55 protein-coding genes (2 of these 55 only partly in view) are annotated in these 57,671 nt (G+C 62.7%); 28 read left to right on the forward strand and 27 right to left on the reverse strand.

The window, feature by feature from the left end:
• Together PCS43_RS03070 and PCS43_RS03075 are read right to left on the reverse strand one after the other, a co-directional pair.
• On the reverse strand, positions 1 to 633 hold the 5' portion of the coding sequence (locus PCS43_RS03070) for an O-methyltransferase (RefSeq protein ID WP_020969392.1). It extends 39 nt beyond the left edge of the window; 633 of the gene's 672 nt are visible here — the first part of the coding sequence; the start codon lies at positions 631 to 633; its stop codon lies off the left edge, out of view.
• Between the two features lie 79 nt (positions 634 to 712).
• A complete protein-coding gene (locus tag PCS43_RS03075) occupies positions 713 to 2,458 on the reverse strand; it encodes a proline--tRNA ligase (RefSeq protein WP_054188575.1) in 1,746 nt (581 codons plus the stop codon).
• A gap of 55 nt (positions 2,459 to 2,513) precedes the next feature.
• On the opposite strand from PCS43_RS03075, the gene yaaA reads away from it, so the two are divergent.
• Entirely contained in the window at positions 2,514 to 3,257 is a 744-nt protein-coding gene (yaaA, locus tag PCS43_RS03080) for a peroxide stress protein YaaA (RefSeq protein ID WP_007735009.1), read from the forward strand.
• 12 nt (positions 3,258 to 3,269) lie between these two features.
• Here the strand turns inward: yaaA and PCS43_RS03085 are convergent, their stop codons facing one another.
• The 10 genes from PCS43_RS03085 to mqo all read right to left on the reverse strand — a co-directional run bounded on the left by PCS43_RS03085 (position 3,270) and on the right by mqo (position 14,657).
• The gene (locus PCS43_RS03085) at positions 3,270 to 4,778 is read right to left on the reverse strand and encodes a protein adenylyltransferase SelO (protein ID WP_165638318.1); all 1,509 of its coding nucleotides are present in this window, start codon (positions 4,776 to 4,778) and stop codon (positions 3,270 to 3,272) included.
• Positions 4,779 to 4,813: 35 nt separating this feature from the next.
• On the reverse strand, positions 4,814 to 5,242 hold the full coding sequence (locus PCS43_RS03090) for a CBS domain-containing protein (protein ID WP_007735005.1): 429 nt from the start codon (positions 5,240 to 5,242) through the stop codon (positions 4,814 to 4,816).
• 80 nt (positions 5,243 to 5,322) lie between these two features.
• Positions 5,323 to 6,819: an MFS transporter gene (locus tag PCS43_RS03095; protein WP_003942680.1), complete on the reverse strand. Its 1,497-nt coding sequence runs from the start codon at positions 6,817 to 6,819 to the stop codon at positions 5,323 to 5,325.
• 11 nt (positions 6,820 to 6,830) lie between these two features.
• Entirely contained in the window at positions 6,831 to 8,057 is a 1,227-nt protein-coding gene (cobA, locus tag PCS43_RS03100) for a uroporphyrinogen-III C-methyltransferase (RefSeq protein ID WP_209908356.1), read from the reverse strand.
• Positions 8,054 to 8,467 carry a cobalamin biosynthesis protein gene (locus tag PCS43_RS03105; protein WP_030535625.1) on the reverse strand — a complete coding sequence of 138 codons (414 nt, stop codon included), beginning with the start codon at positions 8,465 to 8,467 and terminating at the stop codon, positions 8,054 to 8,056. The genes cobA and PCS43_RS03105 overlap by 4 nt, the downstream gene beginning before the upstream one ends.
• A complete protein-coding gene (locus tag PCS43_RS03110) occupies positions 8,451 to 9,827 on the reverse strand; it encodes a cobyrinate a,c-diamide synthase (protein WP_209908354.1) in 1,377 nt (458 codons plus the stop codon). Before PCS43_RS03110 ends, PCS43_RS03105 begins: the two co-directional genes overlap by 17 nt.
• Positions 9,821 to 10,435, reverse strand: a complete 615-nt coding sequence (gene cobO / locus PCS43_RS03115) for a cob(I)yrinic acid a,c-diamide adenosyltransferase (protein WP_003942784.1) — start codon at positions 10,433 to 10,435, stop codon at positions 9,821 to 9,823. The genes PCS43_RS03110 and cobO overlap by 7 nt, the downstream gene beginning before the upstream one ends.
• A 21-nt stretch (positions 10,436 to 10,456) precedes the next feature.
• The gene (locus PCS43_RS03120; RefSeq protein ID WP_241199154.1) at positions 10,457 to 12,406 is read right to left on the reverse strand and encodes a magnesium chelatase subunit D family protein; all 1,950 of its coding nucleotides are present in this window, start codon (positions 12,404 to 12,406) and stop codon (positions 10,457 to 10,459) included.
• Positions 12,407 to 12,630: 224 nt separating this feature from the next.
• Positions 12,631 to 13,107 carry a GNAT family N-acetyltransferase gene (locus tag PCS43_RS03125; protein WP_003942808.1) on the reverse strand — a complete coding sequence of 159 codons (477 nt, stop codon included), beginning with the start codon at positions 13,105 to 13,107 and terminating at the stop codon, positions 12,631 to 12,633.
• Positions 13,108 to 13,118: 11 nt separating this feature from the next.
• A complete protein-coding gene (gene mqo / locus PCS43_RS03130; RefSeq protein ID WP_003942820.1) occupies positions 13,119 to 14,657 on the reverse strand; it encodes a malate dehydrogenase (quinone) in 1,539 nt (512 codons plus the stop codon).
• 146 nt (positions 14,658 to 14,803) lie between these two features.
• Between mqo and PCS43_RS03135 the strand changes: the two genes are divergently transcribed.
• Both PCS43_RS03135 and mtr read left to right on the forward strand, forming a co-directional pair.
• Positions 14,804 to 15,853 (forward strand): alpha/beta hydrolase, encoded by a 1,050-nt coding sequence (locus tag PCS43_RS03135; protein WP_209908353.1) that lies wholly within the window; start codon positions 14,804 to 14,806, stop codon positions 15,851 to 15,853.
• A complete protein-coding gene (gene mtr, locus PCS43_RS03140; RefSeq protein WP_209908351.1) occupies positions 15,850 to 17,226 on the forward strand; it encodes a mycothione reductase in 1,377 nt (458 codons plus the stop codon). Before PCS43_RS03135 ends, mtr begins: the two co-directional genes overlap by 4 nt.
• 77 nt (positions 17,227 to 17,303) lie before the next feature.
• Here the strand turns inward: mtr and PCS43_RS03145 are convergent, their stop codons facing one another.
• A complete protein-coding gene (locus PCS43_RS03145) occupies positions 17,304 to 17,849 on the reverse strand; it encodes an alpha/beta fold hydrolase (RefSeq protein WP_065352922.1) in 546 nt (181 codons plus the stop codon).
• Positions 17,850 to 18,105: 256 nt separating this feature from the next.
• Positions 18,106 to 19,104: a poly(ethylene terephthalate) hydrolase family protein gene (locus PCS43_RS03150; protein WP_143173043.1), complete on the reverse strand. Its 999-nt coding sequence runs from the start codon at positions 19,102 to 19,104 to the stop codon at positions 18,106 to 18,108.
• Between the two features lie 224 nt (positions 19,105 to 19,328).
• Between PCS43_RS03150 and PCS43_RS03155 the strand changes: the two genes are divergently transcribed.
• Genes PCS43_RS03155 through PCS43_RS03170 form a run of 4 tightly spaced genes read left to right on the forward strand, consistent with a single transcriptional unit; the run spans position 19,329 to position 24,607 of the window.
• A complete protein-coding gene (locus tag PCS43_RS03155) occupies positions 19,329 to 21,770 on the forward strand; it encodes a beta-glucosidase family protein (RefSeq protein WP_270922994.1) in 2,442 nt (813 codons plus the stop codon).
• Positions 21,767 to 23,326, forward strand: a complete 1,560-nt coding sequence (locus tag PCS43_RS03160; RefSeq protein ID WP_209908349.1) for an LVIVD repeat-containing protein — start codon at positions 21,767 to 21,769, stop codon at positions 23,324 to 23,326. The genes PCS43_RS03155 and PCS43_RS03160 overlap by 4 nt, the downstream gene beginning before the upstream one ends.
• Positions 23,323 to 23,967: a DUF305 domain-containing protein gene (locus PCS43_RS03165; protein WP_042450766.1), complete on the forward strand. Its 645-nt coding sequence runs from the start codon at positions 23,323 to 23,325 to the stop codon at positions 23,965 to 23,967. Before PCS43_RS03160 ends, PCS43_RS03165 begins: the two co-directional genes overlap by 4 nt.
• Before the next feature lie 28 nt (positions 23,968 to 23,995).
• Positions 23,996 to 24,607, forward strand: a complete 612-nt coding sequence (locus tag PCS43_RS03170; protein WP_042450768.1) for a TetR/AcrR family transcriptional regulator — start codon at positions 23,996 to 23,998, stop codon at positions 24,605 to 24,607.
• Between the two features lie 26 nt (positions 24,608 to 24,633).
• On the opposite strand, the gene PCS43_RS03175 is transcribed toward PCS43_RS03170, so the two are convergent.
• Positions 24,634 to 25,338: a TetR/AcrR family transcriptional regulator gene (locus PCS43_RS03175; RefSeq protein WP_223257887.1), complete on the reverse strand. Its 705-nt coding sequence runs from the start codon at positions 25,336 to 25,338 to the stop codon at positions 24,634 to 24,636.
• A 27-nt stretch (positions 25,339 to 25,365) separates the two neighbouring features.
• Here PCS43_RS03175 and PCS43_RS03180 point away from each other — a divergent pair, with 27 nt between their 5' ends.
• On the forward strand, positions 25,366 to 26,511 hold the full coding sequence (locus PCS43_RS03180; protein WP_073512276.1) for a hypothetical protein: 1,146 nt from the start codon (positions 25,366 to 25,368) through the stop codon (positions 26,509 to 26,511).
• The gene (locus PCS43_RS03185; protein WP_042450770.1) at positions 26,504 to 27,535 is read left to right on the forward strand and encodes a phosphotransferase family protein; all 1,032 of its coding nucleotides are present in this window, start codon (positions 26,504 to 26,506) and stop codon (positions 27,533 to 27,535) included. The genes PCS43_RS03180 and PCS43_RS03185 overlap by 8 nt, the downstream gene beginning before the upstream one ends.
• Before the next feature lie 34 nt (positions 27,536 to 27,569).
• On the opposite strand, the gene PCS43_RS03190 is transcribed toward PCS43_RS03185, so the two are convergent.
• The 3 genes from PCS43_RS03190 to PCS43_RS03200 are packed head-to-tail and all read right to left on the reverse strand — an operon-like array spanning position 27,570 to position 29,501.
• Positions 27,570 to 28,376: an enoyl-CoA hydratase/isomerase family protein gene (locus PCS43_RS03190; RefSeq protein WP_073512278.1), complete on the reverse strand. Its 807-nt coding sequence runs from the start codon at positions 28,374 to 28,376 to the stop codon at positions 27,570 to 27,572.
• Positions 28,373 to 28,990: a TetR/AcrR family transcriptional regulator gene (locus PCS43_RS03195; RefSeq protein ID WP_231783306.1), complete on the reverse strand. Its 618-nt coding sequence runs from the start codon at positions 28,988 to 28,990 to the stop codon at positions 28,373 to 28,375. Before PCS43_RS03195 ends, PCS43_RS03190 begins: the two co-directional genes overlap by 4 nt.
• A 49-nt stretch (positions 28,991 to 29,039) precedes the next feature.
• On the reverse strand, positions 29,040 to 29,501 hold the full coding sequence (locus PCS43_RS03200; RefSeq protein ID WP_030535630.1) for a PPOX class F420-dependent oxidoreductase: 462 nt from the start codon (positions 29,499 to 29,501) through the stop codon (positions 29,040 to 29,042).
• Positions 29,502 to 29,622: 121 nt separating this feature from the next.
• On the opposite strand from PCS43_RS03200, the gene PCS43_RS03205 reads away from it, so the two are divergent.
• Complete coding sequence (locus PCS43_RS03205) at positions 29,623 to 30,492, forward strand: PhzF family phenazine biosynthesis protein (protein ID WP_245361432.1); 870 nt, start codon at positions 29,623 to 29,625, stop codon at positions 30,490 to 30,492.
• Between the two features lie 88 nt (positions 30,493 to 30,580).
• Positions 30,581 to 31,006 carry a DUF6069 family protein gene (locus PCS43_RS03210; RefSeq protein ID WP_054188580.1) on the forward strand — a complete coding sequence of 142 codons (426 nt, stop codon included), beginning with the start codon at positions 30,581 to 30,583 and terminating at the stop codon, positions 31,004 to 31,006.
• On the opposite strand, the gene PCS43_RS03215 is transcribed toward PCS43_RS03210, so the two are convergent.
• The 5 genes from PCS43_RS03215 to PCS43_RS03235 all read right to left on the reverse strand — a co-directional run bounded on the left by PCS43_RS03215 (position 31,003) and on the right by PCS43_RS03235 (position 35,693).
• A complete protein-coding gene (locus PCS43_RS03215; RefSeq protein ID WP_003942693.1) occupies positions 31,003 to 31,836 on the reverse strand; it encodes a GAF and ANTAR domain-containing protein in 834 nt (277 codons plus the stop codon). The genes PCS43_RS03210 and PCS43_RS03215 overlap by 4 nt on opposite strands.
• 76 nt (positions 31,837 to 31,912) lie before the next feature.
• Positions 31,913 to 32,482, reverse strand: a complete 570-nt coding sequence (locus PCS43_RS03220; protein ID WP_064688758.1) for an RNA polymerase sigma factor — start codon at positions 32,480 to 32,482, stop codon at positions 31,913 to 31,915.
• Between the two features lie 84 nt (positions 32,483 to 32,566).
• Positions 32,567 to 34,078 (reverse strand): cobyric acid synthase, encoded by a 1,512-nt coding sequence (locus PCS43_RS03225; protein WP_209911580.1) that lies wholly within the window; start codon positions 34,076 to 34,078, stop codon positions 32,567 to 32,569.
• A gap of 8 nt (positions 34,079 to 34,086) precedes the next feature.
• The gene (gene map / locus PCS43_RS03230; protein ID WP_007734970.1) at positions 34,087 to 34,944 is read right to left on the reverse strand and encodes a type I methionyl aminopeptidase; all 858 of its coding nucleotides are present in this window, start codon (positions 34,942 to 34,944) and stop codon (positions 34,087 to 34,089) included.
• Positions 34,945 to 34,973: 29 nt separating this feature from the next.
• Positions 34,974 to 35,693: a transglutaminase domain-containing protein gene (locus tag PCS43_RS03235; protein ID WP_065455632.1), complete on the reverse strand. Its 720-nt coding sequence runs from the start codon at positions 35,691 to 35,693 to the stop codon at positions 34,974 to 34,976.
• Positions 35,694 to 35,746: 53 nt separating this feature from the next.
• Between PCS43_RS03235 and PCS43_RS03240 the strand changes: the two genes are divergently transcribed.
• The 4 genes from PCS43_RS03240 to PCS43_RS03255 all read left to right on the forward strand — a co-directional run bounded on the left by PCS43_RS03240 (position 35,747) and on the right by PCS43_RS03255 (position 38,531).
• Complete coding sequence (locus PCS43_RS03240; RefSeq protein ID WP_003942817.1) at positions 35,747 to 36,097, forward strand: DMT family transporter; 351 nt, start codon at positions 35,747 to 35,749, stop codon at positions 36,095 to 36,097.
• Positions 36,094 to 36,420 carry a DMT family transporter gene (locus tag PCS43_RS03245; protein WP_003942819.1) on the forward strand — a complete coding sequence of 109 codons (327 nt, stop codon included), beginning with the start codon at positions 36,094 to 36,096 and terminating at the stop codon, positions 36,418 to 36,420. Before PCS43_RS03240 ends, PCS43_RS03245 begins: the two co-directional genes overlap by 4 nt.
• A 55-nt stretch (positions 36,421 to 36,475) precedes the next feature.
• A complete protein-coding gene (locus tag PCS43_RS03250) occupies positions 36,476 to 37,312 on the forward strand; it encodes a helix-turn-helix transcriptional regulator (protein WP_030535637.1) in 837 nt (278 codons plus the stop codon).
• 142 nt (positions 37,313 to 37,454) lie between these two features.
• On the forward strand, positions 37,455 to 38,531 hold the full coding sequence (locus PCS43_RS03255; RefSeq protein ID WP_223304443.1) for an iron-siderophore ABC transporter substrate-binding protein: 1,077 nt from the start codon (positions 37,455 to 37,457) through the stop codon (positions 38,529 to 38,531).
• 17 nt (positions 38,532 to 38,548) lie between these two features.
• On the opposite strand, the gene PCS43_RS03260 is transcribed toward PCS43_RS03255, so the two are convergent.
• A complete protein-coding gene (locus PCS43_RS03260; RefSeq protein WP_050656477.1) occupies positions 38,549 to 39,142 on the reverse strand; it encodes a GNAT family N-acetyltransferase in 594 nt (197 codons plus the stop codon).
• A 162-nt stretch (positions 39,143 to 39,304) separates the two neighbouring features.
• Between PCS43_RS03260 and PCS43_RS03265 the strand changes: the two genes are divergently transcribed.
• Complete coding sequence (locus PCS43_RS03265) at positions 39,305 to 39,703, forward strand: DUF7144 family membrane protein (RefSeq protein ID WP_007734954.1); 399 nt, start codon at positions 39,305 to 39,307, stop codon at positions 39,701 to 39,703.
• A 75-nt stretch (positions 39,704 to 39,778) separates the two neighbouring features.
• Entirely contained in the window at positions 39,779 to 41,224 is a 1,446-nt protein-coding gene (locus PCS43_RS03270) for a hypothetical protein (protein WP_081557740.1), read from the forward strand.
• On the opposite strand, the gene PCS43_RS03275 is transcribed toward PCS43_RS03270, so the two are convergent.
• Positions 41,202 to 41,579, reverse strand: coding sequence for an SHOCT domain-containing protein (locus PCS43_RS03275; RefSeq protein WP_003942794.1), 378 nt, complete (start codon positions 41,577 to 41,579; stop codon positions 41,202 to 41,204). The genes PCS43_RS03270 and PCS43_RS03275 overlap by 23 nt on opposite strands.
• A gap of 133 nt (positions 41,580 to 41,712) precedes the next feature.
• Positions 41,713 to 41,964, reverse strand: a complete 252-nt coding sequence (locus PCS43_RS03280) for a three-helix bundle dimerization domain-containing protein (RefSeq protein WP_007734945.1) — start codon at positions 41,962 to 41,964, stop codon at positions 41,713 to 41,715.
• 191 nt (positions 41,965 to 42,155) lie between these two features.
• Between PCS43_RS03280 and ppk2 the strand changes: the two genes are divergently transcribed.
• Genes ppk2 through PCS43_RS03300 form a run of 4 tightly spaced genes read left to right on the forward strand, consistent with a single transcriptional unit; the run spans position 42,156 to position 48,481 of the window.
• Positions 42,156 to 42,986 (forward strand): polyphosphate kinase 2, encoded by an 831-nt coding sequence (gene ppk2, locus PCS43_RS03285; protein ID WP_228402274.1) that lies wholly within the window; start codon positions 42,156 to 42,158, stop codon positions 42,984 to 42,986.
• Between the two features lie 27 nt (positions 42,987 to 43,013).
• Complete coding sequence (locus PCS43_RS03290) at positions 43,014 to 45,755, forward strand: cation-translocating P-type ATPase (protein WP_209908345.1); 2,742 nt, start codon at positions 43,014 to 43,016, stop codon at positions 45,753 to 45,755.
• Positions 45,756 to 45,772: 17 nt separating this feature from the next.
• Positions 45,773 to 47,467: a SulP family inorganic anion transporter gene (locus PCS43_RS03295; protein ID WP_162113629.1), complete on the forward strand. Its 1,695-nt coding sequence runs from the start codon at positions 45,773 to 45,775 to the stop codon at positions 47,465 to 47,467.
• Positions 47,468 to 47,515: 48 nt separating this feature from the next.
• Positions 47,516 to 48,481, forward strand: coding sequence for an endonuclease/exonuclease/phosphatase family protein (locus PCS43_RS03300; protein WP_047271332.1), 966 nt, complete (start codon positions 47,516 to 47,518; stop codon positions 48,479 to 48,481).
• Between the two features lie 36 nt (positions 48,482 to 48,517).
• Here PCS43_RS03300 and PCS43_RS03305 read toward each other — a convergent pair whose 3' ends face one another.
• Complete coding sequence (locus tag PCS43_RS03305; RefSeq protein WP_270922995.1) at positions 48,518 to 49,516, reverse strand: Lrp/AsnC family transcriptional regulator; 999 nt, start codon at positions 49,514 to 49,516, stop codon at positions 48,518 to 48,520.
• A gap of 136 nt (positions 49,517 to 49,652) precedes the next feature.
• On the opposite strand from PCS43_RS03305, the gene PCS43_RS03310 reads away from it, so the two are divergent.
• The 7 genes from PCS43_RS03310 to PCS43_RS03340 form a co-directional block, all read left to right on the forward strand.
• Entirely contained in the window at positions 49,653 to 50,996 is a 1,344-nt protein-coding gene (locus PCS43_RS03310; protein ID WP_047271328.1) for a DUF3100 domain-containing protein, read from the forward strand.
• A gap of 84 nt (positions 50,997 to 51,080) precedes the next feature.
• Positions 51,081 to 52,295 (forward strand): amidohydrolase, encoded by a 1,215-nt coding sequence (locus PCS43_RS03315; protein ID WP_064444474.1) that lies wholly within the window; start codon positions 51,081 to 51,083, stop codon positions 52,293 to 52,295.
• Positions 52,292 to 53,650 (forward strand): L-serine ammonia-lyase, encoded by a 1,359-nt coding sequence (locus PCS43_RS03320; RefSeq protein ID WP_064444473.1) that lies wholly within the window; start codon positions 52,292 to 52,294, stop codon positions 53,648 to 53,650. Before PCS43_RS03315 ends, PCS43_RS03320 begins: the two co-directional genes overlap by 4 nt.
• A gap of 126 nt (positions 53,651 to 53,776) precedes the next feature.
• On the forward strand, positions 53,777 to 54,682 hold the full coding sequence (locus PCS43_RS03325; RefSeq protein ID WP_238592712.1) for a hypothetical protein: 906 nt from the start codon (positions 53,777 to 53,779) through the stop codon (positions 54,680 to 54,682).
• Positions 54,683 to 54,808: 126 nt separating this feature from the next.
• Positions 54,809 to 55,954, forward strand: a complete 1,146-nt coding sequence (locus PCS43_RS03330) for a serine hydrolase domain-containing protein (protein ID WP_047271320.1) — start codon at positions 54,809 to 54,811, stop codon at positions 55,952 to 55,954.
• 306 nt (positions 55,955 to 56,260) lie between these two features.
• On the forward strand, positions 56,261 to 56,947 hold the full coding sequence (locus tag PCS43_RS03335; protein WP_064688877.1) for a TetR/AcrR family transcriptional regulator C-terminal domain-containing protein: 687 nt from the start codon (positions 56,261 to 56,263) through the stop codon (positions 56,945 to 56,947).
• A gap of 9 nt (positions 56,948 to 56,956) precedes the next feature.
• A protein-coding gene (locus PCS43_RS03340) for an FAD-dependent oxidoreductase (protein WP_209908337.1) crosses the window boundary here: on the forward strand, positions 56,957 to 57,671 show its 5' portion. The gene runs 413 nt beyond the window's last position; only the first 715 of its 1,128 coding nucleotides appear in the window; the start codon lies at positions 56,957 to 56,959; its stop codon lies off the right edge, out of view.

Consider the following 57,671-nt stretch of genomic DNA (forward strand, 5'->3'; position numbering starts at 1 on the left):
CTTCGAACCCACGGTTTGAATGGCGGTGCCGTCGAGTTTCGGCTCGGCCGCGATCATCTCCAACACCGCTCGACTCGCTTTGACGCGCTCGTCGTCGATATCCGGGTTGGACACGTGTCCCCCACGCACCACGTTGTCCACGATGATGACGGTTCCGGGATGCGAAAGGGCCAACGCCCACCGCACGTACTCGGTGTTGTTCTCCTTGTCGGCGTCGATGAAGACCAAGTCGAAAGGTCCCAACTCTTCCTTCGCGATCGACGGGAGGCTGTCGAGCGCCGCCCCGACGCGGACGTCGACACGGTCAGCCAAGCCGGCGCGCTCGATATTCGCCCGAGCGACATCCGCATGGGTGGGATCGAATTCCAGCGTGATGACCTGGCCCGAGGGGCCGACCGCGCGAGCGAGCCAGATCGTGCTGTATCCGCCGAGCGTTCCGATCTCGAGAACATTGCGCGCCAGGCACATTCGCGCCAGAAGATTGAGGAGCTTGCCCTGGTTCGGCGCCACGTCGATGGGCGGGAGACCGGCCTCGGAGTTGGCGGCGAGTGCCGCGTCGAGAACCGGATCTTCACCTACCAACGTGGAGACAAGGTAACCGTCGACTTCTGCCCAATCCGGTTCGCGTTCCATAGCCACGATTGTGGCAGAAAAGAAGGGCCGCCGCAGACACCTCGGAAGGTGGCTGCGGCGGCCCAGACGACTATTCGAATCAGCCGCGAACTGCGCTGATGATCTCCTCGATCGCCGAGTCGGCGTCGATCTCACGGCTCTCGCCAGTGAAGCGGTCGCGAATTTCGACCTTGCCGTCGGCCCAACCACGGCCGACGACAACGATCAGCGGAACGCCGATCAGCTCGGAGTCCTTGAACTTCACGCCCGGCGATGCCTTGCGGTCGTCGAGGATTACTTCGAGTCCGGCACGGTCGAGTTGCGCGGCGAGGCCTTCGGCGCCTTCGCGCGCGGTCTCGTCCTTATTCGCGATGACGAGGTAGACGTCGGCCGGTGAAACCTCGGCAGGCCAGCGCAGGCCCTTTTCGTCGTGATGCTGCTCGGCAATGACGGCCACCAGACGCGAGACGCCGACGCCGTACGAACCCATGGTCGGGCGGACGGGCTTGCCGTTCTCGGCGAGGACGTCGACGGTGAAGACGTCGGTGTACTTGCGGCCGAGCTGGAAGACGTGCCCGATCTCGATACCGCGAGCCGAGACCAGCGTGCCGGCTCCATCGGGAGAGGCGTCGCCGTCACGAACCTCGGCGGCTTCGATGGTTCCGTCAGGGGTGAAGTCGCGACCGGCAACGAGGCCGACCACGTGCTTGCCGTCTTCGTCGGCGCCGGTAATCCAGCTGGTGCCGTCGACGACGCGCGGATCGACAAGGTAGCGAACGCCGTTGGCCTGCAGAGCCTTCGGGCCGATGTAACCCTTGGCCAGGAACGGGTTGTTCTTGAAGTCGGTCTCGGTGATCATCACGAACTCGGCCGGCTCGAGCGAAGCTTCGAGGCGCTTTTCGTCGACCTCACGGTCGCCGGGGATGCCGATACCGAGCAGTTCCCACTCCCCGCCGGGCAGGCGGGTCTTGACCATGATGTTCTTGAGTGTGTCGGCGGCGGTGACGGTACGGCCGAGATCAGCGCCGTTCGCCCAGTCCACCAGGGTGTCGATGGTGGGTGTGTTCGCGGTGTCGTACACCTTGGCTTCGGGCAGCCCGTCGAACGGAATCGAATCGGGAACAACAGTCTTGACGGCCTCGACGTTGGCGGCGTAGCCGGATTCGAGGCAGCGGACGTAGGTGTCTTCGCCGATCTCGCTCTCGGCAAGGAACTCCTCGGACGCGCTGCCGCCCATCGCACCGGAGGTGGCCGAGACGATGACGTACTTGACGCCCAGACGCGTGAAGATCTTCTCGTAGGCGCCGCGATGCGCCTGGTACGACTCCGTCAGGCCTTCGTCGGTCAGGTCGAAGGAGTAGGAATCCTTCATCAAGAACTCGCGGCCGCGCAGAATGCCGGCACGCGGACGCTCTTCGTCGCGGTACTTGGTCTGCACCTGGTACAGGGTGACCGGGAAGTCCTTGTAGGAGTTGTACTCACCCTTGACCGTCAGAGCAAAGAGCTCCTCGTGGGTCGGGCCGAGCATGTAGTCGTTGCCCTTGCGGTCCTTGAGGCGGAACAGGTTGGGGCCGTACTCGGTCCAGCGGTTCGACGCTTCGTAGGGATCGCGCGGGAGCAGCGCCGGCAGCAGGATTTCCTGTCCGCCAATTGCATTCATTTCTTCACGGACGACACGCTCTACCTCGCGCAGCACCCGCAATCCCAGCGGCAACCACGAGTAGACGCCTGGAGCGATACGACGCACGTAGCCGGCACGAACCAGCAGTTTGTGGCTGGCAACTTCGGCGTCCGAGGGATCGTCACGCAGGGTACGCAGGAACAGGTGGGACAGACGGGTAATCACGAGGTGTAAGGATAGTCGCCGCAGTCGGCCGAGCGGGCCTCGGTACGGTTACAGCGTGCTTGTACTGCTGCCTCCCTCAGAAACCAAGTCCGACGGCGGCAAGGATGCGCCCCTCGATCTGGCCGAACTGTCGATGCCCCAGTTGACCGAAACGCGCGAATTGCTGGTTCAGACGCTGGTCGATCTGGCCGCTGACGTCGAGGCGTCATGCGAAGCGCTCGGGCTCGGCCCGACGCAAGCAGACGAAGTGGAGCGCAATGCCAAGCTGTGGGTGTCCGCGACGCGGCCCGCACTGCAGCGCTACACCGGCGTGCTCTTCGACGCCCTCGACGCAAAGTCGTTCACCCGCGCCCAGAAGGCCAAGGCTCTCGATCGGATCGCGATCGGCTCCGCTCTGTTCGGTGCAGTCCGTGCGGGAGATCTGATCCCCGCCTACCGCCTTTCCGGCGGGTCCAAGCTGCCCGGGATGGGCACGCTCCGCTCACTGTGGAAGCCGGAGTTGCCGAAGGCCTTGGCGGCCGAAGCCGACGGCCTTGTCATCGATCTACGGTCCGGCACCTACCAAGACCTCGGACCGGTTCCAGACGCACTGATCGCAACGGTCCTCACCGAGAAGCCGGACGGCACCCGCACTGTCGTCAGTCACTTCAACAAGCACCACAAGGGTCTGCTCGCCCGTGCGCTGGTGGTCTCGCGTGCCGAACCGACCGACATCAAGGGTGTCGCGCGGGTGGCGTCGAAGGCCGGCCTGCGGGTGGAAATCGCGTCGGAGCGTGAACTGATCATCCTGACGGATTGATGGCTTCGTCTGTCAAGTGCCGCAGAAGGTTTGGAACGTCTCGCTGAAAGACCGCGGAGCCGCCTCGGTGTAGTCAGCCCACTCGTCGCGTCGGTCGAATGGATGCGTGACAACCTCCAGCAGCTTCTCGAATGGAGCGAGGTCGCCGTCGGTCGCGGCGCGCAGGGCAGCGTCGAGCCGATGATTACGCGGAATGTACAGCGGGTTGACGCGATCCATCGCGCTCGCGGTCTCCGCGGCCCCTTGTCCGTTTTCGGTCAGGGCTCCCTGCCACCGCTGCAACCAGGGCGCGATGTGCTCCCGTGGCACGAGTTGGTCGAGAGGCGCCGAATTTCCGCGCAATTCGTCTGCGAGTGCGCGGAAACTGCCTGTCCAATCAGCTCCGTGTTCCGCCAACAACGTCAGCAGATCGTCGACGAGCGCCCGATCGACAAACGGCTGGGCCAGACCGATCTTTGCCGCGAGACCGGCCGCATAGTGTCCCTCGTAGCGCTCGTCGAAGGTCTCGAGAACTGCCGACGCCGCGGAAATCGCATTGTCGGGTGCGGAATCGATCAGCGGCAACAGTGTTTCTGCCAAGCGCGCCAGATTCCACTTCAGTACAGCGGGCTGATTGCCGAACGCATAGCGGCCCCCGTGGTCGATCGAGCTGAACACTGCCGCCGGATCGAATGCGTCGAGGAAGGCGCACGGACCGTAATCGATGGTCTCTCCCGAAATTGTCGTGTTGTCGGTGTTCATGACCCCGTGCACGAAACCGATGAGCATCCACCTCGCCACCAGTGACGCCTGCGCCTCGACGACCGCCTCGAGGAACCTCAGATAGCGATTGTGTGTACCCGTTGACGGAAGTTCGGTCAGCTCCGGGTAGTGCCGGGCGATCGCGTAGTCGGTGAGCGGCTGCAAGACCTCGCCCTGCCGGGCCGCGAACTCGAAGGTCCCAACGCGTAGGTGACTCGACGCGATCCGTGCAAGCACGGCACCGGGTTCTGCGCCGTTGCGGCGAACGTCTCGGCCCGTCGCCACCACCGACAGCGCGCGCGTAGTGGGGACACCGAGGGCATTCATCGCCTCGCTGACGAGATATTCGCGCAGCATCGGCCCTACGACCGCATACCCGTCGCCGCCCCGAGAGAACGGTGTGCGCCCGGAGCCTTTCAGATGCAAGTCCACTCGCTGCCCGGCACTGCTGACGAGTTCGCCGAGTAACAACGCCCGACCGTCTCCGAGAATTGGTGCATACCCACCGAACTGATGACCCGCATACGCCATCGCCACCGGTGTGGCCCCGTCCGGCACCGTCGACCCGGACAGGACGCCGATCCCGTCCACACTTCGCAGCGCTGCTACGTCCAATCTCAACGACGCAGCCAGCTGCTCGTTCACCACGAGCAACTGCGGGTCAGGGGCGGCAGCACCTTGCCACGGCACCGTCAGAGCGCCGAGTTCGTCGGCGAACGTGCTCTCGAGGCCGGCCACGATGGTGACCGTGTCTGCTGTGGATTCCTGGAATGCGGCCATCACACGAGAGTAGTCACCGTGCGACAACCTATCGATCAGCCCTGATCGATGTACGACTCGAGCTGATCGCGTTCGCTCTTGAGCTCGTCGATGCGGCTCTTCACCACGTCACCGATACTGACGATGCCGAGGAGGTTGCCGTCCTCGATCACCGGCAGATGCCGGATTCGACGCTCGGTCATGATCGCGGCAATGCTGTCCACTGCGTCTGCCGGAACGCACGTGTACATCAGAGCGGTCATGACCTCGGAAACCTGGATCCCGAGAAGGTCCGGGCCACGCTCGTGCAGGCGTCGAACGACATCGCGTTCGGAAATGATGCCGACCACCGCATCGTCGTCGACCACCACCATGGCTCCGATGTTGTGGCGGGCAAGATCGCACAGCAGCCCGTTGACCGTCGTGTGGGCGTCGATCGTGACGATGCTGTTGCCCTTGTTTCGCAATATGTCCGCGATCCGCATCACGGCACCCCGATCCGTCGAGACTCTCGGCACGTCCTGCAACGATCGTATCGGCTAGCGAAGCGGAAAAACAGGACTGATCAGGCGATTCCCTGAGCTGCCTTCTCCGCAGCCTGAGCCTGGGCTACCTGAGAAGGTGTGAACCTGATGCACAGCGCCGCGATACCGGCGAACACGGCGCAGACCGCGCAGCCCACAAGTGCGAAGGTGTACCCCTCTCCGAGTGCAATCAATTGCGCCGGATTCATGTCCGCTGCCTTGCCCGAAGTGCCGCCGAGCGAGAGCGTCTTGGACGTCGCCATTGCACCGATCACCGACAGCGCCAATGGTCCACCGAGCGTCTGGGCAACTTGGGAGATTGCGGTCAGCGGGCCGATCTCGGTCTCCGGGACACCGGCGATCGCGCACAGTGGCAAGGGCACCATCGCGAGGCCGATACCGAATCCGATCCCGATCACGGGCACGAACAAGTTGGCCAGGTAGGTGGAGTCGGAATCGAGAGTAGAGCCGTAGAGGAGTCCGACGATCATGATCACGACGCCGGTGAGGACCAGCCAGCGGGGTTGAACCTTCACGGCGAGCTTGGAAGCAACCGACGCGGCGGCGCCCAATCCGAACGCGAACGGAATGAACGCGATACCGGCACGCAACGGCGAATACTGCATGATGTCCTGCACGAACAGCGCGACGAAGGCCGTCATGCTGAACATCGCGCCACCGACGAAGAAGATGGCGAGGAACGTCGCGACACGGTTGCGATCGGCGAACAACGAGAAGGGCAAGAGCGGGTTGTCTGCAGTTCGCTCGACAAAGAGGAAGGCGGCGAGGGCGACCAATCCGGCCGCCAATGCACCGATGACGGCGATGCTCCCCCATCCCATTTCCGGGCCTTCGGTGAGAGCAAAAACAACACCGGTACAACCGAGGGTCGCGAGGATCGCGCCGGGGACATCCAAAGCCAGACGCGTCTGATTCGTCTCGCGAAGGGCGCGGAACGCCATGCCGACGAGCGCGATGCCGATCGGGACGTTGATGAGGAAGATCAGACGCCACGACACCTCGGTCAATGCGCCGCCGATGATCAGACCGGCGATCGATCCGACGCCCGTCATGGCGGCAAAAATCGCGATGGCCTGATTACGAGCCGGACCCGCGGCGAAAGTCGTGGCAACAAGGGCGAAGGCAGTGGGCGACGCCACGGCTGCGCCGACACCTTGAAGCGCCCGCGCTGCGATCAACATGCCCTCGTTCAGGGCGAGTCCACAGAGCAACGACGCCACCGTGAACAGCGAGACTCCCGCGATGAACATCTTCTTGCGTCCGAACGCGTCGCCGAGCCGACCACCGAGGAGCATGAGCCCACCAAACGCAAGCGCGTAGGAGGTCAACACCCAGTTGCGGCCGCTGTCGCTCAGCCCGAGGTCGGCCTGCAATGGCGCCAGAGCGAGGTTCGCGACAGTACCGTCGAGCACCACCATCATCTGCAAACCACTCAGGACGATGATGGCAAGCCCGATGACTCGAGTCGCTACCGGGGCATTCGCCGAAGCGGTTTCAGATGTTGGGGAGTCAGACACAAGACTTCACGTTACCCAGCGTCGACGGAAAAGCCCGCGACCGGCCCGATCACGATGATCGCCGGAGGCTTGATCTCATCGTCCTTGACGCGCTGAGCAACGGTCGCCAGATCGGCCCGAAGTTCACGCTGGGTGCGCAGCGTGCCCTCTTGGATGACGGTGACCGGCGTGGTTGCCGGGCGTCCACCGTCGACGAGTGCCTTCGCGAACTGATCGATGCGCTCGACCGCCATGAGCAGCACGATCGTGCCGCGCAACTTGGCCAGCGCCGACCAGTCGACCAGCGAATCCGGATGATCCGGAGCCACGTGCCCACTGACGACGACGAACTCGTGGGTGACGCCGCGGTGGGTGACCGGGATGCCTGCGGCCGACGGGACCGAGATCGCGCTCGTGATTCCGGGCACTACGGTCACCGGAACGCCGGCAGCGGCACACGCTTCGAGTTCTTCGTATCCCCGTCCGAAGACGTACGGGTCCCCGCCCTTGAGGCGGACCACGAACTTGCCTGCCTTCGCGTTGTCGATCAGCGCGGCGTTGATGGCCTCCTGAGCCATGGCACGGCCGTACGGGATCTTCGCGGCGTCGATCACCTCTACGTCCGGACCCAGTTCGGCGAGCAACTCCGGCGGAGCCAATCGGTCGGCCACGACGACGTCGGCGCGGGCGAGCAAACGGCGTCCGCGCACGGTGATCAGATCGGGATCACCGGGGCCACCACCGACGAGAGCAACACCCGCAGCGGCAGGCTCGGCCGTATCGGCGAGCACGCCCGACTGAAGACCTTCGACGACGGCGGTGCGGACTGCTGCCGAACGGCGGTGATCGCCGCCCGCCAGAATTCCGATGCTCATACCGTCGTACTCGGCGCTCGCGGGAGTGACGGCGGTGCCGTGCTTCGCGTTGTCGGCGCGCACGCAGAAGATGTGGCGACGCTCCGCTTCGGCGACGATCGCCGCATTGGTTTCCGGCTCGTCGGTCGAGGCGATGGCGTACCACGCACCTTCGAGGTCGCCGTCGGCGTACGGGCGCTCTTCGACCGTGATCTGACCGGCAGTGGCCATACCTTCGACGGCTGGAGTGAACGCGCGACTGATGACGTGAACGCGGGCACCAGAGGCGACCAGCAGTCCGAGTCGGCGCTGAGCCACAGTGCCGCCGCCGAACACGACCACGCGTCGATCGGTCAGGTTGAGGCCGACCAGGTAGTTGGTCTCGTCTGCGGTGGACTCGCTCACTCGCACTCCGTTTCGTTGTCAGAATTGGTCAAGCTGGAGGGAACTTTACGGGCCGCGGCCACGGTCACTCCATCCCTGGCAGTCTTGGCCAGCACAAGTCGGCCGCCCCCGGACGCGAGGATCGCAGCCGCTTCCGCGACGCTTGCCGTTCCGACGGCGTTCTCGACGCGAGGCGATGGTGACGGAACTTGAACTCGCGCAAGTACGTCCGGGGCGAAACTCACAATCGGGACGTTCAGTTCATGGGCCGCTGTCAGAAGAGCCGAAGACTCAGCTTTTGCCGCCACAGTGGCGAGTACCACGATCTTCCCTTGCGCCGCCGGCACAGCCTTCACCGCAGCGACGATGTTCTTCGCGGTGACACTCGTCGTGAATCCCACGCCTATACAGAGGTCATCGCCGTGCGGCATCGACGAACTTCGCGATCGATTCGGGCTGCCCCACCGGATGAGTGTGGAGATACGACGCGTGGACGCCGCCGCGAACAAATCCTTCGCGGACACTGCCGCCGTCCCAGGGCCGCCACCCCCACGCACTTCCGCAACCGTCCGCGTCTGCCGAGACGAGAGACGTTCGGTGGAACTCGTGACCGGTGACGCGGGAGCCTGCTTCGAAGAGGCTGGAGTCGCTGATCGCCACTGCTTCGCGGTACCCGAGGGTCAGGCGTTTCCCGAATGTCGCATCCACCCCGACAACACCGGCCATGCTGTGACCGTCCAAGCTGCGAGCGAGGTAGAGCAGACCGGCACACTCGGCGTGGATCGGTGCGCCGCCGTCCGCCAGATCGCGAACCTGCTGCAGCAGTACGGTATTGGCCGCAAGGTCTACCGCGTGTTCTTCCGGGAAGCCACCGGGAAGGACCAGAGCGGCAGTTCCCGCAGGAAGCTCGTCCCGCAACGGGTCGAACACCTGCACGTCCGCGCCGGCAGCAGTCAACAGCTCCCGGTGCTCGGCGTAGCCGAAGGTGAAGGCCGGGCCACCCGCCATGGCAACCACAGGCCGAGACTCCGCGTGTGCGCCGACCTCGCCAACCGGATCCCATGCAGCTGCACTCACGTTCGAGGCGGCCAGTGCGCGAACAGCACCCAGATCGACGTGCGAGGCAATCAAATCGGACATAGCGTCCACTGCGGCCACAGCGGCGGCGCCGTGCTCGGCCGCCGGAATCAGGCCGAGGTGCCGGGAGGGAACTTCGAGTTCCGTCAACCGTGGCACAACTCCGAGCACTGCGACGCCGACCTTGTCGCACGCATGACGCAACACCTGCTCGTGACGAGCGCTCCCGACGCGATTGAGAATGACGCCGCCGATGCGCACACCTGCGTCGTAGGTCGCGAAGCCGTGGAGTACGGCGGCCAGACTCTGACTGTGCCCACGGGCGTCGATCACGAGCACTACCGGCGAACCGAGGATCGACGCGACCTGCGCCGTCGATCCCTCCGCCGACGGCTGCGAGTTTGCCTCGTCGATCTTCCCGTCGAACAGACCCATGACGCCTTCGACCACGGCGATGTCGCAACCAGCGGTTCCATGCCGGTAGAGCGGTCCGATGCGATCCGGGCCCACCAGAACAGTGTCGAGGTTGCGTCCGGGCCGCCCTGCCGCGAGTCCGTGATAACCCGGGTCGATGTAGTCCGGCCCCACCTTGAAGGGTGCAACGCTGCTACCGGACCGTCGCAGCGCGCCGATCAATCCCGTTGCCACCGTGGTCTTTCCGCTACCCGAGGCAGGAGCGGCGATCACCACGGCCGGAGTGGAAGGACTTACCATTCGATGCCCCGTTGGCCCTTTCGGCCGGCATCCATCGGGTGCTTGATCTTGGTCATCTCGGTCACGAGGTCGGCGGCGTCGATCAACGCCTGCGGGGCGTCGCGTCCCGTGATGACAACGTGCTGGTTGCCCGGACGATCGCGCAGTGTCTGCACGACCTCGTCGACGTCGACCCAGCCCCACTTGAGCGGATAGGTGAACTCGTCGAGGACATAGAATCGATGTTCCTCGCTCGCAAGCCTTCTCGCGATCTCCTGCCAACCCTCCGCAGCGGCAGCAGCATGATCTTCCTCGCTACCGGCCTTGCGTGTCCATGACCAACCTTCGCCCATCTTGTGCCACTGCACCGGCCCACCGACGCCGGTTTCGTCGTGCAGGTTTCCGAGCGCGCGGAACGCGGCTTCCTCTCCGACCTTCCACTTGGCACTCTTCACGAACTGGAACACGCCGATGTCGAACCCCTGATTCCAGGCACGCAGCGCCATGCCGAAAGCGGCGGTGGACTTACCCTTTCCCGGGCCGGTGTGCACGGCAAGTACCGGCGCGTTACGACGCTGACGCGTGGTCAGACCGTCGTCGGGAACTGTCTCGGGAACACCCTTGGGCATCGTGAACTCCTGAGCTGGGATCTAGGCTGCGGCGCGGACGACACCCGCGACCTGCTGCGCTGACAATTCGGCGAGGCGGACGTATCCGCCACGTAGTTCTCGCGCCAACTCGGCCGCCAGCCCCAGACGCACGAGGCCGGTCTCGCAGTCGACGACGATGGACGCGACGGACGCGTCGGCGAGAAGATGCGCGGCGACGCGGGCGCGGTGCAGCGCGTCCTTGCCGCCGGTAGCCCGGCCGTCGGTGAGTGTGACGACGAGGGCGCGACGCTGCGGGTCACGAAGTCGTTCACGCAGAACCACTTCGCGAGCACGCAGGAATCCCTCTGCGAGTGGGGATTTGCCGCCGGTACGCATCGACTGCAAGCGACGGACAGCGATGTCCACCGAAGATGTCGGCGGCAGTACGAGCTCCGCTTCACGACCACGGACAGTGATGACGGCGACCTTGTCGCGGCGCTGATAGGCGTCGCGGAGCAACGAGACAACCGCACCGGTGACCGCGGAGAGGCGGTCGCGTGCTGCCATCGACCCCGACGCGTCGACAACGAAGACGATCAGATTGCCTTCTCGCCCTTCACGTATCGCGCCGCGGAGGTCAGCCGGTGCCAGCCGCAACCGTCCAGCAGTGCGACCACGGGCAACTTGAGACTCGGCTGCGGCAAAGACCGTGCTCGTCAGATGCAATCCGTGCCCACGCTCCCGCGTGGACCGCACAACTCGTCCACGGGACGACATGGACCGCGAGCGTCGTCCCGGTGCACCTTCACCGACTCCCGGAACTTCGAGGAGCTTGGCCTTGAATTCGCCGGCCGGTGGCGCCGAGGGACGATCGGTGGCGCGTACTCCCCCACCAGGTCCGTCTGGGTCGTCCGGGCCGTCGTCATCAGGCCCGTCGTCGTCCGGCCCTTCGTCTCCGGGACCGCCGTCATCTTCCGGGCCACGGTCTTCGTGATTTTCGGGAGGTTCGGGCTCTCCGTCGCGCGCGTCGTCCTCTACCTGCGACTGAGCATCCTGATCGGCCTGCTCGAGCGCATCGTCCAACTGCTGCTGATCCAAGCCGGGCTCGTCGAACGGATCGCGGCGGCGGCGATGCGGCAGCGTCAGTTCCGCCGCTACTCGTACGTCCTCCGCAGTGACTTCACTGTCGCCGCGCCAGGCAGCGTGGGCCGTCGCGGTGCGCGCCAGCACCAAGTCCGCGCGCATACCGTCGACGTCGAACGACGCACACAGCGAGGCGATACGACGCAGTTCGCGGTTACTCAGCTCGACCGAGTCCAATTTCTCACGCGCCGTGAGGATTTCGGACGCCAACTCCTCATCGGCGGATACGTACCGAGCGACAAATGCCTCGGGGTCACGCTCGTAGTCGAGTCGGCGACGCACCACTTCCATGCGAATGTCGACGTCGCGGGACGCGGCGACGTCGACAGCCAGACCGAAACGGTCCAGAAGTTGCGGACGCAGTTCTCCCTCTTCGGGATTCATCGTGCCGACGAGTACGAACTTGGCCGGATGCGAATGGGAGATGCCGTCACGCTCGATGTGAACCCGGCCCATCGCCGCGGCGTCGAGAAGCACGTCGACCAGGTGGTCGTGAAGCAGATTCACCTCGTCGACGTACAGAACACCCTGGTGAGCGGCGGCGAGCAGTCCAGGTTGGAATGCGCGCTCACCGTCACGCAGAACCTTCTCCAAGTCGATCGAACCGATCACCCGGTCTTCGGTGGCGCCCACGGGCAGTTCGACCAAGCGGGCCGGTCGTGTCGTTCCGGCGTCGTCGACCGCGGGCAGCAGCGCAGTCAGCGCGCGCACGACCGTCGACTTGGCAGTTCCCTTCTCACCGCGGACCAGGACCCCGCCGATCCCTGGATGCACCGCACACAGGATCAGCGCCAATCGCAATTGATCCTGGCCGACCACAGCACTGAACGGGAAGCCCGCCACTGGTCGATCTTCTTCACTTCGCACGTCGATATCCCTCCACCTCTCGGTTTCCTCGCCGAGAATTTGGCTGCACTCGAATGTCGCGGCAACCTGGCTGAGATCTCCCGGTCTATCGGTAGAGGAGAGATCTTTCACAGTGGCGGGACCGCGCCTGGATCGAACAGGACTTCCCCGCGAACATTCGGTATCGAAAAAACCCTAGTCGGCTCGCTTTCCCACGAGCCGACCAGGGTCAATTCTCCGACAAACTAACTGACGGCCACGAAAGGCTCTCCCCCACCACGACGCATCGGGGTGTGCGGGATGCCGTCTTCGATGAACTCTTCGCCGTCAGCCTTGAATCCGTGCTTGGCGTACATCTCGACCAAGTAGGTCTGGGCGTTGATCCGACACGGCGCTTCGCCGACCTCGGCAAGTGCGGCCTGCAGGAGGCGGGTCGTGTGGCCCTGGCCGCGAGCCTGACGCGACGTGCAGAGGCGTCCGATTCGGAAGCTCTTGTTTCCGTCGTCGTGCTCTTCGAGCAGCCGGAGCGTGCACACCACCTGGCCGTCCTGCTCGAGCCAGAAGTGGCGTGTTTCCGTCAGCAGGTCCCGCCCGTCCAACTCGGGATACGGGCAAGCCTGCTCGACGACAAAGACCTCCACTCGAAGCTTCAACAACTCGTAGAACGTCTTGTTGTCGAGATCGAGTGCCCATGAACGCTTCAAAGCTGCTGTTGCCGTCATGGGTTGGACTATCACACAGTCGCGGCGGTATCCGCGACCGGAGCCGATTCGGAAGCACCGGCGGAATCGAGCTCGAGAACCTTCGAGGACCAATCCCAGACCTGGTTGAACAGGCCTTCGTTGTCGGTGAGCTTGACGCCGATGGACGGAACCATCTCGCGGAGCTTGCCCTTCCAACCCTGGAACTCGGTCGGGAAGCAGCGCTCGAGTACGTCCAGCATCGCCGGGACGGCCGTGGACGCACCGGGCGAAGCACCGAGCAGACCGGCGATGGAACCGTCCTCAGCGGCGACCACAGCGGTACCGAATTCGAGGACACCACCCTTGCCCTTGGCGCGGCGGATCACCTGGACGCGCTGGCCCGCGGTGATGAGTTCCCAGTCCTGGGCCTGCGCCTTGGGCGCGAACTCACGCAGATCCCAGATGCGACCGGCTTCGTTCTTGGCAAGCTCGCTGACCAGGTACTTGACCAGGCCGAGCTCGCTGACACCGACACCGAGCATCGAGAGGATGTTGTTCGGCTTGACCGAGCCGGGCAGGTCGGTGACGCGACCCTGCTTGAGGAACTTCGGCGACCAACCAGCGTAGGGACCGAACAGCAGACCCGGCTTGTTGCCGATGACACGGGTGTCCAGGTGAGGCACCGACATGGGCGGGGCGCCGACGGCAGCCTTGCCGTAGACCTTGGCGCTGTGCTGGTCGATGAGTTCGGGGTTGGTGCATCGCAGGAACGCACCGCTGACCGGGAAGCCACCGAAGCCCTTGGCTTCCTTGATGCCCGACTTCTGCAGCAGGTGCAGGGCGCCGCCACCGGCACCGACGAACACGAAGCGCGAGCGAACGGTGCGCTTTTCACCGGTGCGACGGTTGGTGACCTTGACGGTCCAGGACTTGTCCGAGTTCTGGGTCAGGTTGGTGACCTCGTGGCCGAAGTACATCTTGCCGCCGGTCTTGCCGATGTAGCCGATGAGCTGCTTGGTGAGCGCTCCGAAATCGACGTCGGTGCCGTCCTGGCTCCAGTTCAGGGCGATGGGATCGGAGAAGTCGCGTCCCTTGGCCATGAGCGGCAAACGCTTGCTGAACTCGGCCGGATCGTCGATGTACTCCATACCGCGGAAGAGCGTGTGGCCGGCAAGTGCGTCGTAACGAGCACGGAGGTACTTGGCGTTGGCCTCACCGTGAACGAAGCTCACGTGCGCGATGGGGTTGATGAATTCCTTGGGCTGTGTCAGGACGCCCTGCTCTACCGCGTGTGCCCAGAACTGGCGTGACACCTGGAACTGCTCGTTGACGTTGACGGCCTTCTTGATGTCGACCGTGCCGTCCGAGTTCTCAGGTGTGTAATTGAGCTCACACAGGGCTGAGTGACCGGTTCCCGCGTTGTTCCAGGGGTCGCTGCTCTCGGCTGCGACGGCATCGAGCCGCTCGAAGGTCGAGATCGACCAATCGGGCTGCAGCTGGCGCAGCAATGCACCCAGCGTGGCGCTCATGATGCCTGCGCCCACGAGCACTACATCCGTCTTCGTCTCTACCGCGTTCTGATTCGACACTGGAGAATCGACTTCCTTGTCATTAGCCGTGCGCGCATCCGCCTGCTGTGTTACGCCGAATAGGTTACCCGTGCGTACACGCGCGGTTCACCACCCCCAATTGTGCTCTACAACGCGCACTCGAAACGACGATTAGATTGTGATTTGTGACTACTTGGGTTCCAGACGTCCTCGGTGACGGATATCAGCAGCTGACGATCCCGCTCGGAACGGATCCGGACGGCGAAGGCGAGGTGGACGCAACACTGGTCCGCTACCAACCGCAGAAGGAGGCGGTGAAGACACACCGTGCCGTTTTGTACGTGCACGGCTTCACCGATTACTTCTTCCAGAAGCACCTCGCCGAGCACTTTGCCGAGCAGGGTTACGCCTTCTTCGCACTCGACCTGCGTAAGTGCGGCCGCTCCCTCAAACCGGGGCACACAGCTCATTACGTCTCCGACCTTGCGCTCTACGACGCCGAACTGAACGAAGCGCTGCGCATCGTCCGCAGCGAGACCGAGGGCAGCGAGGTGCTGCTCATGGCGCACTCCACCGGCGGTCTGATCGTTCCGCTCTGGCTGAACCGTTTGCAGCGCAAGCCCGGTGGCAGCGACGGCGCCGGAATCTGCGGGCTGGTACTCAACAGCCCCTGGTTCGACCTTCAGGGTCCCTCAGTGGTGCGCAACGTCGGTACTACGGCGATCGATGCGCTCGGACGGGTATCGGCGAAGACGGTGATCCCGGGAACTGGGATACCGACTTACGGTTCCAGTCTTCATGTTTCGGCCAACGGCGTCTGGGATTACAACCTCGACTGGAAGCCACTGGCAGGCTGCCCCGTTACCTTCGGCTGGATGCGGGCCGTCCGAGCGGGTCACGCAAAACTTCACCGCGGCCTAGACATCGGAGTGCCCGCGCTGATTCTGCGCTCGAAGAAGTCGCAGTTCGCGAAGGCGTACAACCCGAGCGTCGACCTCGCCGATTCCGTGCTCGACGTCAAGCAGATCGCACGTTGGGCCGGTTGCCTCGGCGATCGCACCACCATCGTCCCGATCGACGGCGCCCGTCACGACGTGTTCCTTTCGACCGAGAAGCCCTTGGCCACAGCCTTTTCCGAACTCGACCTGTGGTTGGAGTGGCTCGACGGCCACCTCACCCCGGCCGCAGAAAGTTCGGCAAGCACAGCAAGCAACACACAGGAGATCGCGCAGTGACGCACTACGACCTTGCAATCATCGGCAGCGGATCCGGAAACTCGCTGCCCGACGAGCGGTTCGACGGCAAGAAGATCGCAATCCTCGAAGAGGGCACCTTCGGCGGAACGTGCCTCAATGTCGGGTGTATCCCGACCAAGATGTTCGTCTACGCCGCCGAGGTGGCACGCACCGTCACCACTGCCGAGAAGTACGGCGTCGACGCCACGCTCGACGGCGTTCGTTGGTCCGACATCGTCAAGCGCGTCTTCGGCCGCATCGATCCCATTTCTGCAGGTGGTGAGCGGTACCGCAGCGAAGACAGTCCCAACACCACCGTCTACCGCGGCCACGCCACGTTCACCGGCGACAAGACGATCGACACCGGAACCGGCGAGACGATCACCGCCGACCAGGTGGTCATCGCTGCCGGTTCGCGTCCGATCATCCCGGAAGAGATCGCGTCGAGCGGTGTGAAGTACTACACCAACGAAGACATCATGCGACTGCCCGAACTTCCCGAGCACCTCGTGATCGTCGGCTCAGGATTCATTGCCACCGAGTTCGCACACGTGTTCTCCGCGTTGGGTTCTCGCGTGTCGATCATCGGTCGCAGCCAGCGACTGCTGCGGCACCTCGACGACGAGATCTCCGAGCGCTTCACCGAGTTGGCCGAACAGAAGTGGGACGTCCATCTGGGCTCCCCCCTCACGTCGGTACGCGGCGACGGCGACAACATCGCCGTCGAACTGGCAAACGGCACAGTCGTTTCCGGTGACGTTCTCCTCGTCGCGGTCGGTCGTCAGCCGAACGGTGACCTACTCGGTCTCGACAAGGCGGGCGTCGAACTCGACGACAAGGGCTCGATCGTGGTCGACGAGTACCAACGCACCACCGCAGAGGGCGTCTTCGCACTCGGTGACGTCTCCTCGCCGTACCAGCTCAAGCACGTCGCCAACCATGAAGCGCGCGTTGTTCAGCACAACCTGCTCCAGGACGCGTGGAAGGACACGTCCGGGCTTCGCAGCACCGATCACCGCTTCGTACCGGCAGCCGTGTTCACCGACCCGCAGATCGCCGACGTCGGAATGACGGAGAAGCAGGCTCGCGACGCCGGGCTCGACATCACCGTCAAGGTGCAGGCTTACGGCGACGTCGCGTACGGCTGGGCGATGGAGGATCAGGAGGGCATCTGCAAGGTGATCGCCGAGCGCGGCACCGGACGCATCCTCGGCGCCCACGTCATGGGTACGCAGGCTCCGACCGTCATCCAGCCGCTCATTCAGGCGATGAGCTTCGGTTTGTCAGCTCAGGACATGGCGCGCGGCCAGTACTGGATCCACCCGGCCCTGGCCGAAGTGGTCGAGAACGCGCTGCTCGGCCTCGACATCTGAGCCCCGCCGCCCCAATGACGCCGAAAAGGCGGGCACTCCTCGCAATGGGAATGCCCGCCTTTTCGTAGGTCAGAGTTTCACCAGGGGCTGGTACGCAGCACGATCTCGGTTGCGAGTTCGGCCGGTGCCGACTTCACGACGTCGTCGACACCCGGAAGTTCCGTCACGCGGAAGTCGGAGTACACGAAACGACCGCTGGCGTCGGCGATGGCCCGACCTCCACTGCCCACGACTACGGTGGTCGGAACCTCGACCGGCGGAACGCCGGCAACATCGCTGGCCGACGGATGTCCACGGTCCACGGCGATCAAACTCGCGAAGCGGCCGAACTGACGTGCAGCCAACAGCCACGCGAGATCGGCGCCCTCCCGGTGACCGACCAGATTCACCCAGGCGATGTTCAACTCGTCCAGAAGTACCACTGCCGAGGTCTCGTCGAGATTCTCGATCGATTCCACCGCGACGGTCCGCAGGTCCGAATGATGCAGTCGCTCACACACATCGTCGTACAAGTCGACGGGGTCGCCCTTGCCCGGGAGCAGGAGTACCGCATGCTTGCTGACCGGCCCGTCGATCCGAACGGTGCACGAACCACTGCCCACCGCTACTCGAGTCAATTCCATGTCTGGAAACGGTACGCGATCCACACAGTGGAGGACCCTGGAGTCGACAGAAGTATGACCACTCATACATTCACGCGCCGCTGCGGGCCCGATTTGTTCGCTCTGTACCGCCTCCACTCGGAGCGAAAGTGGCTTTCGGCGCATCTGAGGCGACGGACGTACCGTTCGCTCGGGTTGCGGGGTTGGAGGTCGGGCGGTCGGGCTCAGGCCTCGGTACAGGCACGGGCACAGGCACAGGCACCCGCCGTGCATTACCTCAGCTCGTGATGTTGCTCGCCTGGTTACTCCACCCCGGGAGTCCGAACAGCTCACCGGAACCGGAAACGAAGGCACTGTGCGCATGCTCATCGCCGCGGAGTTTGTCCATGTTCCATGCCGTGAGAACACCCAGGAACCCTCGCACACCGTCGACGCAACCCGGATCGTTTGCCGGGCAGCCAGGTTGCCCCTGAATGTCGTTGTGGTTGGGACCGTTCAACGTCGCGCGCACCTTCTGCACGGAGTCCGGCGTGGCCCCGAAATAGCCTTCCGCGGATTGGGCTCCGATCAGGTCCCAGGGCAACGGCTGAGTCGACTGCGAAATCGGGCTGTTGGAGCCGTTCACATACAGAACGGAACCCGTTGTCAGCGCCCGCGGGTCGGTGCAGATGTTCATCGCCGGATCCGGCTTGGGCAGGCTGCACATGTATTGACCCGGAAGCTCGATGGGGACAGCGGTCTTCAGGTCGTCACCGGGACTGATGGCCGCATTGAGGGCGCCGACCGCTCCCTGGGAGTGCCCCATCGCGCCGACATTGCCGGTGTCCAAACTCTGGTAGAAGATGCTCGACGGATCACTGTTCTGTAGTCGGAGGAAGTCCACGGCCTGCAGCATTTCCTGGCCTGAGCCCGTATTGGTGTTGTCGGCCGCGATCACCACGAAGCCCCACGACGCCAGGTGAGAAAGCAGATAGTCGTATTGCGATGGATGCGCCCACGTTCCGTCACCCCACGTGATGATCGGATGACGGTCCCCGTTTGTACCGAGATCGGTCGGGTACCAGACGTCGAACTTGTTTCCGGCGGAATCGCAGCAACCGAACCCCTGCTGACTGGTCACCTCCCACGGCCCGCGCTCGGAGTACGTGGCGTCGACGGTTACGCCGGTCTCGACGGGCTCGCTCGTTCCACCCGCCTGCGCTGTCGCGCCCGATCCCAGCACGATCATCGTTGCCGCTGCGAGGAGCACGACACCTTTGCCCATCAGACTTTTCATGAGGTGCACCTTAACCAGGGAACCTAATATAGATTAGGTTTTGTTACCTAACTGTTATGATGGCGAATTGCCCTGCCGCATAGACGTCTTCGTGAAACGTTTCCTACAAACTCTAACAATATAACATTTTAGTAACATTACCTACCATCTGAAAGGCGCGATGGCACCATCACCACCCATCGGACGGTTCACCCGACATGCGCCCCATGGTGAAGGAGTACACAGTGCACGAGGAATCAACACTCGAGGCGGTCGAATCAGCGCTCGCAAAGCTCGATCTGGATGCAAAGGCGAAGTTGCTCCAAGGTCAGGACATGTGGACTCTGCCGGCCCTCCCTGATATCGGGCTCGGTTCACTGGTGATGTCAGACGGGCCAGTGGGTGTACGCGGAGTGTTCTGGGGGCCGGACGATCCATCGATTCTGCTGCCTTCGCCCACCGCCATGGCCGCGACGTGGGATCCTGACCTCATCGAGCGCGCCGGCGCACTGCTTGCGCAGGAAGCCCGGCGCAAGGGCGTGCACCTGCTGCTCGCACCCACCGTGAACATGCACCGCACGCCCGTCGGTGGTCGGCACTTCGAGGCCTATTCCGAGGACCCTTTGCTCACCGGCGCAATCGGTTCCGGTTATGTCCGCGGGGTGCAGTCCGGTGGCGTCGGCGCCACCGTCAAGCATTTTGTTGCCAATGACGCCGAGACCGACCGTATGTCCGTCGACAACATCGTTTCCCAGAACGCGCTCCGGGAGATCTACCTCGCGCCCTTCGAGGACATCGTCAAGAACTCCTGCCCCTGGGCAATTATGTCCGCATACAACAGCGTCAACGGCACCACCATGAGCGAGCACAACGAACTTCTCAACGGAGTGCTGCGCGGCGAGTGGGGATTTGACGGTTGTGTGGTCTCCGACTGGATGGGAACTCGCTCGACCCTGGGCGCCATTCTAGGTGGCCTCGACATCGCGATGCCCGGCCCGCGCTCCGTCTACGGAGAGCTTCTGGCCGAGGCGGTCAGAAACGAGGAGGTCGACGAGTCGGTAGTCGACGACGCAGTGCGTCGTGTTCTGCTGCTCGCGGCGCGCGCGGGACTTCTCGACGACGCAGATCCTGCCGTGACCGAATTTCCCGCACCGGTGGACGGGCGCGCACTTGCGCACGAGATCGCCGGTCGTTCCTTTGTACTGACCCGCAATGCTCCCATCGGCGGTGAGGCGATCCTGCCGATCGATCCGAGCACTACCACCGTGGCACTGATCGGACTGGCCGCCCGCGATGCCCGCGTCCTCGGCGGCGGTTCCGCCATGGTCTTCCCCGAGTCGGTCGTGTCCCCTCTCGACGGACTGACGGCAGCGCTACCCGAGGGCGCGCTCACCTACAGCATCGGCGCGGCGTTGACCGACCAGATGGGTGCTGCCGACCGAGGATTCGAGCTACGCGCCCGGTGCTACGACGCCGACGGAACGCTGCTTCGAGAAATCGACCCGCCCAACGGGATGATCACCTGGATGGGAATCCTCCCGGAAGGTATCGACTTTCAGGCGCTGCACACCATCGAACTCCTCGGCACATTCACACCGAGCGAGAGTGGCGCGCATCGATTCGGCACCAAGGGTCTCGGCGCGTTCACCTTGACTGTCGGCGGTGACACTCTGTTCGACGGCGACCAGCCGTTGGAAAGCTTCGATCCCTTCGAGTTGTTCTTCGGCGCCCCGAAGGACCGCGGCTCAGTCGAACTGACCGCCGGAGAATCCATCGAAATAGCCCTGCAGCACACTCCGACGAAGATGGAGGACTCACCGATCGACATCCTCAGCTTCAGTCTGGGACACCAGGGGCCGCAACGAGATCCGGAAGAGCTGATAGCCGAGGCAGTCGCGGCCGCGAAGGCGGCGGACGTAGCCGTCGTAGTCGTTGCGACCACCGACCAGGTCGAATCGGAGGGTTTCGACCGCAGCACACTGAATCTGCCGGGGCGCCAGGACGAACTGGTCTCACGCGTGGCGACCGCGAACGCACGAACTGTCGTTGTCGTGAACTCGGGTTCACCGGTGGAGATGCCTTGGCGAGGCGACGTCGCGGCGGTACTGCTGAGTTGGTTCCCCGGCCAGGAAGCTGGCGCCGCACTGGCCGATGTCCTGGTCGGGCTGACCGAACCCGGCGGCCGACTGCCGACCACTTGGCCCGCAACACTTTCGGATTGCCCCGTCACGGGCGTGACTCCTGTCGACGGCAAGCTCACCTATTCCGAGGACCTGTTCATAGGTTATCGCGCCTGGGACCGAAGTGACATCGCACCCGCATTCGCGTTCGGGCATGGCCTCGGCTACACCACGTGGGGCTACGAGAGTGTTGAACGGGACGGCGAGACTGTCACTGTTCGCATCCGCAACATCGGGTCGCGACAAGGACGCGAGGTCGTTCAGGTGTACCTTGCTGCCGTCGGCGTCGACCCGTCCCGGCCGAGTCGCGCACTTGCCGGCTTCGCGAGCGTCTCGGCAGACGTCGGTGAAACTGTAACGGCAACAATCACTCTGCCGCGTCGTGCATTCGAGATCTGGGACGAGCAGAGCGGTAACTGGTGCTACCGACCCGGATCCTACGATGTTCACGTCGGCGCCTCGTCGGCCGACTGCAGGCTCGCCCTACGCATCGAGGCGCAAAATTGAAGTCTTCGAGTACCTTTCGTGTCATCGCCGGAGCGGTCGCCTTGGCAGTGCTCTGGCCTGTGGTCAGTTCCGCTGAACCTCGAACAGACACCTCAGGTGTAGTCATCGAGTCGCACGAGGTCAGCCGTAGCGTCGCTGCGTCGGCCGATTGCGGACCGGGATCGCGTCCTGAGACCGGCATCCAGGGCGACGTCCCTGCGGCCGACCGGAACAGCGGACGTAGTACGGAGGGCTACAGCTGCAACCTCTCGTTGACGGGTGGGTTCGCCGGCCGCGGCGCCGGCATCATCTCGGCCGGGTTCGACCACTGCGCATATCTCGGCACCATCTTCCCCGGCAACCTCCTCGGGCCGGCACCAGGCGTGCAAGTCCTCGACGTCTCGGACCCGGCAAACCCGGTTCCCACCGTCAACCTCACCGAACCCGCGATGCTCGCCGGTACCTGGGAAAGTCTCAAGGTCCATCCAGGCCGGAAACTGCTGGTAGGCAACGGGGTGCCGGCACTGACCGGGTCGGGATTGCTCTCCGTGTACGACATCTCCGACTGCGCACATCCGCGGCTTCTCAATCCTGGAGCCGGCACCAACCTGCAGATGCCGCTGCCCATAACATCCCACGAGGGCGGTTTCTCCCCCGACGGCCGCACCTACTGGTCGTCCGGTGTAGCCCCGGGCCTGGTCAGCGCGGTCGACCTAGACGATCCCACCAACCCGCGCGTGATCTGGCAGGGCATGTCCGGTCCGTCATCCCACGGCTTCGGCATCAGCCCTGAAGGCAACCGAATGTACCTGTCGGACAATGCCGGAGGACTCAGAGTCCTGGACACGAGCGCGGTGCAGCGTCGGGACGCGAACCCCCAGGTGCCCGTCCTTGCCCAGATGACGTGGACTGACGGATTGGCCACGCAGCACAGCATCCCGGTGACCTACGACGGCCACCCCTACCTGTTCACCGTCGACGAAGCCGGTTCCGGCGGAGTGAAACTGATCGACGTCGCAGATGACGCGGCCCCTCGGATCGTCGGTGGCATCAAACTCGAGATCAACCTCCCAGAAAATATCGACAGCCAGATCGCTTCGGCCTCAGGCGGATCAGCGTTCGCCTACGACGCGCACTACTGCACCGCGGATCGCCCTGAGAATCCGACGGCTCTGGCATGCGGTTGGGAATCCTCGGGCATCCGGGTTTTCGACGTACGGGATCCGTTCGCCGCCCGGGAGATTGCCTACTTCAATCCGCCCGCGATGACGGGTCGCAACCTCGAACGCTGGAACTCGCCGCACGCGTTGGCGTCGATTCTCGGGTTCCCGATACTCGCCGTGCCTTCCGTGTTGCAGGCAACCCAGAGCGGACAGTTCGATCCCGCCCAAGCTCTGACGCCACGTACCGGCATGCTCACCGGTGGCGACCTGTCCACGGATTGGTGCTTCTCACCGCCGCAGTGGCGTGGCAACGAACTCTGGGTAACCTGCTCCGACAACGGTTTCCTTGCACTGCGTCTCGACAACGACGTATACAGCCCGCCCGCAAACCAGCAGTCGACCATCGGGTCATGACACGATTTGCCGCCGTGCGCGGGATTGCGTTCACGTCGCTTGCCGTGTTGCTGGTGGTGATCGGGGCAGCGATGCGTCCGGTATTCGCACCGGTGACCCCGCCGCTCTCACCACCGGTTCTAAACGCCACTGAGATCGGTTTCATCCAGGACATGGCGGCCCATCACCAACAAGCGATACAAATCGTGCAGCGCCTCGATCCGGGTGCCGAACCCGGCATCGAAGCGCTGGCCCAACAGATTCGCGATACTCAAACGGCGGAGATCGGCATGTTTCTCGGCTGGCTTCGCCTCGCCGAGGCGCCACCGGTCAACCGGCAACCCATGTCGTGGATGACATCGGATTCCGCTGCTCTGCACCAGCATTTAACTCACTCGCCCGGACCCGACACATCGCCGGGGCTCATGCCCGGAATGGCTACGAGGACAGAACTCGACAGTCTCGCATCCGCCCGCGGCCACGACGCGGAAGGAATGTTCCTCCAGTTGATGCATCGCCACCACCTCGGCGGCGTCGAAATGGCACAGGCAGCCGACCAACTGATGGCCGACGGGCCGGTCAAACAAGCAGCGCGCGACATCATGGCGGCTCAGAGTCAAGAGGCGGGACTGATCGCCGTGCTCCTCACCCAGACGCGATGAGATACTCCTCCGTCGCTAGGCTCACTTCATGGCTGAGCGACAACGTGGCGGACGAGCGGTCAAAGCCGAGGCCCGGCGCGAGGCCATCCTCGACGCGACGATGGCCGAGATCGCGGAACGCGGATACCGAGGCACCACACTCGCTGCCGTCGCCGAGCGTGTCGGTCTGACGCAACCCGGACTGCTGCACCACTTTCCCAGTAAGGAGCACCTCCTGATCGGAGTGCTCGAAGCGCGCGACCGGTGGGATGCGGCGGCCCTCCTCGCGACCTCGACGGACGTGCGACTGTCCCACCTCGAACAAATCGTGGAATTCAATGCCGAACGGCCCGGAGTTGTCCAGACCTTTACCGCACTCGCAGCCGAGAGTGCGACCGGGCAACACCCGGCGCGTGAGTTCTTCACCGAGCGTTACGCGTCGGTCCGAGAGGGCATGGCCGCGTTGCTACGTGCGGAACTCGGTGACCGATTGGCCGGTGGGCTAACCCCTGAGGAAGCCGCGCCACTGCTCATCGCGGTGATCGACGGTATCCAAATTCAGTGGCTCTTGGCGCCGGACGAGGTGGATATGCCCGCGGCCTTCCGGAACTTTCTTGCGCTGTTGACGGCGATGACGCAGGCCGAGGCCCCGCCAGCCTGACCGGAGGAAGCGCCTCGGTCAGCCCCTCATTGCCGGCTGATCTCGGTTCCCGTCGACGTAACCAGCAGAACCAATGCGTCCGCAGTGCGCGCGCAGAACGCGTCACCGTCGGCGAGGCCACTCGTGAGGCCCCGCACGATGGTGGTTGCAACGAGAATGTCGAAGGCCACATCGGCCGTCGACACGATTTCCGCGTCGGACCGCTCGGGAAATTCGACACGCACGCGCTCGGCGAGCGCAAGCCGGGCCGGGTCTTCCGATCTCCGAACCAGTTGTTCGTAGGCGCCGTCTTCTTGATGGTAGGCCGACAGCAGGCCGGGAATCGCTGCGCGCGTTGCCGGTTCGGCAACTCTCGCGAGGAACCATCTCGTCCAGGCCTGCATGTCGTCACGCAAATTCGACGTGGTCACCGGTAGCGCCGCATCCTGCATTCCGAAGACCGCATCCTCGATGATGGATTCCTTGGTCGCCCAGCGCCGATAAATTGCGGCAGTGCCCAGTTCGGCCCTTCGCGCGATGGCTGTGATCGTGGTCTTCTGGTAACCCTGCTCCGCCAGCAACTCGCGGGCGGCGGTGAGGATGGCGTCGTCCACCTGCGGATCTCGAGGGCGCCCGACTCCGACGGTGCCGATGCGTCGATCTTTGCGTTCGTCCACAACTGCGGACAGTACCCGACCGGTTTCGCCGAAAACCATTACGTTGCGTAGCGCTCCGTAATAGATTGTGAACACCCCACTCCGTCGACACAAGGACCGACTGTGATCACACCGCACGACGAACTACTCATTCATCAACTCCCGACGACACTCGACCACGTCTCCCAAAGTGACCTGCGCTGGACCGAACGCATCGTGATGTACGGCTTCGACAAAACGGGCGAGATCAGCATCATGACGGGACTGGCCAAATACCCGAACCGCAACGTCCTCGACGCCTACGCGATGGTGACGCGCAAGGGTGAGGAAGCCCGCGTGGTGCGCCTGTCCACCGAGTTGAACCCTCAGACCGGAGGACTGGCAGCGTGGAATGTGGGGCCGTACACCTATGAAATCGTCGAACCACTCCGCCAGGTACGTTCCACGGTCGACGCAAACGAACACGGATTGAGCCTGCAACTCGACTTCCACGGCGACTTCCCGGTGTACGAGCAGACGGCAGCGTTCCATCGCACGCGCGGCCGCGTTCGCGAAGACGCCCGACGCTTCTACCAGAACGGCACCATCACGGGTTGGATCGAAATCGACGGCACCCGCATCGACATCGATCCCGACAACTGGTGGTTCGGCCGCGATCACTCGTGGGGCGTACGACACGGCGGTGGCGGCGGCAGTCTGTCCGAGGGCGCGAACCTGCAGCCGTCCGAGGTTCCGGACGGAGTCCTCTATTACATGGGGATATTCCAATTCGACGACGAGGTAGTGCATTTCGCGCAGCGCGAAACCAGTACCGGCGCGCGCTGGCAGTTCGAGGGCGAGGTGCTCTTCCCGATCGGTTCCGGCAAGGACGCGCTACCGATCATCGACGTCGAGCACGACCTGAAATTCCGTGACGACATGCGGGTGGTCGAATCCGGCACTTTCACCGTGCACCGAGCGGACCGGACCACCGACGTGATCGAGGTGAATCCAGTGTGCGATTTCTGGCCCGGACTGGCCGGTTACGACGAGTACCGGGGGTACGCCTCCGGCATGTACCGCGGCAAGGACTTCAGCGACAGCTTCACCGTCGACATCACGAACCTCGATGAAATCCGGCAGGTGAGCATGCTCAGCGAGACGCTGTGCGAGGTCCGCATGGGAGACAAAGTCGGATACGGGCTCGTGGAAATGGTCTTCATGGGCGTGAATCCCCGCTACGGGTACACCGATTGGAGCAACACACGGACAGGTACGAACAATGACTGACCGAACAGCCGCAGAAGACATCGCACCCGCCCTTGAACCACTTGTCCGGGAGCATATTCCGGGTACTCAAGGCGCCAAGATCGTCAATTTCAAGCGCACCGAACGCGGATTCTCGACGGAGACATACCTGTTCGACCTCGATGGCGCCACTGGCGAGTCGAGTGGTTTTGTTTTCCGGCGTCCACCGGAGGTTTCGCTGTTCCCCGATTACGATCTCCGCCGCCAGTTCCTCGTGACACAAAGGCTCGCGAAGTCCGACCTCGCAGTCCCCCACGTTCGGTGGATCGACAGCGGCGACAACCCACTCGGCAGCCCCTATTACGTCATGGACCGCATCGGTAATGCCGAGGCGCCCAGCGACTTTCCGTCGTATCACAGTGCCGGAACCTACTTCGAAGCCGATGAGGCAGGCCGAGCGAAGATGTGGTGGGGATGCGTCGAGACGATTGCGCAGATTCATCGCTTGGACCTGGACAAGCTCGAGCTCGGATTCCTCTCCTACCCCAAGTTCGGCACCCATCCGGTCGAACAGGCGGTAAACTACCTCGACTGGGCCGTTCGTTGGGCATCGCCGGACCTACCGCCGATATTCGACAAAGCACTGGCCTGGCTGAGGGAGAACATCTACCAACCCGAACATGTGACACTGTGCTGGGGCGATGCCCGGATGTCGAACATTCTCTACGGCCCGGACCAGTCGATCGCCGGGGTTCTCGATTGGGAGATGGCCTACCTCGGCGATCACGAGGCCGACCTCGCCTGGCTGTTGTTTCTCGATTGGGCGTGTAGCGAATTCGAGGGACACACACCTTTGCCAGGCACTCCCAGCCGAGAAGAGACCATTGCCCGCTACGAGGAACTGACCGGCTGGAGGGTCGAGAACCTTTTGTTCAACGAGGTACTCGCTGCGGTTCTGCTCGCTGTTCCGCTCCTGCGCCTGTCCACGCATCTCCAACTCGGCGAACATACGGATATCACCGCGTTCTGCAAACATCGTCTCGAACAGTTGCTGCTAGACGCGTAGTCGTCCGCGTGCGATTTTCCGCAAGGCTCCCGAATCATTCCGACGGGATTTCCTGCCACTCGGCGGACAAGCGCGAAACCCACACAGGCGTGCGCCGTTCCATGAATGCACGAACACCTTCCACCGCGTCCGGCTTCCCCATGACGCGTAGATGCAGGTCCGTTTCGATGGCCGCCACCGTCTCTGGTCGACAGCTGCTGCTCTGGCTCTGCCAGAGCAGTCGCTTCGAGAGTGCCACCGACATCGGTGCAGTGTTCGTCGCAATGTCTCGGGCGATCACCAACGCCACCGAAAGCACTTCGTCAGCGGGCAGGCAACGGCTACCCAACCCGAGCGCGATTGCCTCGGCTCCGTCGAACGTCCTTCCAGTCAAAAGGATGTCGGCAGCCACAGCCATTCCGGCGACGCGCGGAACCGTCCAATGCGCCATCGCATCCGGCAACACACCGAGGCGAACCTGCGGAATTGCATACTTGGCGTCAGCTGCAAAGATTCTGATATCGGCCTGCATCGCGATGGTGAGGCCGATTCCGATCGCATGTCCGTTCACCGCTGCGATGACCGGCTTTCGCAACTCGAACGCCGGCGGTTCCACCGGTGATGACGAAAACTGCTCGCCGTCAGGTGAATCGAAGGTGCCGGCGCCGTCGCCAAGATCTGCACCCGCGCAGAATGCTGGTGGCGCACCGGTCAGCACGATCACGCGAACAGAATCGTCTTCGTCGAGCTTTCGGTACGCCTGCCCCAAGTCTCGACCCATGTGCTTGTTGAAGGCATTCCGTTTGTCAGGCCTGTTGAGGGTCACGACGGCAACGCCGCCGTCCACCGAAACCGAGATCATTGCCCCACCGCTTCCGTCCCGACGGCATCGGCCGGATGCGCAGCCAGGACGTACAGAGATCGTGCGAGGGCATCTACAAAGCGGTCCTGACCCTCGAGCCCACGGGTCAACCCCTGCATTGTCGTCGTCCCGGCCAGCAGGTCGAACAAGAACATCGCATCCGCACCTGCCGGGATCTCACCACGCCTCACCGCGTCGTCCAGCAGATCCTGAAAAGCTGCACGAACCGGTGCACCGATAGCCAACAGACGTTGTCGCGCCTCCACCGTCCGCGAATCAGCAAGCAGGCCAGGAACTCCGGCCCGCGCCGCGGGTCGGGCAGCGCGAACCAGGAAGATGTGCACCCACGTCGTCAGATCCACCCGCAAATCACCGGTCGACCGAGGCAACGGATGTCCGCCCGGTCCATGCACTGCTTCTTCGATCAGGGCTTCCCGTGACGGCCAGCGACGGTAGATGGCCGGCGTATTGACACCGGCAGTCCTGGCAATCGCCGAAATGGTCGTCTGCTGGTACCCGACTTCGGCCAGCAGTGTGCGAGCTGCAAGCAGCACAGCCTCGTCCTTGCCTGGGTCGCGTGGTCGTCCGATACGGGCGGGAGACTCGGTTTTCACCATTACATATTAACTCGTAACGTTATCTCCCTACCTGAACGAACGCAGTTCAGGTACCGGACGGTTTGGGGAGCCTCGTCATTCCGTAGACGTGATCAGCGCGCACCGTGAGGATCTGTCGACGCTCCGCAACCATCGCTTCGCGGTACTCCTCCCAATCGGGATGCTCCTGACCGCTGATGTCCCGGTACAGCTCGACCAGGGCGTCCGACACTTCATCGTGAGGATCGGCCGCGACGGGTGTCACCTCGGCAAGTCCTTCGATCACGGCGTAGCTCCAGAAGTCGGGCGCGCTGACGTGAAGGGAAACCCGCGGATCGCGGATCGCATTTTTACTCTTGGCGCGATCAGCTGTGATGGACACGGAAGCCGTCTTCGACTCGACGTCCCAGCGGTAAATGATGTTGGACAACTGTGGGCGGCCGTCACGCTTGACGGTTGCCAACACACCTTGTTTTCCCTCGGCCACGAGTGCGAACAACGCGTCGTCGGTGTCTGTGTCATTGCTCATATCTGCACCAACGACGCCGTGCGGCCGGTTTGTTCCGGAGGCAGTCCAGTTCGAAGATCGCGGACCGCAATCGCGCGATGTCTCTTCCCCCGATGGACGACAGCGGACAAAGATGGTCGACATGGCAACTTCTCACGACATCCTCCGACTGACTGCGTTCAGTTCGGATCCGGCCGGCGGTAATCCCGCCGGCGTGCTGCTCGACGCGCGTGGACTCGACGACTCCGAATTACAATCCGTTGCAGCCGAAGTCGGGTATGCCGAGACGGCGTTCCTCATCGAACCGGAACTCGGAGGCAACCCGCGCCACAGCCGGATCCGGTACTTCTCCCCTATCGCCGAAGTACCGTTCTGCGGTCATGCCACTATTGCGACGGCCATCGCTCTCACCGAGCGAGACGGTGAGGGAACCTTCACATTCGAAACACCGATCGGACCGGTATCCATCGACACGGCGACCGACGAGGACGGAAGGTCCACCGCGACCTTCACCAGCGTCGAACCGTCGGTCTCGCCGATCGATCACGCCGTGCTGACAGCGCTGCTCGGGCTCATCGGCGTCGATTCGTCTGCGCTCGACGCGCGGTATCCCGCAATGCTTTCGTACGCCGGCAACACTCACCCGATCGTCGTACTTCGTGATCAGTCGACATTCGACGAGTTCACCTTCGATCCATCCGCAATGCGAATTCTGATGGACGCGCAGGGGTGGGCCGGCACGGTGACGATCCTGCATCCCCTCGACGACAACACCTTCGAAGCCCGAAATCTGTTTCCGGTGGGAAACATCGTCGAGGATCCCGCAACCGGGTCCGCAGCGGCATCGACCGGCGGTTACCTGCGCAAACTCGAACCCGCGGCCACTCCGCGGCGGATCACCATCCACCAGGGCCGACACGTCGGGCGTCCCAGTGCGCTCGAAGTCGACATCCCAGTCGACGGCGGTATCTCGGTCACCGGCACCGCAGTGCCCGTCGTCGACGGGCAATAGTCAACCTCAGCGATGAGTTTCTCCCCGCCGGCGGGTCTATTCACCAGAGCGACGTCACAAGACCATCGCATCGAGCCGGGAGAACACCATGTCTGCAATCACGTCAACCGCACACAACCTCCACCTCACCAAGCCACGTGCCGTACTCGGCGCCACGGTAATTGCTCTCGTCGTCAATCTGATCCTGTGGTTGATCGGCCTCGCATTGGGCGGATCCTTCGAGATGACAGATCAGGGAAAGCCGGCGAGCGTCGCGCCTGGTGGGGTCATCACATTGACGGTGGTGCCACTGCTGGTCGGTTTGTCGCTCGCAATGTTGATCTCACTGAAGTGGGAGCCGATCATCCGCATCGCCCAGATCGTGGGTGCAGTCGTGGCGCTCGGCACCATCGCTTTGACCATTGCCGCGGACTTCGACGCCGCCAGCACGGTCACGCTCGCGCTGATGCACGTGGTTGTCGCCGCGAGCGTGGTCGTCGCGCTCGAGGCCGTACGTCGGTCTCCGTCGAACTAGACCGCGGTGGGCGGCGCGGAATACGTCTCGACGATCTCGGCTGCCACGTCACGCAACTTGGTGTTCGTGGTCTGAGACTGCCTGCGCAGCATGTGAAATGCGGTGTCGGCGTCGATCCGATGGATGGCCATCAGCATGCCTTTGGCCTGTTCGATCGGCGCCCGAGTCTCGAGCGCGCGCTGCAAGGCGTCAGCTACCGCCTTGGCAGATTTGAAACGGGAGAAGTCTCCGATCGCGCGTGAGACTGTTGTCGTGAGAATCTCCATGACTTCCGCATCGACGCTGTCGAAGGCCGCTGGGGCACGTCCGTACAGGTTGAACGAACCGAGTCGCTGATCCGGCGTGAAGAGCGGCGCCGCGAGAAAGGACTTGATCCCTTCGTCCTTCGCGGCAGCCGCGAACCGCGGCCAGCGTTCTGCGCTGGTCTCGGCATCGACGACTACGGTTTCACCGGTTCGAGCCGCGTGCAGACATGGTCCGTCGCCGGCGTCGTATTGCTCGATGTCGACGCGCAGGGTCCGCGAATCGGTATGAACGGCGGTGTAGGTCTGCCCGGCAAGATCGATGGTGACGCCGATGCTGTCGGCGCCGTCGATGGCGTCGTTCGCGATTTCGACGGCGCGCTGGAGCAGAACCACGAGTTCGTCCTCGTCGCCGATACTTCCCCCGAGCGCTGCCAGCAACTCTCTGACCGCACGTGCCGTCAGCCGAGTTTCCGCAGCCTCGACGGCGACGTCAGCACCCGATGCCGTCGCATCGTCCGGCAGTACCGACGGCACCGAATCCTCGGTTCTCGGGTCGAAGCCTCTGGGGTCGAAAGCGGTATCCACGACGAAGCATTCTTCCAGCTACCCGGGCCGTCAGGAGAGTGAGTTCGGTGACAGAACCCGGCAAACCGCCGAGTCGTCATCGCCATCGGTCGAGCGCGAGACCCAGATTCCGCCTCGCCCGAGTGTGTTGGCCACGAACCGCGTCCGGACTTAGTTCCAGGACAACTGCGATCTGTGGATACGTCATGCCCTCCACTTCCCGCAAGACCCAGGCGGCGCGCTGACGCAGCGGTAGACGATCGAGTTCGGCTTCAAGAGCGTCGAGAAATGCTGTGCCGCAGACTTCTTCGCTCGGATCACGCAAACGGGGATCAGCTTCTTCCCGGAGTTCGTCCAGATCGGCGGCGCAGGAGCCGACTTTTCGATAGAAATCCGAGATCTTGCGAGAACAGATCGCGAACAACCAGGTCTTGGTGCTCGAGCGCCGCTGAAACCCCGGAAGTTGGCGCCACGCAGCGACGCAGGTTTCCTGGACGATGTCGTCGACGTCACTCTCGCTCGCGAGCAGTCGACGGGCAAATCGATACAAGTGCGGGCCGTATCGGCGGACGATGACGTCGAAGGCCGCGTGATCGCCGAGCATTGCCGAGTCGACCAGCACCTCGTCACTGAAGTCGGTCAGCAAGCCGTCGAATTGATCTGTCACCGCGCACACTCCTACTAGGGAGCCGTCGCGGGAGTGAGGCCTGGCTATTCTACCGCGTCCACGTCGACACCCGCAGGAGCGCTCTCAGGCTTCGAGTGCGGAAGCAATGACGGGGAGCCCGATAGGCGCCCCACCGTTGATCAGTTTCTCGAGTAGATCCTGATCGAGGTGCTGCTCGACGAGATCAGCGAGAAGGTCGAGTTGTTGTTCTCGCACCGCGGCAACCGCGGTGTCGGGTGCAGCAACAAAACCGGGAACCGCGAGCTCACGCAGCAGGCTGCGCCGAAAGTCGTCACTTTCCAGGAGACCGTGCCAGTGTGTCCCTCGAACAGGCCCTCGCACACTGCCTTCCGGCATACCGCTCGAGTCCGCCAGCAATGGGTGGTCCCCGTTGCGCACGACGCGTCCGTGATGAATCTCGTACCCGGACACCGAGATACCGTCTGCCGTACCGGTCATCTGCGCCAGCACCTTGTCCGGAGCGAACTCGACATCGAGGTCCAGCAGACCCAGTCCCGCGGTGGTCCCTGATCCTGATTCGACGTCGTCGACGATGGAATTACCCAGCATCTGGTAACCGCCGCAGATTCCCAGGACTGCTTGCCCGCGACCTGCTCGCGCGACGATCTCGTCGGCCAGGCCGGTACTTCGCAACCACTCGAGGTCACTCACGGTGGACTTACTACCGGGGATCACCACGAGGTCCGCGTCGCGAATTCGCGACGGATCGGTCACCCACGAAACTGCCACGCCCGGTTCACATGCCAGTGCCTCGACGTCCGTGGAGTTGGAGATGCGCGGGAGCCGAACCGCAGCAACGGTGAGCCAGGCCGAACCAACGGGTGGGCCCGGGCGCCCTACCGGGGCATTGCCGGTGACGCCAAGCGAATCCTCGGCGTCGAGCCAAAGATCGTCGGCAAACGGGATCACTCCGAGAGTGTGTCGACCGGTGAGGCTGCGCAGTTGTTCCAGTCCGGGTTCCAACAGTGCAACGTCACCGCGGAATTTGTTGATCACAAATCCCGCGATCAATGCCTGGTCGCTCGGCGAGAGCACAGCAACGGTCCCGAACAGATGGGCCAGGACGCCGCCGCGATCGATGTCACCGACGACGACGACCGGAATCCGCGCAGCCTCAGCCAATCCCATGTTGGCAAGATCCGTTGCGCGCAAGTTGATTTCGGCCGGTGAACCGGCGCCTTCACAGATCACGACGTCGAACTCGGATCGAAGCGATTCGAGATCTTCGGCCACGACGGCGCGAAGCCACTGCCGATGCTGCATGTAGTCGCGAGCACCCACTGTGGTCATCGCCTTGCCCCGAACGACCAGTTGCGAAGTGCGGTCACTTCCAGGCTTGAGCAGCACGGGATTGAATCGAACACTCGGCTCCAGACCGCATGCCCGCGCCTGAAGTGCCTGCGCACGGCCGATCTCTCCGCCGTCCAGCGTGACCACGGAGTTGTTCGACATGTTCTGCGCCTTGAACGGCGCCACTCGGACGCCTCGACGCGCCAACATGCGACACAATCCGGCCACCAGAACGCTCTTGCCTGCGTCGGACGTTGTGCCGGCTACCAGCAGAGCGCCGCGCATCTCCGAACTCAAGGCAGGGTGAGAATCTCTGCACCGGTCTCGGTGACCACCAAGGTGTGCTCGAACTGCGCCGTCCACTTACGGTCCTTGGTGACGACGGTCCAGCCGTCCTCCCAGATCTCGTAGTCGATACCACCGAGGTTGATCATCGGTTCGATCGTGAAGACCATGCCCGGTTCGATGATCGTCTCGACCGCGGGCTCGTCGTAGTGCAGGATCACGAGGCCGTTGTGGAAGGTCTCGCCGATTCCGTGTCCGGTGAAGTCCCGGACGACGCCGTACCCGAACCGATGGGCGTAGGACTCGATGACACGTCCGATCACGTTGAGCGCGCGGCCGGGCTTGACGGCTTTGATGGCCCGCATCGTTGCCTCGTGTGTGCGCTCGACGAGCAAGCGGTTCTCTTCGGACACGTCACCGGCGAGGAATGTCGCATTGGTGTCGCCGTGTACCCCGTTGATGTACGCGGTGACGTCGATATTGACGATGTCGCCGTCCTGGATCACAGTCGAGTCGGGGATTCCGTGGCAGATCACCTCATTGAGAGACGTGCAGCACGACTTGGGAAAGCTCTTGTAGCCCAACGTCGACGGGTATGCACCGTGGTCGAGCATGAACTCGTGTGCGATGCGGTCGAGTTCGTCGGTCGTGACACCGGGAGCGACAGCCTTGCCGGCTTCCTGCAGCGCGCCTGCAGCGATCTTGCTGGCGATGCGCATCGCCTCGATCGTTTCCGGCGTCTGAACCCAGGGCTCGTTGCCCTCTTTGGCGGTCGGCTTCCACGCGTACTCGGGCCGCTCGATCTTCGAGGGCACAGCGAGGACGGGAGAGACGGTTCCAGGGACCAATGGGGTACGCACAGACATGCAGAACAGCCTAGACCTCGCGTCGCGCGTCAGCCGGATGTACTCCAGTTCCGGAAAACCGGGTCGACGAGAATTCTGACGGGGGTCGACATCGTCTGTCCGAATTCCTCGAAGAGCACGTCGCGAGATTCGAAGGTGCCCAGATCGCGGTCGACGAATTCGGAGAAGTCCAAGCAATCACACGAAACAGACTTGCCCCAACTGATCGGAGCGCGTCCGATCGCGTCGAACAGTGTCTCCTCGCCGGTATTCGTGAACGGTTCGAGCGCTGAGACCACCGCAGGTGAAACGATCTCGGAGATGTCCTGCCAGCGTCCGTCGACCAGAAATTCCGGCCACGCCAGCAGCACTGACTTCGGAATCACCGCATGTAGACGCCGAAATCTCGGGTACCAGAATTCCCCGCGTAGTACGAGACCGCGTACTCGGGTGGCGATACCTCGGCGGCGAGCCAACGCTTCGACGATAGCCAGTCTCTGACTGCAGGATCCGCGCTCTCGACTCAATGTCACCGAGACGGGTTGCCGGTCGTCGAGGCCGTACACCGGCCGAATATTTGCAACGACGCTGCGATGCGCCGACACCAGGAACTCCTGCGCCGACTGGATCGCACCTTCTGCAATGTCCTCGTAGAGGCGGGCCACGTCGTCGTGGCCCCAGTCGAGGATCGGAGTTGCGGCCACATCGCCACCCGACGCGTCGTGGCGGATGTCACCTTTGCGGATTCCACCGAGCAGTACGCACGTCATGTCTCAACCGTAGTGCGCGACCGGAATCGGTGGAGCCTGACAGAATCCCAACCGTGAAGAAATGGCTGTTGTTGATCACCGCGATCCTCACCGAGGTGTCTGCGACGCTGTCGTTGCGCGCCGCCCTCGATCACCCGGCTTGGTACATCGTGGTCGTCGGCGGATATCTCGCAGCATTCACCGCCTTGTCGTTCGTCCTGCGGGAGGGCATGGGACTCGGTGTTGCATACGGAATCTGGGGCGCAACCGGAGTTGTCCTGACCGCAGTATTCGCAACGGCCCTTTTCGGAGATCCTCTGACGGCCACCATGGGCGTCGGGATTGCACTGGTCATCGGCGGAGTGCTGTGCGTCGAACTCGGCTCCCAGGCTGCCGCCGACAGCGGGCCGGCGGACCCAGCATGACCTTCGTATTTCTGATCGCTGCAATTATTTCCGAGGTCACCGCGACGTTGTCACTACGGATGGCGTCGCAGGACGGCAGCGACAAACGATGGCTCGCGGTTGTCACCGTGGGGTATCTCGCCGCGTTCGCCTTCCTGACCCTCGCGCTCGACGCGGGCCTCACCATCGGCGTCGCCTACGGAATCTGGACCGCATGTGGAGTGGCGTTGACGGCAATCGCATCCCGCATTCTCTTTCGCGAACCGCTGACCAGGCTCATGATGGTCGGGATCGGCCTCATCGCGGCAGGCGTGCTTCTCATCGAACTCGGTGCGAGTCACTGATCGCTGCACACATCAGTGTAAGGTTTACCTAACTTTGCTCTGGAGGTAGTCCACGGTGCTGATCCCTGCCCTTCGTGAAATCGCCGACGGTCCACAGCTGGACGACGATTCCCACTTACGGGAATCCGACCGCCACACTCCGATGGCGCGCGCTGTCCCGGCGCCGTTCCAACTCACGACGTACATCGTCGAGACCGACCACATCACCCGGTGGCCAGAGCACGCTCACGTCGAGCACGAACTGATCTGGTCCGACCGCGGTGTCGTCAACATGATCATCGACAATCAACTCTGGACCGTCACGCCCGGCGTCGGCCTGTGGATCCCCCGCGGGGTCCTCCACGAAGGTCAGGCAAATCCCCACGTCGCATTCCGCGCCACGCTCTTCACCCCCGAGCTGTGGACTCCCGCCTGGAACGAACCGTGCATCGTGACACTGAGTGAGGCAGCCCGGGCACTGCTGATACACCTCGCCCACACCGGAATGCCTGCAGAACAACGCCTTCGGGCACAGCAGGTTTGTGTCGATCTCCTCACCCCGGCATCGGCACCTCACTTCGACGTACCGATCCCCCGAGATCCGCGGCTACGGATGCTCGTCGACAAAGTGCTGTCGGATCCCGCCGACGATCGATCACTCGATCAGTGGGCTCACGTTCTCAATCTCAGCCGACGTACGGTCACCCGGATTTTTGCCGCGGAACTCGCCTTGAGCTTTGCGCAGTGGCGCACTCTGGTTCGTATGAGCACGGCCCTCGGCATGCTCGGAACCGGAATGAGTGTGAACGCCGTCAGCCGCCGTGTCGGTTACGGGACGTCGAGTTCCTTCATCGCCGCTTTTCGCAAGACGGTCGGCTACACCCCCGGCAATGCGCTCGCCGCTGTCAACTGACTCGAGCCTGACCTGTTGTCGACATCGGCTGGCCCCTTCGCTACACGCACGCGCCCTACATTCACTTAGGTAAGCCTGCTCTCACGTGCGTACTGCGCTGAGTCGTGCAAGCACTTCCCTGATCAATCCCGAGGAGTTTCGCGTGTTCAGATCTGCCCGTCAGAGAATTCGTCCCCAGCGGAGGCGACGAATCGTTGTTGCGCTCATGCTGGCGGCGGCACTGCCTCTGACCGCCTGCACACAGTCGTCATCGGACGCCCAGGAAAACAATTCATCGGCATCCGCCGTCGAGGACGGCGCCTATCCCGTGACGATCAAGCACGCTTTCGGCGGGACCACCATCGACAAGGAGCCGACACGGATCCTCACCCTCGATTCCGCAGCGGCAGACACGGTCATCGCCCTGGGTGTCACTCCGATCGCGATGCAGAAGGACTCTTGGGCCGGCGACGCCGACGGGTTCCTGCCGTGGACCCGCGCCGAACTCGAAAAGTCGGGCCAGACGCTGCCCACGCCTGCGCCGTACTACTCCGACAGCGGCGAGCTACTGTTCGAGCAGATTCTCAATGCCGCGCCTGATCTGATTCTTGCCCCGTACTCGGGCTTCTCCGAGCAGGATTACCAGCGCCTGAGCTCGATCGCCCCGACCCTCCCGTACGACACCAAGCCGTATCAGCCCAGCTCGTGGCAAAACCTCGCCACCGATGTCGGCAAGGCACTCGGGCGTCCCGCTCAGACCGCGGCGCTGATCAAGTCGGTTGAGGAATCGGTCCAGGAATCGAAGGCGAGTCATCCCGAATTCAACGGAGTCACTTTCGCCTTCGGTTCCTACATCCGTGAAGGAGAAACCGAAACCGCCATCTACGGTCCGGACGATCCGCGCGTCAAGTTTGTCGAAAACCTCGGGCTCACAGTCGCTCCCGACGTGGTGAACGGCGCCAAGAACTTTGCCGGCGACTCGTTCCTTTTCGGCATCAGTATGGAAAAGCTCGACACGATCGACACCGACGTGTATCTCGGTTGGGCAAGCGATCAGTCGGAAGTCGACAGCACATTGGCCAACACTCTGTTCTCGCGGTGGCCGGTCATCGCCAACGGCAAGGACCTGTGGATCACCGACAATCGCCTGACTGCAGCGACAATGTACGTCAGCCTTCTGAGTGTTCCGTGGGCGACCGACGAACTCGTGCCACAGTTGACCGAACTGGTCGCAAAATAGCAGCCCGCTCGGTCTGATCAAGCAACTGAAGGCCACTCACCGCGAAGTGTCGCGAAAACCACGGTGTCGGTCCACTCGTTCTTGATCCACGCGTTCTGCCGAAAATGTCCCTCTCGCCTCATACCGATCCGCTGCGCGAGTCGCGCCGAGGATTCGTTTCTCGAATCCATTCGCGCGACCACGCGGCGCAATCGGGGTGTCGCGAACGCGAGGTCGATCAGAGCGGTCACTGCTTCCGTCGCGAATCCTCGGCCGCCGAACTCGGGCGAAAATGCCCACCCGAGTTCGGCGGTGTGCTCGACTTCGGCTGTGCAATCAGATTCTTCGACTCGCCAAGCACTCACGCTTCCGACAACCCGGCCCCCGTACTCGACAACAAGTGCCACCGCGCCCGATGCCAGGTCGCGGCGAGACATTCTGGTCTGCACGGCCTCTCGAGCCTCCGCGAGACTCCAGGGTTCGTTGAGCAAATACCGGCATACGTCGCTGCGCCCGTAGAAGGTGAGAAGATCCCGGTGATCGCCTGGGCGGTAGGTACGGAGCACCAGCCGGTCCGTCCGGATCACACCCGGTGCAGGCCTCATCGCCACACCTACGTCCGCCATATCCATGCCGTCACGGTAGGTTCTTTCGAATTCGTAGGCGAATGAATATCGCAATGCTGTGCAGCGCTCAATGTTTGATTTGCCCTCCGACGGGCTACTTCACCACCGTAAAAGGTCGGGACAGGGAAATATGCCAGGCTATTTCGCGCTTGAAATCTAGGGGCGGTCATGTCCGAGGATTCACTGGTAAAGCAGGGTGTGGCAAAAGGAAGCGCGCTGGGCGGAGCCGTTCTCCTCATCACAGTCGGCGTGCTCGAAATCCTCCAAGGCATCTCGGCGATATCGGAGGACGACGTGACAGTCGTCGGCCCGGAATACACGTACCAATTCGACCTCACTTCGTGGGGATGGATCCACCTCGTACTCGGTGTGCTCGTCACCGCTGTCGGAATCATGCTCTTCACCGGCGCGACGTGGGCACGGGTAGGCGCGATAGTCATCTGTTCTCTGTCGATCCTCGCGAATTTCCTGTGGCTACCCCACTCGCCGTGGTGGTCGATCATCATCATCGCGCTCGACGTATTCGTCATCTGGGCCGTCGCGACCTGGAATCCCGAGGTCATCTGAGGTCACCCGCCGAATCATCTTCGCAGTTCAGCATTTCAACTGTGCGCCAGTAGTTTCCGTCCCGGGAGGACCATCATGGCAAACGGCACGAGCGACGGACCACTCCAGGAGGACGAACGTGCCGAACTAGCCCGGTTGCGCGAAGAGGTAGCAACACTTCGCGAGCAGACTCCCAGCGCCCGCGAAACGACCGTCGAGAAAGTCTCCCGACCACCTCGACATGGGCTGCGGTGGACCGCGGTGACAATCCTGCTGGTGCTGGTCGCACTGCTCGCAGTCTTGTCGGTAACCACCCGCTTCGTACGTAGTCAGATCCTCGACACGGACCGCTACGTCAGCACGGTAGCGCCACTGGGTGAGAATCCAGCCGTGCAAGCGGAGATCACGAATCAAGTCACGGACGAGATCTTCGATCGCGTCGACGTCGAAGGGCTCACCACCGAGGCACTCACAGCATTGACGGACGTGTCGAATCTCGAAGCCAACGCCCCTCGCGTGGACCAGGCGTTGGTGGGTTTGGCACCGGTGATCGCCGGCCAGGCGAAGAGTTTCGTCCACGACACAGTGGCCTCGCTCGTTCGGACGCAGCAGTTCGAAGACCTTTGGATTCAGGCGAACCGAGCGGCGCACAACTCCCTCGTCGCCGTCATGACCGGAAACTACGGACCCGACTCGGTCGAGGTCGACCAGAGCGGAACGGTCAGCATTTCACTGAGCACGATCATCGACCGGGTGAAAACGGCGCTGACCGACCGCGGCTTCGCTTTCGCAGACAAAATCCCGTCCGTGGACAAGGAGTTTGTTCTCTTCCAGTCCCCCGAGCTGGTGAAGGCGCAGCGAGCCGTCTCGGCACTCGACAAGGTCTCGGCGGTGCTGCCGTGGTTGGGAATCGCTTGCGCAGCAGCCGCTGTCGCCGTTGCGCCAACCGGTCGCAGGCTTCGTACGCTGTCCCTGGTCGGTCTGTCGATTGCGTTGGGAATGCTTGTTCTTGCGATCGGAATTCTGATCGGACGTGCAATCTACCTCGACAGTGTCCCTACCGATATCCTCTCGCCAGACGCCGCCACCGCTGTCATCGACACAGTTCTGGTTCCGCTTCGGACGAGCCTTCGCGCGGTTGCGCTCCTCGGTGTGGTGGTGGGGCTCGGCGCCTACCTGATCGGTGGGTCGTCGTCGGCGATCGCCGTTCGTCGAGGCTACGGGCAGGCGTTGGACTTCGTCCGGCATTCTGCAAGCGGCCGAACGCCGAATCAGGTGGAGCGGTGGGCCAATCAGCTTCGTATCCCACTGCGCTGTGCCATCATCGGCATCGCCGCACTGTTGCTGCTCTTCTGGCGCTACCCCACCGGATTGGTCGTTGGTTGGATCGTCGTCATTGCGCTCGTTGCTCTCGTCGCACTGGAAGTATTGGTTCGTCCCGCACGCGCCGCCGCGCAGGACGCCGCGCCTGACGACGGCGGAACCGACGACGCCAGGCCCGGGGCAGAAGATACGAAAACTACGCCAGCGCCTTTGCCTTGATGGCCTGGAATTCCTCTTCGTTGATCGCGCCTGAGTCGAGAAGCTCTCTGGCGTCGGCGATCTGCTGAGTCGGCGATTTCCCGGCGACCTTTCGAATGTAATCACTCTGCGCGTGTATGTGCTGTTGAGCGGCTTCCATCGACCGCCTCGTCATTCCGTCATTCTTGACGACCACGTAGATCATCGCGGACAGGAATGGAATGACGAAGAGGAATATCATCCACAACGCCTTGGCCCAGCCTGAAGTCTCGTGATCACGGAACAAGTCGGTGATGATCGAGAACAACACGCTCAAGTACGCCACAAAGGCAAAGCAGACGAAGATGAACCAGAAGAATTCCCAGAAGCCTTCCATGTCAACGCTCCCTGTACTCGGTTTTACACATCAGGAGTTCGGGAGGCTGACGTTCCGCGCCTGAGCTCCTGCATTCGGCCAGAACTCCCTGGTCCAAGGTCATTTCAGTATGCGCCGACGATCCCCGTTCCGGCTACAGCTCGAGAGAGTTCAGACTCGCCGACCGCTCATCCATTATCGGAATCACGATTCTCCGATCCGAGATCTCTTGTCTGGCCGCCTTTTCGACCAGAAGAGGCACGAAGTCGCGGATCCGACATCCCGCAAAACGCTGGTGAATTGTTCGCACTCTGTTTTCGATCTCCGGTGGAGGAACGGCGGGATAGCGGGAAATCAGGCGAGTGATCACCCGCTCGACGTGGAGCAACTCTTCGTCGCCAGTCATCCATTAATGGTCGTCCGTCCAGCCGAGCACGTCAAGACTCGGAAAGGGTTCGAAAACAACACGATTCGGGTCTCGATTGCGAAGAGAATAGGTTCACCGAATATGGGGCATACACATAAGGGCGGACGGTTCCCCGCGCGCTCGCGTTGCGCTCATGATGCCAGGGAGTGGAAGTGGGAAAGAACGCTCGGATTCTTCACGACGACACCCCGTCGACCCTTACCGACGACGCGCCGCCCGTGGCAGAAAAGCCGATGAAGAACAAGGTGTACCGCCGCAAACTCAAGCCGTTGCACGGCGAACTCGTGGCTTTGCAGGAGTGGGTCAAATCGTCTGGAGCCAAGGTCTGCATCGTATTCGAAGGTCGAGATACCGCGGGGAAGGGCGGTGTCATCAAAGCCATCACCGAGCGAGTGAGTCCGCGAGTGTTCCGGGTCGTTGCGTTACCCGCCCCGACCGAGCGAGAGCATTCGCAGATGTACGTCCAGCGCTACGTCCCGCATCTTCCGGCTGCCGGTGAGATCGTCATCTTCGACCGAAGTTGGTACAACCGTGCCGGTGTAGAACGAGTAATGGGCTTTTGCACCGAAGAACAAGCACATCAATTTCTCCAGCTCATTCCGACCGTCGAACGCGCGATCGTCGAATCGGGAGTCATTCTGCTCAAGTACTGGCTCGAGGTCAGCGAAGAACAGCAGCTCTTACGTCTGCAGAGCCGGATCGACGACCCTCGAAAGATCTGGAAGCTGTCGAATCTCGATCTGAAGTCGTTCAGTCATTGGTACGACTACTCGCGTGCCCGCGACGAGATGTTTCGCTTCACCGACACCGGCTGGGCGCCATGGTATGTCGCAAACAACAATGACAAGAAACGCGGACGACTCAACATCATCAGCCACATTCTGAGTCAGATCCCCTACGAGCCCGTGCAATCCACGGACATCACCCTGCCGAAACGGCAGAAGGCTCACGGCTACCAGACGCCCAAACAACCGCTGCACTGGATTCCGACCCGGTATTGACGATCGCCAAGGAAAGGATGTGCGGTCATGAGCCCCACGCCGTGGCATGCGCAGAGTGGCGAATCAGTCGTGTCCGTACTGCAGTCGGACCCGGAGCGCGGACTGCAGTCGGATGAGGCCGACCAACGGCGACGACGCTACGGGTCGAACGAAATCACCTCGACGCCACCGCCGTCGACGTGGTCGATCGCGCTGTTGCAGCTGAAAGATCCGATGAACTTGATGCTCGTCGCCGTGGCCGCGGTCAGCATCGCCATCGGTGAAGTGCCGACAGCAATCGTGGTGGCGGTGCTCGTCGTGCTCAACATCGTCCTCGGAACTCGACAGGAGTTGAAGGCACGGGCCAGCGTCGACGCCCTCGCCAAGATGCAGACGCCCCAAGCACGGGTCATTCGTGACGGGAACCTGATTCAACTCGACGCTACCGAACTGGTGCCGGGTGACATCGTCCAAGTCGAGGCAGGAGACATCATCGCTGCCGACGGACGGTTGCTCGCCACCACCACCCTGGAGACGCAGGAAGCCGCATTGACCGGGGAAAGCGCGCCGATACCGAAGGACCCGAATACGCTGAACAACGCGGATATTCCGCTCGGAGACCGCAGCAATCTGGTCTTCCAGAACACCTCGGTCACCCGCGGCACGGCGACCATGGTGGTCACCGAGACCGGGATGCAGACGCAGATAGGCCAGATCGCGTCGATGTTGTCGGCGGTCGCCCCTGGCAAGTCGCCACTTCAACGTGAATTGGACTCTCTCACCAAACTTCTCGGAATCATCGCGTGGACGGCAGTGATCGTCATCGTCGTCATCGGGCTCCTTCGTGGGCAGGACCTGACTACGCTTCTGCTCCTTGGTATCGCAATGGGAGTGTCCGCGATTCCGACCGGCCTGCCAACATTCGTCCAGGCGATGCTGGCCTACGGTGCCCGTCAACTGGCCGACGCCAAGGCCGTCGTGAAGAACCTGACCGACGTCGAAACACTCGGCGCGACCAGTGCAATCAACTCGGACAAGACCGGCACGCTGACCATGAACCAGATGACCGTCCGATCGCTGTACGTCCACGGCCGTTGGTACACGGTCGACGGCGAAGGCTACGCCAAAGCGGGAAGGATCACGCAGGTTGCCGGCGAGGCACCACCCGACTTCACCCTTCTCGCATACGGACTGTGTCTCGACAGCGATGCAACGGTTTCCGATTCCGGGGAAGTTGTCGGCGACCCGACCGAGGCCGCGCTCGTGGTGCTCGCGGCAAAGATCGGTGCCGACGCCCCACTCACCAGACGGACCTACCCGCGGGTGGCGACGGTTCCGTTCGATTCCGCGTACAAGTTCATGGCCACGTACCACCACCTCGAAGTCGACGGCGTAAGTCAGTTCGTCGGATTGGTCAAAGGCGGACCCGATGTCGTCCTCACTCGGTGTTCTTCGGCCTTTCTCCCCGGCCGTCGGCAGGTCCCGATCGAGGAAGTCCGAGACGAACTCACGGCAGCAAATCAGTCCATGTCCGAAAAGGGTCTTCGGGTGCTGGCATTCGCGGTCAGACGCCTCGACGGACGGGAAGACGCTGTCGTGGCCGACCCCATGTCCTTTGTCGAGGACCTGACGTTTGTCGGTATGGCAGGCATCATCGACCCGCTGCGTCCGGAGGCGGTCGATTCGGTGCGAACCGCACACCGGGCCGGCATCGAGGTCCGCATGATCACCGGCGACCATGCCATCACCGCCGCAGCGATCGGTGCCGAACTCGGACTCGGCCCGGGCTCGGTGGGCGGCGGCGAGTTGCAAGCGATGACCGATGAAGAACTGTCGACCGCGTTGCCGAACCTGCACGTGTTCGGCCGCGTCACTCCGCAGGACAAACTTCGCTTGGTCGATGTCATGCAGAGCGGTGGCGCCGTCGTCGCGATGACCGGAGACGCGGTCAACGACGCCGCCGCGTTGAAGAAGGCAGACATCGGCGTCGCCATGGGCTCGGGCAGTGAGGTGACCAAACAGGCGGGCAAGATGGTGCTCACCGACGACAACTTCGGTACCCTCATCACCGCGATCACTTTGGGCCGCAACATCTACGGAAAAATCGTCTCATACATCCGGTACCAGATGTCGAAACTCTTCTCCTTGGTTCTCCTCTTCCTCGCTGCGAGCATCTTCAACATCAACGAGGGTGTGGCACTGACGCCACTGATGGTGCTGTTCCAGCACTTCTTCATCACACTGTTCCCCGTCGCCGTGATCATGCTCGACCCGCCGCCACCGGATCTGATGAACAAGCCTCCGCGCGATCCCAAGATGCCGATCGCACATCGAAGCGCAGTCGCTCAGTGGCTCGCGTACGGTGTCCTGCAATTTGCCGTGACACTCGCGGCGATGCTTCTCGCACCCGGTGAAATGAGTACTTCCGAGGCGAATGTTCCCATGACCACAGCATTCGTAGTGCTCTCTCTCGGTTCGATTCTCGCGGGGCTGACTATGCGGCGTGATCCCGAGTCCGGCGTGGTTCCACCGGTGCTCGGTGCCATCAAGATCTTGACGATCCCCACGGTCGTGACCGTATTCGCCGTCGAGGCGGGCGTCCTCCAGGACCTCCTCATGACAACCTCACTGACCGGCGCCCAGTGGCTCGCCTGCCTGGGTTGGTCGCTGATCATCCCGGTTGTCGTCGAGTTGGACAAGGCAATTCGACGCCGCCGCCTCGCACAGGCACCTGCGCCCCTCCCTGCGACCACCGCGGTTGCCTCCGAGCGCGCCCGTTCGCTCCACTGAGGGAGGACAATCAAACGATGATGTGGGCGGAGAGTCTAGGTCGGCTACCGGGCGTCGCGACTGCCCGTGGGTATCGCCGCGAGTGGTTGCGAACAGACGTCACTGCCGGACTCGTCTTGACTGCCCTGCTCATCCCGGCAGGCATGGGCTACGCCGAGGCCGCCGGGTTGCCTGCGTACGCCGGGCTGTACGCCACCATCGTGCCTTTGCTCGCGTACGCGGTAGTCGGGCCCTCGAAAATCCTTGTACTCGGACCTGATTCGTCACTGGCGCCGCTGATTGCCGCCGCGGTCATACCGCTGGCAGTGGTCGGCGATTCGGAGAATGCGCTTGCACTAGCCGGTGTTCTCGCCATTCTTGTCGGACTCATCCTCGTGATCGGCGGATTCCTTCGTCTCGGCTTCGTGACCGAACTCCTCTCGAAACCGATCCGTCTCGGCTACCTCAATGCCATTGCACTCGTCGTCGTAGTTGGTCAGATTCCCAAGCTGCTCGGATTCTCCGTCGACGCGTCCGGTCTACTCGGTGAAATCGGCGGGATCTCAAAGGCCCTGGTGGGTGGCGACGTCGACCCCCTCGCTGCCGCCATCGGTGTCGGTTCGCTAGTCGTCATAGTCGCCTTCCGGCTCTGGGTACCTGTTGTTCCCGGCGTTCTGGTGGCCGTTGTCGCGGCCATAGTCTTGTCCGCTGCCGCCGGTCTCACCGATGACATCGGCATGGTCGGCGCACTGCCGGAAGGACTCCCCATCCCTTCCGTCGGTGGAGTCACGTGGCAGGACGTCGGCCATCTGATCGGGCCCGCCGCCGGTATCGCATTGATTGCCTTCGCCGACACCGGCGTTCTCTCGCGCACCTTCGCCGCCCGCCACGGCGAGGACGTGAACGGCAGTACCGAAATGAAGGCGATCGGTGTCGCGAACGTGGCCGGCGGGCTGTTCGGCGGGTTCCCGATCTCGGCGAGCGGGTCACGAACTCCGGTAGCCGAACAGAGTGGGGCGCACACACAATTGGCCGGCGTCGTCGGGGCGCTCGCGGTCCTGGTGTTCGTCCTCGTCGCTCCCGGACTCACGGCATATCTGCCCGATGCAACACTGGCCGCCGTCGTCATCGTCGCCGCGTGTGCACTGATCGACGTGGGCGGCATGGTCCGCATGTGGCGCATGAGCACCGTGGAATTCGGCCTCGCCGTCGCGGCGTTTCTGGGCGTCGCCCTGGTCGGTGTGCTACAAGGCATCCTTGTTGCGATCGGACTGTCCTTCGCAGCGGTCATCGCGCAGGTATGGCAGCCACATCGAACCGAACTCGTCGAGACGGGCGAACCCGCCGGATTCCACGACATCGAACGCCATCCAGATGGGCATCGCATCGCCGGCCTGGTGTTGGTGAGGTTTGACGCGCCACTGTTTTTCGCGAACGGCGAGATCTTCGACGAGTACGTTCGCTCCGTCGTCGCCAAGGCGCCAGATCCGGTCGACTGGGTGGTTATAGCCGCCGAACCGATCACCGGACTCGACACAACGGCAGTCGACGAACTCGTCGATCTGGATACATTCCTCGAAGGCAAAGGAATTCGGTTGGCATTCGCAGAGATGAAAGGTCCGATCAAGGATCGACTCATCCGATTCGGAGTCGGGGATCGATTCGATTCGACGCACTTCTACCCGACCGTCGAAGCCGCCGTGAACGCATTCCGCACCCGAACCGACGACTGACAAACGCCAGGCAGTCGGGAGCCGTGGCTGCATTGGGTACCGTTTGGTATGGGATTCACGACGGACAATGTTCCGGCACGCCGTATCGCTCAGGTCGCCGGCGTGGGCGGTATCGCCGTCGGCGTTGTCTCGCTGATCGCGTTGTACTCCACCAAGCCGATCAACCCGTTGATCGCCGTGGCCTCCTTCGTCCCGATACTGCTTACGGTCACACTCGCAGCGTCCCTGATATGCCTGGTCTTTCGCCGCTGGATCCTGCTGGCGATCTCGGTGGTACTGATTGCGGTGGGCGCGTCGGTGATCAGTCCACTGTATGTGGCAAACAGTTCCGAAATCGACGGGCCGACTCTGCGCGTAATGCAAGCAAACCTTCTCTTCGGGCAGGCAGATCCCGCCAGTTTGACTGCGACGGTGCGCGAGAAGGCAGTCGACGTCCTGACGGTTCAGGAACTGACCACATCACTCGAAGGCTCTCTCAGAGATCAAGGACTCGAGCAACTGCTGCCGCATCACTACTTGGTACCGGACGAGGCCGGCGGGGGTGGCGCCGGTATTTACAGCCGTTATCCGCTGACGGAAACTCGGGAATTGAACGGATTCGGACCGACCAATCTTGTTGCCGAAGTGGGCTTCTCGACCCCGTTCACCCTTCTGGCGGTTCACCCCGGACCGGCGTACGTGACCCCGCCCGACGTGTGGACTGCCGAGCTGAGCACTTTGCGAAACGCGCTCGACGCTGCTGCCGCCGAGGAAACCGTCATCGTCAGTGGCGACTTCAACACCACATTCACGCACAAGCAATTCCGTGACCTCCTCGATGTCGGCTACTCCGATGCCGCAGACCAATTGGGAGTAGGCATCGTGCGCACCTATCCGGCGGACAAGAAATTTCCCGCGATCGTCGGCATCGACCATGTACTTCTGCGGGGCGGACAGGCGAAGTCACTCGACCGGATCGAGATCGAAGGTTCCGATCACTTCGGCTTGATCGTCGACGTGGCGATCCCCAACTAGTCGGAGAGCACCCGACCCGAGCGAACGCGTTGCGGATCACCCGTGCTTCGGCATGCTTCGACCCGACACATCGATCGTCCGATGCAGGTGATGCGGCGTACGCAGGACGATCGACCGGTCCACCACGGATACGCCCGGAAACTGGTCGGCGAGATAACCTTCCAGACGCTGCACGTCGTCGATCGAGCGCAGCCACACCGCCAATGCGATGTCGTAGCTGCCGATCGTAGAAGCAACAAGCCTCGCCTCACGCAGGTGCGAAAGGCGCTGAGCAATTGCCTCCTTTCGCCCGTCGAGACGTAAGAAGTACCAGGCGTAGACCGGCCAGCCGGAGTAGGGCCGAGCAATCTCCGTGCGGACGACCAGTCGCCCCGTCGACAGCTCGTGAGATAGGAGCGCCCCAGCGCGAGCCGGCGTGACTCCGAGGGCCGCAGCGAGTGCCGAGACGGTGACACGTGGTTCGCGAGAAAGAATGTCGAACAGCTGCGACTGTTCCTCTTCGCCGGCGCGTACACCACGAATCTTTCCCGCCGGGGCCGACTCGAGCGCGGCAATTTCATCCGCATCGAGAGCACGTAGACGCCAGTTCCTCGCGTCGGAGTTCGCCGAGGACACGATCTGAGTTCGCATCGCGGTGATCATCGGCAGGGATTGTGTTCGCTCCAACACGTACCTGGACAATTGATCGAGGTCAGTGCAGGTGAGCGTGACGAGCAGATCCCGATTGCCGGTTGTGAGATCGACTGTGAGAACTTCGGGATCGTGCGCGATCTGTTCGGCAACGCTCATGGTCTGTGCCGGTGCGCATTCGATCTCGAGAAGTGCGGTCGCCGACACGATGGGTCCACCACGGTACGCAGCGATCCACGCTATGCCTTGCGAGTGCAGACGCTCCCAACGCCTGGTCAGGGTGACCGGGTCGGAACCGATCGCGCGTGAAAGCTCGGACCACGACGCTCGCGGCCTGATCTGCAGTGCGTTCAACAGCCGAAGATCGTCGTCCTTGAGCATCTGATCCTGCACCGAGGACCTCACTTTCAAAAGAATGCTGCACCGAAACAGGATCGAAACGCGTCGATCCTAACTTCATCACATCAATAGTCCACCAAATCCTGAGCCTCGAGAACCCTTACTTCTTGCGTTCGTTCGCCCCCTCGAGAAAGACACCGACATGACCGAAGCATTCCCTGTCTCGCATGACGATTCCCCAGTCAGCGATCAAACCGCGACGCAAAAAGTCGTTTTTGCCATGCGGTCGCCACGCCTGTGGATCGTGGTGATTCTGCTCCTCGGGCTTGCGGCAGGCGCGCAACTGATCGGCCCCGCAGTGATTCCCGTCGGCGCTGCCGCCATCACGATCCTGCCCATGGTGTGGGGACTGATTGTCGGCGGTGTCGTCTCGAGCCAGAAGTGGAAACCACTCGGCCTCGACCTTCAGGCTGCAGCCTCGGCAATCATGGGCCTGGCTGTTCTCTTGCTTTGTGCAAGGTTGTCTTTCACCATCGGCCCGAACATCCAATTGTTGTTCGAGGCGGGCCCCGCACTGCTACTGCAGGAATTGGGGCACTTGTTCGGCACTATCGCTCTCGCACTCCCGCTGGCGGTACTCCTTCGGATGGGGCCGGCCACCGTCGGAGCAACCTTCTCCATCGACCGCGAGGGTTCCTTCGCGATGGTCAGCGAACGCTACGGCCCCGATTCCGACCAGTACCGTGGAGTCCTGTCGATGTACGTCTTCGGCACTCTGTTCGGTGCCGTGCTGATCAGCCTGATTGCGTCACTGGCTACATCCTTCAACATCTTCGACCCCCTCGCGTTGGCGATGGGTGCCGGCGTCGGATCCGGCTCGATGATGGCTGCCGCTGCCGCCAGCGTCGTTTCGGCGCACCCCGAGATGGCCGACCAGGTACTCGCCGTGGCGGCCACATCCAACATCATCACCGGCCTCCTCGGCGTGTATGTCGGCATGTATGTCGCACTCCCCCTTGCTGATCGAATCTACGGCGCACTCACCAAGCGCTCGAAGACGACCAGCGAACGGAAAGCCGACACTGCCCCACGAGCGGTTGCGCCGAGCGTCACCGTGCCGCTGACCACCATCGTTCCGATTCTGTTCGTCGGTGGGGTCATCGTCTCTTCGATCGCAGCGGGTGGCGTATCTCGATCGATCATCGTCGGTTACTTGATCCTCACCGGATTGTTGCTCCTGGGCGTCGGCGTGGCCCGCCTGACCCGCGGCAAGATCGCGGCGATGATCGCCATCATCACCATCGGCGCCTTGGCGACAACACCGTGGTCCCCCATCGGTGATTTCGTCTCGAGCACCGTCGGGACTGTCGACTTTCTCTCGATCTGCACCCTCACCTTGACTGTCGCAGGTCTCAGCCTCGGCAAGGACCTTCCCTTGCTCAAGACGATCGGCTGGAAGATCGTGCCCGTCGGAATCGTCGCGATCCTCGCCTCTTACCTACTTTCCGTGGTCGTCGCGGAGTTCGCGCTGGGCCTCTGGCACTAGAACTGCACCCGAAGACGCTGAGAACCGAAGACACCGCGATCCGAAGACACAGAGAACCAAAGATGTTGAAAGGAAGCAATACCCATGTCCATCGCTGACACCCGCACCCCCACGGACTCCGTTTCGAGCACGATCGAGAAGTGGGCATCACGCCTCATCGACGTCAGCCACACCATCCATGCTCACCCAGAGTTGGCATTCGAAGAGCATCATGCGTCGGCCCTCTTGGCGGACGCCGCGCAGGAAGCCGGCTTCACGGTTACTCGCGCCGCCTACGGCCTCGAGACGGCATTCGAAGCGGTGCGGGGCTCCGGCCCTTTCCGCGTCGTCGTCTGCGCCGAGTACGACGCCCTTCCCGACATCGGTCATGCGTGTGGACACAATGTCATCGCCGCTGCCGGACTGGGAGCAGCTGTCGCGCTCGGAGAGGTCGCGGAGGAACACGGCCTGACCGTCGTCCTTCTCGGTACGCCGGCCGAAGAACATGGCGGCGGGAAAGTCTTGCTGCTCGAACGTGGCGCATGGGAGGGCGCGGCGATGTCGATCATGGTCCACGGCGCTGCAGGTGAAGACGTCAGTTGCACCGTCACCGGAACGCAGGCAGTCGACCGGTTCGACGTGACCTACACCGGACGAGCCGCACACGCGGCCGCTGCGCCACACAAGGGCATCAACGCAGGCGACGCCGCCACGATCGCCTTGGTCGCCATCGGACTTCTCCGTCAACAACTTCCGTCCGACGTCAGGCTCAACGCCTATGTCGAGCACGGCGGCGAAGCAACAAACATCATTCCGGCCTCGACGTTGGTGCGAGCGGAAGTTCGGGCCGCAGAACTCGACGTGCTGTTGGACGCCAAGCGTCGTATGCTCGCCTGCTTCGAGGGCGCAGCTGTGGCCAGCGACTGCTCCTGGTCGACCGAACGCGCCGAACCGCGCTACGAGGAGCTTGTTCAACATCGCGTGCTGGCGACGATCTGGGACGAGGAGATCGCGAGCCTGGGCCGCACCGCGGCCGCCCGAACTCCCCTGACCGGCGGCTCGACAGACATGGGCAACGTGTCGAAGGTGGTTCCCTCGATCCACCCGATGATCGCGTTACGCGGCGTTACCGGAGTTCCTCACACGATCGAGTTTGCCGCTGATGCCCGCTCCGCAGCGGGCGACGAAGCTGTTTTGCACGGAGCAATTGCAATGGCACGCACTGTGATCCGAGCCGCCACCGGGGACTCGCGCTCCAACCTCCTGACGATTGCGGCCCAGCGCGAGTCAGGAGCGACTACCGTCACGAGCGCCGAATGAGCACCACCGGCGTCTATGTTTCCGCGCTCGAATTCTTCTCCATCGGCATCGGGCCCTCCAGTTCACACACGGTCGGTCCGATGCGAGCCGCCCGCACTTTTGTCGGCGAGCTCTCCGACGCCGGCTTGACCGCGTCGGTCGACCGAATTCGCTGCAATCTGCACGGTTCTCTCGCCGCCACCGGAATAGGGCACTGCACTCCCGACGCGGTGATCGCGGGACTTCGTGGGTTGGATCCTGAAACGTGCGAGCCGAACGACGTTCACGGGCGCTGGGCCGAGCTCTCGGACGGCGGATCGGTGAAGCTCGTCGGCGGCTCACTCGGGCACGTTGTGTTCACTCACGAGGACATGGTGTTCGAGCCGCTCGTTCGCCGTCACGGGCACCCCAACTCGATGACACTGACCGCCTTCAGCGGTCGCGAAATCGTCTGTACGAGTACATATCTGTCGATCGGTGGCGGATTCGTACTGCGCGCCGGAACGGAGACGCAAGCAAGCGCGCATTCGATCAACTCACGCTATCGAACCGCGAAAGAGCTACTGGCGGAATGCGGCTCCGGAACTATCGCCGAGTTGGCACTGTCGGACGAAATCGCGATGCACGGCCAGGATCGGGCATTCACCGGCATCGACGCGATCTGGTCCGCGATGCGCGCATGCATCGAACGCGGCACCCAGACCGAAGGTGTATTGCCCGGGCGTCTCGGAGTTCGCCGAAGAGCACGGTCTGCGAACATTCAACTGGAACAACGTAACTGCGCACCCTCCTCACGCGAGTGGCTGACCGTCTACGCCATGGCGGTCAACGAAGAAAATGCAGCAGGTGGCCGCGTGGTAACGGCTCCGACGAACGGTGCCGCAGGCATCGTGCCGGCAGTGCTATACCACCACATACGTGCGGCGGGCGCCGGTGTTCACGACGTTCGAACCTTTCTCCTCACCGCTGCCGCAATCGGATCGATCATCAAGGCGAATGCCTCGATCTCGGGCGCGGAGGCGGGGTGCCAAGGCGAGGTCGGAGCTGCCTGCGCGATGGCGGCAGCCGGCTTGTGCGCTGTCATGGGCGGATCGCCACGACAAATCGAGAATGCAGCTGAGATTGCCATGGAACACCATCTGGGGCTGACCTGCGATCCGGTTGGTGGCCTGGTCCAAATCCCATGCATCGAACGAAATGCCGTAGCCGCCTCGACTGCAGTCACCGCAGCTCAGCTCGCATACCTCGGTGACGGGACGCATGTGGTGAGCCTCGATACCGTCATCGAAACCATGCGCCAAACCGGAAACGACATGTCCGTGCGTTACAAGGAAACCAGTGAAGGCGGGCTCGCCGTCAATGTCGTCGAGTGCTGAGGAGGATGTCGACGGCAGCGGCGAGGGCGGGCGGACGCCGTCGCCGGAAATATCATCCTCTCGAACGATGAAGTCCGGTGTACCGATTTCTACACTCGGTGACATGACTTTGTGGACGGTGACCAGATGATCGCTCATCACGCTGGAGGAATCCCACTGCACAATTCTTCACGGCACAACACTGCGGGGCCGTCGCGCTCGACGCAGTCCTCAGGTCGCAAGATCGCCGCGTTGATCGCGCTGGTCGCCGGTTTCTCCGCTGCCTTCGTTCTCGCCCCGGGCATGCTGACGAGTAGGCCGGGTGATGGGTACGCAGACCAGGGAGAACTCGTCGAGACGGTCCGCGCCGCGTTCGTCGAATACTGGAGTTCCGGTGTCCAAGCCTTCTCGCCGAGCTTGGAGTCCGCTGTCGACTACTGGCTGCGGTACCACGTGGCCAAGGCCGTGATCGCGGTAATCCTGCTGACGGTTCTGCTCGCACTCGGCCGGATGCTCAAGGCGTCGTTCGTGAACGCCGGCCCTCTGACGGCTGGAAAGAAACTCGCATTCGTCTCGGCGGGAGGGCTGGTCACGCTCCTCGCGATGTTTTCCTCGGTACTCGTGATGGCAAATATCCAAGGTGCCGTTGCACCCTTCTCTTCGCTGATCTCGATGTTGCCCGTGGCCCAGGCGGATGGGGCACCTGGCGACACTGTCGGGCAGGTCCGCCAACAGCTCGCTCAGTCGACGGGCACCGGAAACCAGCAAAGCCCTGTCCTCGAACTGATGATCAGCGACTTCGCGCGGTATCACTTGGCCATGGCGGTGATCGCGCTGATCGCGGCAGCAATATCACTGATCGTGACTGTGGTCGTGTGGGCACGCTTCGCGAGAACGGCGCGATCCGAGCGACGGACGAGATTCGTGTCGGGGTCGATCGGTCTTCTCGCTGCACTGTTCACGCTGGGATTGATCGTTGTCGGCGTAGCAAATATGGGCACCGCGGCAGACCCGGCACCCGCGCTGGCGGCGTTCTTCAACGGCGGACTCTGACCCAAGTCAAGGGTTCAGGCCAGGGTTCCGTAGTCCCCCGGTACCGGTTGAGGAGGTACCTGGGGACTGCGTCTGCCGTACCCGGGGTCGATGTGTGAGTGCCCTCGGGCAGGCAGAGTTCGACTCATGAAAACCGGAGCAAGACGCATCCTGCTTGTCGGCCTGTGCAGCGCCATGGTTGGAGCTGTAATCAGCTGCAGCACGGACAAATCCACAGACACATCCGACAAGATCATGGACTCGACCATCACCGACCAGCTCGATTCGATCGTCGACGCAGCGGTGAATTCGACCGGGATTCCCGGTGCGATGGTGGGCATTTGGGGGCCCGACGGCAACTACGTCAAGGTTGCAGGAGTCTCGGATACGGCAACCAAAGCGCCGATGGAAACCGACTTCTACCACCGGATCGGTAGCGTCACCAAAACATTTACCGTGACCGCCCTGCTGCAATTGGTCGACGAGGGAAAGATCGGTCTCGATGATCCGATCTCCAAGTACGTCGACGGCGTCATGGAAGGCGATGCGATCAGCCTGCGCCAGCTGGCGGGGATGCGCAGCGGCCTCGTGGCCTACACGACGTCCGAACAGTTTGTCATGGATGTTCTTTCCGACCCTCGCCGATCATTCACATCCGAAGAGCTCTTCGGATACGTCAAGGACCTCCCACTCCAAATTCGACCAGGAACCACTGTCGACTACTCGAATACCAACACCCTTCTGCTCGGCATGGTCATCGAGAAGGTCACCGGCTCAACGCTGTCGGACGTCATCGACACCAAGATCACCACACCACTCGGAATGGAGCACACCAGCTTTCCCACCACCAACGCGTTCCCGAACCCCCACGCACAGGGATACACCAACCAAACACTCGACGAATCCGTGACCGCAGCAACGGACTGGAACCCGTCGTGGGGAGGCGCCGCGGGCGCAATGATCTCGTCGTTGGACGACATGCGCATCTGGGTTCCGGCCTTGGCCAAGGGCGATCTCCTCGCCGACGACACTCAGAAGCAGCGCCTGCACACCGAGCCCCTGGGCGAAGGGGACGACAACTCCGGGTACGGACTCGGATTGTTCAACAGCGGCGGCTGGATCGGTCACAACGGAAGCCTGCCCGGCTACAAGACAGTCTCGGTCTACTTGCCCGAGAAGGACACAACCCTGGTCGTCTTCATCAACACCGACATCGACGGAGAGACCGACCTGACCAGTGCTTTGATGGTGCCGATCACCAAGTTGATCAGCCCGGGCAACGTCTACGGCTGATCACCTCGGGTCCGATCCACAATTCGGACGAAAGTGACATCTCGGGTTTCGATCTGTCGATAGGCTCGACCGTCGACAGATCGAAACCCGAAAGAGGCACTCATGGGATCGTTGAACGACTGGCTTCTCGACAGCGATAGCCCGCTCGTGGGCATAGTCGGCGGCATCCTGCTGACGATCGCAATGCTCTCCGGCGGTACGGGCATGTAACCCACCGCTCCCGATATGGCTCCGCACAGCGGTGGACGTTCAGTGCGTGATCCAACGAACATGTTCGTTACGAACATGTTCGTGTACGGTAAAAACATGCCCAACCAGCCAGCAAGTCCATCGAGCCGACGCAATCGTCCGGCCAAACCCGCTCTGACACGCGAGGGCATCGTCAGTACCGCGGTGGAAATCTTGCGATCGGAGGGGTTGCAGAAGTTGACCATGCGTCGACTCGCCCTCGAACTCGACACCGGGCCGGCATCGATGTACGTGTACGTGCGCAATACCGCCGAATTGCACGCCGCCGTTCTGGACACACTTCTCGGAGTGGTTGACCTCGCCGAAAATTCCTCCGGCACTTGGCAAGCTCGCCTTGAACGGGTGTTGACCTCGTACACGGCCGTGCTGTTCGATCATCCCGGTCTCGCCCAGTCGGCACTCGTTTCCCGACCCAGCGGAGTTCACTACGTACGCCTGCTCGAGCGCCTGCTGGCATTGCTCGACGAAGGCGAAGTCCCTCCAGGTCAGGCCGCGTGGGGCGTGGACTTGCTACTGCAGTACGCGACGTCCACTGCTGCCGAACACTCGGCGCCGAACAATTCCGCCGACGCGGATGCCCGATGGAGCGCGTTGACCGACGCAATCCAGAACGCAAACCCGCAGACGCACCCACTCGTCGCAAGACATGCAACAGCTCTACTTGCCGGTGAACCCTCGGCGCGCCTCTCCTGGGGATTCCGCACGCTCATCACCGGCATCGAGAACACCCCACTCACTTCTTAGGAACCCACCATGAACCACTACCCCATCGCAATCATCGGCGCCGGCCTCGGCGGCCTCACCCTCGCCCGAGTCCTCCATCTCCGCGGAATCGATTCGGCGGTATTCGATCTCGAATCCGGACCGACAGCCAGAACTCAAGGCGGGATGCTCGACATCCACGAAGACTCGGGTCAGATCGCGCTTCGTGCCGCCGGCCTCTATGAGGAGTTCCGCGCCCTCGTTCATCAAGGCGGGGAAGAGACACGCGTCCTCGATCGAAATGCCGTCGTGCACCTGAGCGAGCAGGACACCGGAGACGGCGACCGCCCGGAAATCGACCGCGGCCAGCTCCGTGACCTACTGCTCAGCTCAATTCCGAAGGAAACAATCCACTGGGGAGCCAAGGTCCGCAGTGCTCATCCGTTGCCGGATGGTCGACACGAAGTTCACCTCGCGGATGGAACCCACTTCACCACCGATCTCCTGGTCGGCGCCGACGGTGCGTGGTCGAAAATCCGTCCATTGGTTTCAAACGACACTCCTGCGTACACCGGAATATCATTCGTGGAGTTCGACCTTCACGACGCCGACAACCAGCACGTGGATGCCGCTGAAACCGTCGGCGGCGGAATGATGTTCGCACTCAGTGCCGACAAGGGCTTCCTTGCCCACCGTGAGACCGACAACAGTCTGCACATCTATGCCGCCCTGCGAGTTCCCGAGAGCTGGGCAGCGAGTGTCGACT

The sequence above is a fragment of the Rhodococcus sp. C-2 genome (assembly GCF_027854095.1).
GTDB classification, from domain to species: domain Bacteria; phylum Actinomycetota; class Actinomycetes; order Mycobacteriales; family Mycobacteriaceae; genus Rhodococcus_F; species Rhodococcus_F qingshengii.

What these genes read in the sequence shown, in the direction of transcription:
- PCS43_RS03290 (WP_209908345.1), top strand. Translation starts at nt 43,014, where the DNA reads ATGAGCCCCACGCCGTGGCATGCGCAGAGTGGCGAATCAGTCGTGTCC.
- PCS43_RS03205 (WP_245361432.1), top strand. Translation starts at nt 29,623, where the DNA reads ATGGCAACTTCTCACGACATCCTCCGACTGACTGCGTTCAGTTCGGAT.
- map (WP_007734970.1), bottom strand. Translation starts at nt 34,944, where the DNA reads ATGTCTGTGCGTACCCCATTGGTCCCTGGAACCGTCTCTCCCGTCCTC.
- PCS43_RS03200 (WP_030535630.1), bottom strand. Translation starts at nt 29,501, where the DNA reads ATGAGCAATGACACAGACACCGACGACGCGTTGTTCGCACTCGTGGCC.
- PCS43_RS03105 (WP_030535625.1), bottom strand. Translation starts at nt 8,467, where the DNA reads ATGCCGCACGGCGATGACCTCTGTATAGGCGTGGGATTCACGACGAGT.
- PCS43_RS03335 (WP_064688877.1), top strand. Translation starts at nt 56,261, where the DNA reads ATGCCCAACCAGCCAGCAAGTCCATCGAGCCGACGCAATCGTCCGGCC.
- PCS43_RS03245 (WP_003942819.1), top strand. Translation starts at nt 36,094, where the DNA reads ATGACCTTCGTATTTCTGATCGCTGCAATTATTTCCGAGGTCACCGCG.
- PCS43_RS03085 (WP_165638318.1), bottom strand. Translation starts at nt 4,778, where the DNA reads ATGGCCGCATTCCAGGAATCCACAGCAGACACGGTCACCATCGTGGCC.
- PCS43_RS03225 (WP_209911580.1), bottom strand. Translation starts at nt 34,078, where the DNA reads ATGCGCGGCGCTCTGCTGGTAGCCGGCACAACGTCCGACGCAGGCAAG.
- PCS43_RS03150 (WP_143173043.1), bottom strand. Translation starts at nt 19,104, where the DNA reads ATGAAAAGTCTGATGGGCAAAGGTGTCGTGCTCCTCGCAGCGGCAACG.
- PCS43_RS03235 (WP_065455632.1), bottom strand. Translation starts at nt 35,693, where the DNA reads ATGACGTGCGTACTGCTCGGTGGAATCCGCAAAGGTGACATCCGCCAC.
- PCS43_RS03265 (WP_007734954.1), top strand. Translation starts at nt 39,305, where the DNA reads ATGTCCGAGGATTCACTGGTAAAGCAGGGTGTGGCAAAAGGAAGCGCG.
- PCS43_RS03270 (WP_081557740.1), top strand. Translation starts at nt 39,779, where the DNA reads ATGGCAAACGGCACGAGCGACGGACCACTCCAGGAGGACGAACGTGCC.
- PCS43_RS03300 (WP_047271332.1), top strand. Translation starts at nt 47,516, where the DNA reads ATGGGATTCACGACGGACAATGTTCCGGCACGCCGTATCGCTCAGGTC.
- PCS43_RS03315 (WP_064444474.1), top strand. Translation starts at nt 51,081, where the DNA reads ATGTCCATCGCTGACACCCGCACCCCCACGGACTCCGTTTCGAGCACG.
- PCS43_RS03165 (WP_042450766.1), top strand. Translation starts at nt 23,323, where the DNA reads ATGACACGATTTGCCGCCGTGCGCGGGATTGCGTTCACGTCGCTTGCC.
- PCS43_RS03170 (WP_042450768.1), top strand. Translation starts at nt 23,996, where the DNA reads ATGGCTGAGCGACAACGTGGCGGACGAGCGGTCAAAGCCGAGGCCCGG.
- cobO (WP_003942784.1), bottom strand. Translation starts at nt 10,435, where the DNA reads ATGCCCAAGGGTGTTCCCGAGACAGTTCCCGACGACGGTCTGACCACG.
- PCS43_RS03310 (WP_047271328.1), top strand. Translation starts at nt 49,653, where the DNA reads ATGACCGAAGCATTCCCTGTCTCGCATGACGATTCCCCAGTCAGCGAT.
- PCS43_RS03090 (WP_007735005.1), bottom strand. Translation starts at nt 5,242, where the DNA reads ATGCGGATCGCGGACATATTGCGAAACAAGGGCAACAGCATCGTCACG.
- PCS43_RS03320 (WP_064444473.1), top strand. Translation starts at nt 52,292, where the DNA reads ATGAGCACCACCGGCGTCTATGTTTCCGCGCTCGAATTCTTCTCCATC.
- PCS43_RS03325 (WP_238592712.1), top strand. Translation starts at nt 53,777, where the DNA reads ATGATCGCTCATCACGCTGGAGGAATCCCACTGCACAATTCTTCACGG.
- PCS43_RS03190 (WP_073512278.1), bottom strand. Translation starts at nt 28,376, where the DNA reads ATGATCTCGGTTTCGGTGGACGGCGGCGTTGCCGTCGTGACCCTCAAC.
- PCS43_RS03330 (WP_047271320.1), top strand. Translation starts at nt 54,809, where the DNA reads ATGAAAACCGGAGCAAGACGCATCCTGCTTGTCGGCCTGTGCAGCGCC.
- PCS43_RS03295 (WP_162113629.1), top strand. Translation starts at nt 45,773, where the DNA reads ATGATGTGGGCGGAGAGTCTAGGTCGGCTACCGGGCGTCGCGACTGCC.
- PCS43_RS03125 (WP_003942808.1), bottom strand. Translation starts at nt 13,107, where the DNA reads ATGACGGCAACAGCAGCTTTGAAGCGTTCATGGGCACTCGATCTCGAC.
- PCS43_RS03280 (WP_007734945.1), bottom strand. Translation starts at nt 41,964, where the DNA reads ATGACTGGCGACGAAGAGTTGCTCCACGTCGAGCGGGTGATCACTCGC.
- PCS43_RS03210 (WP_054188580.1), top strand. Translation starts at nt 30,581, where the DNA reads ATGTCTGCAATCACGTCAACCGCACACAACCTCCACCTCACCAAGCCA.
- PCS43_RS03260 (WP_050656477.1), bottom strand. Translation starts at nt 39,142, where the DNA reads ATGGATATGGCGGACGTAGGTGTGGCGATGAGGCCTGCACCGGGTGTG.
- PCS43_RS03110 (WP_209908354.1), bottom strand. Translation starts at nt 9,827, where the DNA reads ATGGTAAGTCCTTCCACTCCGGCCGTGGTGATCGCCGCTCCTGCCTCG.
- PCS43_RS03275 (WP_003942794.1), bottom strand. Translation starts at nt 41,579, where the DNA reads ATGGAAGGCTTCTGGGAATTCTTCTGGTTCATCTTCGTCTGCTTTGCC.
- PCS43_RS03145 (WP_065352922.1), bottom strand. Translation starts at nt 17,849, where the DNA reads ATGGAATTGACTCGAGTAGCGGTGGGCAGTGGTTCGTGCACCGTTCGG.
- PCS43_RS03185 (WP_042450770.1), top strand. Translation starts at nt 26,504, where the DNA reads ATGACTGACCGAACAGCCGCAGAAGACATCGCACCCGCCCTTGAACCA.